This window comes from Bacteroides sp. 1001136B_160425_E2 (genome assembly GCF_015559655.1).
Taxonomy (GTDB): Bacteria; Bacteroidota; Bacteroidia; order Bacteroidales; family Bacteroidaceae; genus Bacteroides; species Bacteroides luhongzhouii.
The window spans coordinates 1-57,671 of the sequence record NZ_JADMQH010000006.1 but is presented as its reverse complement, the minus strand read 5'-3'; the positions used below and the strand labels follow the sequence as shown (position 1 = coordinate 57,671).

Genomic DNA, 57,671 nt, shown 5'->3' with positions numbered 1-57,671 from the left:
CCTGTCTCGGATTAAACGGGCTATAAAACGTTCCATCGGGGAGAATCGGACGGAAAGTACCAAATTCTTTACTATAATAATGTTTGTATCCTAAAGAACGTTTATAGAACATCTCCGCATCTTTCTTTTTACCTAAAGCAGCTGCAAAACGAGACAATGCAAAATCGGCAATATAATATTCCAATGCATGAGAGACGGAATTGTCATACTGTTCACGAAGGGGTACATATCCTTTAGACATATAATCATCATTATCAGGACGCATCAAGTTTTCCGCCCCCGGTAACGTAGCAGATTTGTACATTGCCTCATAAGCCAAATCAACATCAAAGTCACGCAAACCTTTCATCCAGGTATCTACAATTACTGGAATACTCGGATCACCTTCCATTGTCAATGTTTCTCTGCCATATAATTCCCACTTAGGCAACCATCCATGTTCACGATACATATCAAGCATTGTGCGCACCATTTCCATCTGACGTTCCGGATAAACCAAGGTCAGCAATTGATGAACATTGCGGTAGGTATCCCAAAGAGAAAATACGGTATAGCGATCACCTTTGGTTGTCAGGATCTTATCACTTTCCATTGCCGGATATTCTCCGTTCACATCCTGCAAAATATTAGGATGAATCAGCAAATGATAAAGCGCTGTATAAAACACAGTCTTTTGGGCATCTGTACCACCTTCCACAGTTATGCGTGACAAGTCATCATTCCATTTGGAACGTGCTTCCGCATGGATCTTCTCAAAATCCTTTCCAGCCTGTTCACGATCCAGATTCAAGCGGGCATTTTCTATGCTTACAAAAGAAACTCCCATTTGTACTTCTACCTGTTCACCTTCTTCTGTATCGAAGGAGAAATAAGTACCAATGTCATCTCCTGCTATTTCTTTTCCGTAACGAGTATAAAGTTTATACTTTCCCTGATCCTTATCCCATTCAGCCTCAACACCCATCATCGGACGTTGTTTCTTCCAATACCCTGTTGCAGAAGGATTCTTCTTAACCCGCAACACAAAGTAAATAGGGAATACAGCTTGAGGATTATAACAAAATGTACCAAGTAGTTTGACTCCTTCCACTTCACAATCGCTTACACGACGAAGCATAGCGCCACTCTCATTCGTTAACCCCTCACCCAGATTCAGCAAGATATGACTTTTTCCTTTCGGAAAAGTAAAACGGGCAATACCGCTACGCGGAGTAGCCGAGACTTCTGTTTTTACATTATATTTAGTCAGATAATTAGAATAATAGCCCGGTGAGGCCTGTTCATCCTTATATTTACTACCATATTCTTTATAATCCACATTCAGTTCTCCGGTAGTAGGCATCAACAATAAAGAACCTAATTCCGGACAACCGACTCCACTCAAATTCACATGAGCATATCCAGTAAAGAAACAGTTTGTATATTCATAAGGCGTAGACCACCATCGGGCATCTTTATCATAGGTGTTTTCGGAAGATCCCATCACATTGAAAGGAACCACAGACATCATACCATTGGGGCAAATCGCTCCCGGATTGGTCGTTCCGAAATTTGTAGTTCCGATAAAAGGATCCACATAATCTATCAAAAGACTTTTATCCGTATTTTTAAGGGGAGGGCTTCCCCCTTCCCCCGCATAAGCGGAAAGAAGGGAAAAAGCAAGTGTGTAAGTTAATATAATACGTTTCATATCTTTATTAAATGATACTCGTTCGTTTCGTAAAATCGATAATCTCTTTTATATATCCGAAGGCCATACCTACCACAGTATCTGCCGCACCATAATAAACAGCAACACGTTCACCATCTTGCAAAGCTGCACAGGGGAATACTACATTAGGAACGTCACCTTGAAGTTCGTAAGGAGCAGCCGGACCAATCAGATATTCACGTGTACGATAGAGGACTTTTTCCGGATGATCTTTATCTAATATGGCAGATCCCATAGCGTAACGGAAACCATTACAAGTAGTAATTACACCATGATAGAACAGTAACCAGCCTTCATCAGTAAGGAAAGGAACTGAACCTGCACCAATCTTTGTACACTGCCAAGCACTTTCCGGGAAAGGAGTCACTTTCATTACACAACGGTGTTCACCCCAATATTTCATATCCGGGCTATAGCTGATGTATATATCGCCAAACGGAGTATGTCCATTATCACTGGGACGACTCAACATCGCATACTTGCCATCGATCTTCTGCGGAAAAAGTACACCATTACGATTGAAAGGCAAGAAAGCATTCTCGCACTGGAAAAACTCCTTAAAGTCAAAAGTATAGGCAATACCAATTGTAGGGCCATGATAACCATTACACCAAGTCACCCAATAACGGTCTTCAATCCATGTAACACGAGGGTCGTATTTATATTCCGACTCAATCATTTCCGTGTTGCCTGCCTTAAACTGAATAGGTTCATGATTGATATCCCAATGAATTCCGTCCTTACTAAAACCTGTAAAAATATTCATTTGTACAGCTTTGTTATCACAACGGAATACGCCTGCAAAACCATCCTCAAAAGGAACAACAGCACTATTGAAAATACTATTAGATGAAGGAATATGATAGCGTCCGATAACTGGATTTTGTGAGTAACGCCACATAACGTCCGTACATCCGACAGGACGATCTTCCCAAGGAATTTGAATTTTATTCATAATCGTTGATTTTATATTATTTATTTTTTGAGTCATCATACGTGAAAGGTATGAAATAAGTAATCAGAAAAGCTGGAATAGTTGCGATTAACACATAGATAAAGAAATTACGATATCCTAATAAGTCACTAAGATAACCACTAACCATTCCCGGAAGCATCACTCCCAGATTCATGATTCCTGAAGCAAATGCGTAATGTGACATTTGATGTTTGCCTGGAGCAATCTGTTGCATCATAAACAAGGTCAGTCCGACAAAACCAAAGCCATAACCAAAATATTCCATTGTTATACAAGTTCCGATTAGATATACATTAGTAGGCTGTGTAACTGCCAAAAAAGTATAAGCCACAAATGGAAGATTAAAAATACAACAGAGAGTGAAAAGTGTCTTTTTCAATCCAAACTTAGAGACATAAATGCCAGCCAACAATGAGCCTAAAACAAAAGCAGCGGAACCAAAGATACCATTTAGTGTGCCAATCTCTGTTAACGACAATCCTAAGCCGCCTACATCCCTTGACGCACGTAAAAACAGCGGAGCTATTTTCATTATAAAACCTTCTGCCAGACGATATAAAATAATAAAACAGATATAGTAGAGAATATGCTTTTTAGTAAAGAAATTAGCAATTACTGCTACCAATTCGTGCCCAACTTCTGATGCAGTTTTCTTCGTTGTTAACGGGACCTGTGTAGAAGGTAGCATTTTTATATGATAAATACCGATCAGTACCATTATTGCTGCAATTACGCCGAAAATAATCATCCATGCAGATGAATACGCACCTTTGTTAGCATCTATTGAAGCGCCTTCTATTGCTCCGAAGTACTCTGCCAATGCTCCTGCCATAGCAACTAATCCTCCATTAGCAACCAATTTAGCTACATTATAAAAAGCACCCTGCACTCCGATATATTTTGCCTGATCTTCTTTGTTCAATTCAGCCATATATACACCATCACAAGCAATATCATGCGTTGCTCCACTAAAAGCAATCACTGCCATCGTAGAGATACTTATGGCGAAAAAGTAATCGAAAAACAAAGAAAAGGCTACTACTCCAAACAATACACCACTCAATAATTCTGTAATCAATACGAAGAATTTTTTAGTTCGATACATTTCAAGAAAAGGACTCCACAAAAATTTCAGTGTCCAAGGCATCATAATCAGAGAAGTCCAGAATGCAATTTGCGTATCCGAAATTCCAAGATCCTTAAACATGAAAACAGAAACCAGATTAATAGCAATAAAGGGAAGACCCATTGCAAAATAAGCGGTAGGTACCCAGCAAGCCGGGTTAATAGTTTTTCGTTGAGAAGCAGTTTTATTCTGTTGCATAAATCATAGTATATAGATGAAAAAAATCATTTTTCTAACCCATCTATATATAATACAACTAAAAGGGGGAAACTACTAACGTCTCCCCCCTACTTTTTTTATTTTATTATCACTTCGTCTATAAAGAACCACGAAGGATGCCCTACACCATAATGCCAAGTCGGACATTCTTTCGTTCCAGTGACTTCTACTTTCACATAACGAGTTTTTATCGGTTCGGCTGAATCAGCCTTGACTCCACGGAACTTGACCTCACCTGTACGTTCTTCTGGTAAATCAATCGTTTTCCAATGTGTATAATGCTCACCGTCTTCGGCGTATGAATAAACCACCCTTAGAGGAAAAAGAATCCAGGCTCCTATTTGGTGAAGAAAATCTGTTTCCACACTTTGTATGTCTTTTGTTTCGCCCAAATCTATAACAAATGCGCCATCGGTTCCTTCCCAACCAATCCAGCTGTCAACAAAGGTTGCTCCACCAAACAAACCGTCAATCAATGCGTTTTTTCCTAATGCTGCATATTTTCCGGTAGGAGGAATCAGATAAGTAACTTTTGCACCCAAAGCCAAACTTTTTTCTTTCTGCGGCATGTAACGTTCCTTATACAATTTACAATAGTCTACCGGTGAATTGGAACGCTCATTCAATGTAGGAACTTGAAACTCTTTCACGCGTTCCTCAAAAAGGTCTAACTTTTTATTGATATCCACCAAGTCTTTTTCCGTCTCTGTTCGTGCTATTTCCAGTTCTGAATATTGAATTGGCAGACGTGCCCGTTGAACTCGTTTTAAAAAATCTGGTTCTGCCGCAACAGCCTTTTCAGCCAAATCAAATAAATGATTATAACGACGCATCAAAGCAGGCTTTAGCATGCCATACTTATGTGATACGGGTGAATCATATATCCACAACCGCTGTCCACTACCAATTAATGCGCCTTCCATTATCTTTATGTACTGATAAAGATATGGCGCTGCTTCACCATAATATCCATGCAGAAAATGTTGCATCAATGAGTCTACATTAACTTCGGGATTCCACATTAACTTTGACACTAAATAAGCGCGAAGTTCTGCAAAATCTCCTCCCCTACTCCCTGCTATTTGAGAGAAATGCATGGTGGCATGATTCTTTTTGAAAAGACGGATATTGTCCTGTAAAATATGGAAATTAGGAAATGGAGCCAGATAATTATCAAAGTTAATACCGTAATCCCACACGAAAATATTATTGGTAATCTTAGACCATCCTTCCATGGCTTTCACAAACTCTTTTCCCGAAGCATTCTCCGTCAAAGTTACTTCACGGTCACAGTCAATATCACACAACATAATATTCACATTCGGCAAAGGTTTCACATGCTTCGGAGGATTCATAGTATATAGATAAGCCAATGTGGAAAATTCTTTATCCGGGAAACGGGCAGCCAATTTATTCAGAAAAGTGATTATGCTTCCTGATAATGCTCCTTCATAATCATCAATTGCCTTACAAGCATCACACGTACAATTTGTATAATTACCATCATTCTGACTTACAGACATGATATGTTTATCTGGATTTGCTTTGAAAATAGAATCAACACGTTGAGCAACAATCTCAAAAACCTCCGGATTACTCAAACACCACTGACTGGCCTTTCCCGGGTGGCGTTTTCCTTTGAAGTAAGAATAATATTCCGGATGTTCTTTCCCATAAATGGATGAAGGCAGAAGCTTATCAAAAGTATGCACCCAATAACCGGCAGCAAACACTTCATTCGGTTCCTCTAAACGATTCCACCACTTATAAATAGAGTCTGTATGAATAGCATAACATTGTGTCTGACGGTAACGAAAGCCCGGATTCTCAACTTTATTAATGAAGGGTAAGTTCACCGTTTTTGAAGGGGTAAGAGAATATTCATTCTCTCCCCAATAATCGATACCCCAATATTGCTCCAATAAAGTAACAACCCCATATACAACACCGTTTTCTTTACCAGATATTTTTAGAATACCATCTTGAGTAGAAATAGAGAATCCATCCTCTGTTACTTCCGCCGGAGATTGACCACCAATGATAATATCTCCTTTTCGAGGTGTTTTATCATTTTCAATAGGAAGTACAACTCCCGAAATTTCAGTAAGAAAACGTTGTAAGAATTGCGCTGACGTCTTACTATTTGGCATCTTGTCCTGCACAATGATGCGAGCACTACTTTTGCCATCTTTTACGAGTGTTATTTGTGCTGAAACAGTACCACATACCACCAGCAAAACAGATAATAACCAATGTTTCATGTTTGTTAGAATTTAAGTTTATATGAGTATTTACTAGAAGTACAATTCAGGAGAATAAAGTTCTAATAAATTATGGATACTTTAACATATAAGAAAGAGGATATGCCATTAGACACATCCTCCTCTCTCAATAAATTATTAGTTTAGAACATTTTATTTATCAAATCTGATATTATGTTCCCACTTTTGGAGAGCACCATTAGATGTTGCATTGTGTCCGTTTCCTGTAGCATCTCTAAAGGAAGTGCCATCTCCTTCATCCATTGGCCAAAGGGCTATCAAATTCGGATTTTTAGGATTGACTTCGAAATACATATTGTTTGCGATCTCCGATTCTGTACGAGCTACTTTCCACAGACGAACCTGACTCATAGCACAATTATTACGGAAATAGCTACCACTATCCACTATTTTCATAAAATCAAAACGTACACTTCCACCTTTCGGCGCAGGAGGATCAAAGAAGGTGTCTTGTTTTCCATTTCTATAAATGGTAAGTGTTGTTCCATTATAAACGAAAGCCCAATGATACCAAGTGTTTGCCTCCAAATCACTGGCTGTTTGTTTTTGCCCTCCCAAAGACTTTATCTGTAGATAATTGTAAGGCCTATTGGCATCTCCAAAACGGATATAGATTTCATGATCATTACTTCCGGAAGTGAAAATAGCCTGATTATTTATACCATAACCATCCATACGTACCCATGCTTCCAATGTCCATGTTTGTACCAGCCGCATCTGTTATGTAAAGGCTGTTTAACTGTGCCTTATATTCTGCATTCTCACATCCTATAAAAAAGAATGCTGACAATACAATCATAAGACTTGATAAATAGATATATTTCATAATTTTCATTCTTATAAAGTTCGTTTAATCATTATTCTTCGTTAACAGCATTCATGCGATTATAGAAATTTCTATATATGTTTGTAATTCCCTGACGCAAGAAATAATATTCCGGTGAACCATCATAATCGCCCTTACCTTGTGCATAGTCAAAACCTACACGATAAAGGCCACATCCACCAATTAACTGGTCTATTTCATAAGGTTTTCCATTAACAGTATAAGTATTTTTATATACGTAGTTTGACATCCCCAGGAATCCTCCTCCACTATTAGCATACGATTCAAAATTCTCGGTAGCTATGGTTCTGCGGACAATTTCATCCGGAGTAATAACTCCCTGTTGTATCCAATCATCCATATCACGCAATACGCCTGTCATTCTATAATCTGCCATTCCACCATAAGCTTGCAATACAAAATAGTCTACATAGTATGAAAGCCATTCTTTATCCATACCTGTTCGAACTCCAACTTCACCGTCAATCAAGAAAAGAAGGCGTTTCTCTGGCATAGGACGGTCTCCACGATCGCGGTTAGGATCCATAGCACCATGTCCAAACCAATAGGAAAGTTCCTCGACGAAAATAGTTCTCTGTACTTTATTTGACCAAAGTGGACCAGCTCCCATTCCACCACCAGGTTCATAATCCCAGTCATAACCATCATATCCACATTCAAGACAAGCTTTATAAATATCCTCTGCATAGGCTTTAATTGCAGGTCTCACCTTTTCCGGATCACTACTGGTTCCAGCTTCGTGATAAATTTCTTTATCCGGCAGGTCGTCGCCTACATTTTGAGAAAATAAAGTAACAACAACCTTTGTACCTTTCACTTTTTGTACATATTCCATATCAGCCTTTCGCTCCGAAGTTAATTCAAATTTCGGATGCCCACCCCAGTTGGAAGCAATGGTTACAGAATCAGGCAGACCTCTCAAGCTATTTTCACCGGTAGGAGAAGTTCCTGTCCAATTGTCGAACCAAACGAACACTTGTGGAAGTCCCGGTGTTTCTTTCCACTTGCGCAAAGCAGCATAATATTCATCAGTTTTAATTGTTTGATTCAAATCGACATCATTAATAGATTCCACATCCGTACATCCAACGAAGAATATAGCGGCAAATGCAAATCCGAATGCATTTTTTATATGCTTTATATTCATATTCTATATTTTATCAGGTTAAAAATTAATTCTTTTTCGCCCACCACAAATCTGTAGCTCCGGTGTCCGGGCCACCTAACATAGTTGCAATAGCTGCTTCTACATTGGCTGAGTTACTAGATTTTTCCGTTGTAGGATATGGTAAACGACGTACCATACGTTTACTATCAATATCACCGATATAGCCAACAGAGCTTAGATTATCTCGCGCCGTAAACAATTCAGGATAACCAGTACGGCGATAATCACACCACGCCTCAATTCCCAATGGATAGTTGGCAATCCATTTTTGAGTAATAATCTTCTGAAGTTTATTACTTCCGTTTTCCCATGCAACAGTAGGAACATCAGTAAATGAAATATTATTTTGAGAGTTCCATCGATCTGTATACCCTTGAGGAGCAACTGTACTTGAAAGATAGTCACCAATCTCTACACCATATTGATTCATTGAAACTTGAATACCTTGTTCATAGTAACTCTTAGCTGCCGCTGTTCCACCTGCAATCCATCCTTGTAAAGCCGCTTCAGCTTTTAAGAAATAAGTCTCTGCCGCATAAAAAACTGGCATAGGAGAAGCATCTGTTACAACTGGTTTAGAGTACCTTGCAGCACTACCTTCAACGCTTTTACTTGTATCTTTAATTCCCATACGCACACCACGATACTCCCTATACGAAGTCGAAGTATTCATATATTTGCTGATACGTGGATCATTATATCCATTCATGTATGCAGAAAGTGTTGCATTGATAGCTAAGTCACCCCAATCTGAAGCAATCCAAAATGGGTTATATGGCATAGATGGAAAAAAGGCATTATCATTATTAGATTCTATTACTCCACCATCAATCGCTTCTGCCATCATTTGTTTGGCATATTCTGTATCTTCAGTATTAGAAGCGATACGTACAGCCATACGAAGTTTTAAAGAGTTAGCGTATTTGATCCATTTACTAAAATCACCATTATATATGATATCATATTCGGCAACAGGTACTTCTTTTCCTTCATTTTCCTGAACAAATGCCAAAAGTACGTTGATACTACGTGTCAAATCATCAAACATATTATGATAGAGTGTTTTCACATCGTCATATGCCACTTGGAATTCTCCCTTTCCCATTTCAGAGTAAGGGATAGGACCATAAATATCAGCTACACGAAGCATAACACCGACCCGCAGAATAGACGCCCACGCATAAATATATCCAGTACCTCCTGTAGATTCTTTTATTGTCTGGAAATTCGGATAAAACTCCGTAAACATATCTTTATAAGGAACATCTACCCAGTCAGCACTAGGATTGAATGTTCCAAAATTAGTACCATTCCAAGGGGCAGTTGTTGCAAAATACCCGCCATACTGCCCTACCATTTGTTCAGTGTGTTGACTGTTATTTTCCTGACAGGCATTCAATAAGCGAGTCATAGCCACAAACAACGTACCGACCCGTTCCGTCGGAGTCATATCTTCGGGATACACGTCTGTTGGATGTGTGTTTAATTCGTCAAAGTTTCCCGTACATGAAGCGAATAGCAGAGTAGTAGTGAAAGCTGCCACACTTACAGTCTTAATTATATTGAATCTTTTCATCATTCGTTGCTTTATTAGAATTGTACTTTTATACTAAATCCCATGTTTCTCAAGCTAGGTTGCATGAAATAATCCACACCAGTATAGAAAGTGCTGGTAGATGACGCAACCAATTCAGGATCGAACGGTGCCTTGCAATATATCATGGCCAGATTATTTCCTATTAAACCTAATGTTACATCAGCAATGTTATACAACCACTTTTTAGGGAGTGTATATTCAAGACTAACCTCCTGCAAACGAATATTGGTTGCTTCATATACATAGTGGTCACCTTCACCAGTACCAGCCGCTACTATGCCGAGATAATCCTTAGCGGATACATTTCTGTTATTGATAGTTACTCCTCCAGCCTGACGAAGTTGTGCGCTATATTCGGAAACACCACAACGATCAAGGAAAGCTTGTGTATTAGATACAACCAAACCACCAAAACGCCCGCTTAACAATACATTCAGACGTAAACCTTTATAAGTAAATGAGTTTCTCCATCCTAAATTAACCTTGGGAAGCAATGAACCTATTTTCTTATATTCGGTTTCCACCATACTTGGCAAACCAGTCTTGGCATCCAAATAGATATAACCATTATTATCGCGTTTAAAGTCGCGGTTGATATATAAGTCTCCCATAGAGCCACCTTCTGTCAGGCGTACTACCGGTGAAGTGGAGCCTCCCAATCTTGCTTTGTCTACATAAGGCATTTCAATCGGTTCACCCGTAATTCTGTTTGTAACACCATCAGCCAATCTTTTAATTTTATTCTTATTATAAGTAAAAGTAAAATTACTGGACCAACCGAAATCACGCCACTCATTTTTGTATCCTAAGGCCATCTCTATACCTTGGTTCTGTACACTACCTGCTTGGATGTTAACAGCCGTATACCCAGAACTTGCCGGAAGAGGCGCAGCGAATGTTTGGTTACGTGTATCAGAGTTGTAATAAGTAATATCAAAATTCAATGTATTCTTGAAGAAACGCATATTCAATCCCGCCTCATAAGATTTAGTAATTTCCGGTTTCAAATCAGAGTTTGGATACAAAGATTCTGCTTTATATTGGTCAAGCTGATCATCATAAACATAACGTACCTTTGTCAAATATGGATCATAGGCATTACCCACCGAAGTGAAAGAAAAACGTGCTTTTAAGAATGAGAACCATTCAGGCAAATCAATAACTTCACTCAAAATGCTTGAAAGACCAATAGAAGGATAGAAAAACGGTTTATTTCCTCTTTCTGAAAGAGCCAGAGAAGAATCCCAGTCAGCACGTCCGGTGAGACTTAAGTAGAGAAAACTTCTCCAGCCTATTTCCGCATTGGCAAAAACTGATTGTGTCTGACGCTTTAAACCATCAGCATTTACTTTATAATAGCCACTGCGTGTAAGGTTTTCGATGGTAAAATGATTAGTTACATTGTTCAAGTCTCCATGCAAAGAAGTCAACTCCATACGAAGATCCTTAATAGAAGCGCCCAAATTGGCCGTTACATTAAATTCATTGAACGTTTTATTGAAGTTTACCAATACATCAGCATACACTTGTCTGTCTAGACGGTTTTCTTCTTTATATCGCCCTTTTGGACCGGCAAAATTACCGACCGTACCTGCGTAGAATTTTTCGGTGTATTTACTTTCGGTATTATCGATGCTCACACGTCCTTGTACATTTAGCCCTTCAATGATGTTATATTGTAGACTAGCAGCCAATTTATAACGTCTTCTATCGTTCTCACGATTCATACGATTCATAATCCAATAAGGATTTTGAGACGAAACACCGCCTAAATCACCATATGGCCAATACTGAGTATTTACACCCGACAAATCATCATAACGTTCGTATACAGCTACATCAGAAAAATCTTCGCCACGTGGGAACAAGTACAAAGAAGTAAGCGGGTTAAAATACTGCCCTTGCGATACCATATTCTTATCGTTTTGAATAATATAGTTAGCACTTGTATCCAAAATAAACTTATTATTCAAGAAGTTGGTAGTATTACGGAATGAGAAATTATATCTATCATAGTCATTATTGGGCATAATGCCTGTTGCATTAGTTGTGGCTACAGAGATATAGCTTTGACTCTTATCATTACCTGTAGAGAGAGAAAGAGCATTGGATACATTACTTCCTGTATTAAAGAAATTTGCAGGATCGTATCTCTTATCAGTTTCTAATCCCCAGCTCATCATTTCCCCTGTCATATTACCATAAGTGTTTTGAAACTTAGGCATCATCATAGGATCACTGAATGTGGTATTATTGCTATAAGTCACGGTTGTCTTATCAGCACGTCCCTTCTTAGTAGTAATTAATACTACTCCATTAGCCCCTTCATATCCATACAATGCAGCTGCAGAAGGTCCTGTCAACAACGACATGCTCTCAATATCATCCGGATTAATGTCAGCTATTGATTCACTGCTCGGTTGTGTAGCCATAGCTCCATCACCTCCGGAAGAAGCACGATTATACATTGGAATACCATCAATCACATAGAGAGCGTTATTATTTTGCGTAATAGATTTGGCACCTCGCATTACAACCTTTACACCACCGCCTGGACCTGACGCACTAGAATTAATCTGTACCCCTGCTGCTTTACCAGCCAGTGCTCCCATAAAGTTAGTACTCTTTACAGTTGTAAGTTCATCCCCTTTCACCTGTTGTACATTATACGTCAATGCTTTCTCTGACCGCTTGATACCTAATGCAGTAACAACTACTTCGTCCAATACTTGCGTATCTTCTCCTAAGGTAACTTTCAAGGATTGTGCGTTGGCAAGTGTGATTGCTTGGGAGAAAATCATTTTCATATACTTTCCCCTAAATTCTATTCTTGTTAGATAAATAGATTAGATGTTCTATTCTTAATATGTCAGGCTAAATATAACTGAGCAAATTCAATGAATAAGAGAAAAAGTTTGCAAGATTGCGTATGAATATGCAGTAATTAAATTGTTTTTATTCATGTATGTGGTATGAATATCCGATAAAAGACGTTTGTTCAGGAATGTTCCACACCGAGAATCACTTCGTTTCTCGGTGTGGAACATTTTGATTCTTTAAATGGGACCTAATAAATCATTTAAAGAATAATAATAACTTGTTTTTTAGTAGTTGTTTTCTTCTGATTAGTGTCGATAACACAAAGAACGGAATCTTTCTATTTGATTAATATTATTGATATTAGACATTATTCTATCACTATACAGGTGATAAAAAGAAAGAATTGCAATAATATCAAACTTTTTTATTTAAATTACGTTTGGCTAAAGTGGAAATCTCTGCGTTTTTCCAAACCACTCTTGATAGCGGATACATATTCTAAATTATAGATAATCTAAATATGCGTTTTTTAATATTATACTCACTTTTATTCTATATCAATTATTGGTTCATTTTTCATTGTACATACAATTTGCATGCAAATGTATTTATCTAGAAATTAAAGTTAGTCAATAGTTGAGCATTCTTTATTCTCTCCTCTTTTTCAAAGTATGCTAAATAGTGCTCGGTTACAGATAAATTAGAGTGTCCCAAGCTTTCAGAAATATATGAGGTTTTAGCACCTCCACGTTTTAATACTGTAGCAAAAGAATGCCTTGCTGTATAAGTCGTCAATTGAAAAATTCCAATGTCTTGAGCTATCTTTTTAAGTCTCCTGTTACATTTGGTTATAATACGTCGTACCAATCTAATTTTTTCAAAGGCATCTTCGGTTCCTCTAGCATATTTAAAAATATACGTTTGCGAGCTTAATCTTGGATTACCCCATTTTTGAATAATATTCCACATTTCAGGAGTAATAATTGCATGTATCTCTTTGTTATGTTTGGTAGCCCGAGATGTCTTAGAGCGTACAAAGCATATTTCTCCATCTATAATATTTGAATACTGAAGAAATAATAAGTCCATAAAATTAATGCCATTACATAAATAAGAAAACACCCAAAGATCCCTAAATTCTTCTATGTCTTTTGTTTCACATTGATAAGACATTACTTTTTTTATTTCAGAAAGAGTAAGTGCTAATTTACGTCCACACCCTTCCGGAATTTCATATTTATTCTTTCCAAAAGGAAATGATGATTCTTTTATGATACCATCATGTACAGCACGATTTAAGACACACTTTAAGGCCCGGAAATAAATGCTTATGCTTGAATAACTTTTACCCTCTGATATCCAAAATCTTTCACAACGTTTAAGCCAATCAATTGTAATGTTTTCCAAAGGTATAGTGGAACCTCCGAAATCTTCCAAACTTTTCAAAGCACTTTGATAGTTTAGGTAGGTATTTGCTTGTTCATTAGCTTCCAGTTCTTTCATCTTTAATCGAAAAGCACTACGCAAAGTCATATCATTCATCTGCCTTCCTAACCTGACGCTTAATGTTTCAATACTAAATTCTCCTCTTTGTATCAGTTCGTTAACTTGTTGCTTAATAGTTGAAAAACTACTTTCTATATCTGATCGAATTTCTGCCAATAACCGGCTTTTTACTTTTAATAACCTTGCCCAATCTTCTTTTGACACTTCCTTCCCAGTTGAGTAATATTTTTGCTTTCTTCTATATACCACTTGAACTTTAACAGGAAACTGTCCACTCTTTTTTGCTCTTCTGGTATCTAATATGGTTAAAACCGAAATTCCATCTTTTGAATATTTGAACATAAAATGAATATTTATATCTATACAATAGGTAAAACATACATATATTGCATGCAAAATGTATGCAAATGTAATAAATCAACTTGATTTTAAAAGGTACATAAGATTCTATTTATCAAATATTTGAGTATTTATTTTTCAATTAGAAATCTTCCTATTCTATTTTTTTTGAAAAAAAATCTTATCTTCGTTTAGTAAGGTTACAACATAGAATGTATTACTATTGAATAAGCGCTTATGGGATTTATTTTAAGTGTAACCTTTAAATTTATTAATTATGAGAAACAGAGATACATGAAACCTTTGTGTGAAAACGGTAATCACATTTATCGTTTCTAATTATGAACTCTCTAAAAACTATTTCTAATTAAAAAGAATAAGATGAAAGAAATTATAAAACACAAGTTCTCACACTTGTTATTCTTCCTTTTGTTAGTTTCGTGTTTTGCTTCAGCTTATGGGCAAGAACGAACGATCACTCTTAATCTATCGAAAGTACCCTTAAACACTGCTTTGAAAGAAATTGAGAAACAAACTTCAATGTCAGTAGTCTATAATACAAATGATGTTGACATAAATCGTGTCGTATCTATCAAGGTAACAAAAGAGTCTTTGAATAATGTAATGAATCAGTTATTCAGAGGAGTTAATGTCAGTTTTTCAATAGTGGATAATCATATTGTACTTTCTGCAAAGAATAATAAAGAAGACCAGCAGAAAAAAACACCAATTACTGTCAGTGGTACTGTTACTGACTCAAAAGGAGAACCGTTGATTGGAGTTAGTATTTTGGTAAAAGGTACTTCAAATGGTACTATCACTGATATGGATGGAAATTTCAAAATACAAGCAGCTAAAGGTGATGTACTTGAAGTATCTTATATCGGTTATGCCTCCCAAGCAATCACACTTGCCAACGCACAATCCTTGAAAGTTACCTTAGGAGAAGATACGCAAGTATTGGACGAAGTAGTTGTTACTGCATTAGGTATCAAACGAGCAACTAAAGCATTAAGCTATAATGTGCAAGAAGTAAAAGGTGATGAGTTGACAGCTGTAAAGGATGCCAACTTTATGAATTCACTGTCAGGAAAGGTAGCAGGCGTTCAAATTAATAGTGGCGCAACTGGTGCCGGTGGTGCAACACGTGTTGTTATGCGTGGTATGAAATCCCTGACGAAAGATAATAATGCATTGTATGTAATTGATGGTGTACCTATTTTTAATACTGGAAAAAGTGGTGGTGAAGGATTATTTGGCGATATGGGAGGATCAGATGCCGTTGCTGACTTAAATCCGGATGATATCGCTAGTATCAGTATGATGACTGGTCCTTCTGCAGCTGCATTGTATGGTTCTGCAGCTGCAAATGGTGTCGTTTTGATTACCACTAAAAAAGGTCAGATGGAGAAAACTACCATAACGGTATCCAACAGTACTACTTTTTCTAAAGCATATATTATGCCGGATATGCAAAATCGTTATGGTACAAGTTCTGGATTATTCAGCTGGGGAGAATTGACAAACCGTCGATATAATCCGTCTGATTTCTTCGAAACAGGATCCAATGTTATCAATTCGGTTGCATTATCTACAGGAAATACCAAGAACCAGACTTACCTCTCTGCTTCTACTACTAATTCCGGTGGAATTCTTCCGAATAACTCCTACAACCGTTACAATTTTACAGCACGCAATACCACCCATTTCCTGAATGATAAACTTACTTTGGATATCGGTGCACAGTATATTGTTCAGAACAACAAGAACATGGTTTCTCAAGGACAATATTATAACCCTCTCCCATCATTGTATTTATTCCCTCGTGGAGACAACTTTGACGAAATTCGTTTGTATGAACGTTATAACACCAACTACGGTTATATGGAACAATATTGGCCTTATGGTGATGCAAGTTTATCATTACAAAATCCGTATTGGATACAAAACCGCATTAATCGCACATCCAACAAGAAACGTTATATGATGAATGCTTCTTTGAAATGGGAAGCTACAGATTGGCTCAATGTTGTCGGTCGTGTAAATCTGGACAACTCCGACTATCGGAATAAAAATGAGAAATCAGCTTCTACATTAACTACATTCTGTGGTGTTAGCGGTGGTTTTGAAGATGCCATGCGTCAAGAACGTTCTCTATACGCCGACTTCTTGGCTAATATAGATAAAACATTCGGTGATTTTCATTTAACAGCCAATATTGGTGCTTCCATATATCATACTTCAATGGATCAGTTGTACATCGCAGGTGACTTAGTTATCCCCAACTTCTTCCAAATCAACAATATTAATTTCTCTGCCAACTATAAACCGGACCCTACCGGATATGAAGATGAAATTCAAAGTATTTTTGCCAGTGCAGAATTAAGTTGGAAAAATCAACTGTATTTAACTGTAACCGGACGTAATGACTGGGATTCAAAGCTTGCATTTTCTAAACAGCAATCTTTCTTTTATCCGTCAGTCGGTTTATCGGCTTTATTATCAGAAATGGTTAAATTGCCAGAGGTGATTACTTTTGCCAAAATACGTGGTTCATACACAGTGGTCGCCTCCTCTTTCGATCGTTTCCTGACCAATCCGGGTTACGAATACAATAGCCAGACACATAACTGGGCTAATCCGACTGTTTATCCGATGGACAACATGAAACCTGAAAAAACAAAATCTTGGGAAATCGGTTTGAATTTGAAGTTTTGGAAAAATCGTTTCAGTTTGGACGCCACATATTATCGATCCAACACACTGAACCAGACATTTAAAGTGGACATTCCCTCTTCTTCTGGTTACAAACAAGCGATTGTGCAAGCCGGTGACGTGCAAAACCAAGGTCTTGAATTAGCTTTAGGGTTCAGCGATAAATGGGCAGGATTCGGATGGTCTTCTAATGCTACCTTCACTTTAAACCGTAATAAGGTAAAACGACTGGCAAGTGGCAGCGTGAATCCCGTGACCGGAGAAGCTATCCAAATGGATGAAATGAATGTAGGTTGGTTAGGAAAAGAGAATGTAGCTCCTCGTGTCATCCTGACAGAAGGTGGTTCCATGACTGATATCTATGTATACAATCAGCTGACAAAAGATAATAACGGTAACATTAAAGTTGATCAGAATGGTAATTTAGGTATTACCTCATCAAACACTCCGGTAAAAGTCGGCAACCTGGATGCTGATTTCAACCTCGGATGGACCAACCACTTCACTTACAAAGGAATCGACTTGGGAATTGTATTGTCAGCCCGTGTAGGTGGATTAGCTTATTCGGCCACTCAAGGTATTTTAGATTATTATGGAGTATCCGAAACATCTGCAACAGCTCGTGACAATGGTGGTATACCTATTAATAATGGTAAGGTTAATGCCCAAAAGTATTATCAGGCTATCGGTACGGGCGAAGGTGGTTACGGTCGTTATTATCTATATAGCGCAACCAATGTACGTTTGCAGGAATTGAGCTTAAACTATACACTTCCTAAAAGATGGTTTAAAAATGTGGCGAATATTACTTTAGGTATTGTAGGACGTAACTTATGGATGATTTACTGTAAAGCTCCGTTTGACCCGGAATTATCTGCCTCTACCTCCAGTAACTATTATATGAATGTAGACTACTTTATGCAACCTAGCTTGCGTAACTTCGGTTTTAATGTGAAAGTTCAATTCTAAAAGAAAAAGCTAATGTTATGAGAAAATATTTAAGAAATATCACAGTCGGTGCCGCTCTGTTGTTACTGGCAGGAAGTTGTACCGATAAATTTGAGGAGTATAATACGAATCAATACCAAATTCATGATGCTGACCCTGCTACTCTGATGAAGTCTATGATTGAAACAATTGTGAATATTCAGCAAAATGACTCTCAAATGCAAGACCAGATGGTGGGACAATTAGGTGGCTATTTATGCTGTTCTAACACATGGAGTGGTACAAACTTCAGCACATTCAATCAGAGTGATGCATGGAACGCTACGCCCTGGAACACTCCGTTTGAAAAAATATACGGAAACTTTTTCCAGATACAAGAAGCAACTAATTCTACCGGACATTATTATGCCTTTGCCTGTATGATACGCGCCATAACAATGCTTCGTGTTGCAGATTGCTATGGACCGATGCCTTACAGCCAAGTAAAGAAAGGGAATTTCTATGTATCTTATGATACTCAAGAACAAGTTTATACTAATATATTAAGTGATTTGGCCAATGCAGCTGATGTTTTATACAATTATTATGTAGAAACAAACGGTAACGCACCATTGGGAGCCAATGACCCCGTTTTCGATGGAAATTATTCCGGTTGGGCAAAACTGGCAAACTCAATGCGTTTACGTGTTGCAATGCGAATTAGTGGAGCATGGCCTGGCATTGCTCAAGAAGCGGCTGAAGCTGCAGTAACACATAAAGCAGGATTGATTGAAAGTAATTCGGATAATGCCATGCTTTCTTGTGGAACACAGAGTAATCCATATCAACTGGCAGCTGTAAGTTGGGGTGATTTACGTGTGAATGCAAATATTGTAGATTATATGAATGCATATGATGATCCACGTATGTCGAAGTTCTTTAACAAGTCTACCCTTGCCGGAAAGACAGATCAATATGTAGGTATGCGTACCGGAGATGCTGATTTTAAAAAGGCAGATGCAGCTGGGTTTTCTACTCCCGCATATACAGCAACGTCCAAATTAATGGTTTTCTGCGCTGCAGAAACAGCTTTTTTACGTGCAGAAGGAAAATTACGCGGTTGGAATATGGGGTCAAAAACAGCAAAAGCCTACTATGAAGATGGCATTAATCTATCTATGGAACAATATCAAGCTTCGGCTACTGAATACCTGAAGATAGATGAAGCGCCCGTCGTATCACATGAAAGTGACGCTGTACAAAATGCTACTGCAACAATTACCAATACTGTGAGTGTAATGTGGGATGACAGCGAGGCTGATAACGTAAATGGAAAAAATTTCCAACGTATTATCACTCAAAAATGGATTGCCAATTATCCACTGGGATTGGAAGCATGGGCTGAATACCGTCGTACAGGTTATCCGGAACTTTATCCTTGCATCGATAATCTATCTGATTGTGATGTAAGCAGCCAACGTGGTATGCGTCGTTTAAGCTTCCCTTATACAGAAGCACAAAATAATAAAGCTAATTATACCCTGGGAGTGCTAGAACTTGGCGGTGCTGATAATGAAGCTACTGAATTAAAGTGGGCTAAGAAGAACTAATTTATATAATGCATAAAAAGAACTTTTATGAAGAAAATTTATTTATTATACATTGTACTCATATCATTAGCTACAACTTCATTGATCGGTTGTAGTGATTGGACGGAGTCGGAAGCAAAAACTTTTCCCGAATCGATTGTATCGGATGAATATTATGCAGCTTTGCGTGCTTATAAGCAAACAGATCATCAGGTAGCCTTTGGTTGGTTTGGTGGTTGGAGTGGTGAAGGTAGCTATATGAAAAGTTCCTTAGCTGGCATTCCGGATAGTGTAGATATTGTTTCTATTTGGGGAAATTGGTCAAACATTACAGAAGCTCAAAAAAAAGATCTGCAATTTTGCCAAAAAGTTAAAGGTACTCGTTTTACTATGTGTTTTATTATCAGAAGTGTAGGCGATCAAATTACTCCACAGAATATTCGTGATAATTGGGAAAATATGGGATTTTCATCCGAAAAAGAAGCTGTGAATGATTTTTGGGGATGGCCTTCCGATGAATCAAATAAGGAAGCAATAGAAGCATCCATTCGCAAATATGCAAGTGCCATTGCCGATACAGTAAACAAATATGGTTACGACGGCTTTGATATCGATTATGAGCCTAATTTCGGCAACCCCGGCAATATTGTAGACGAAGACGATAGAATGTTTGCATTCGTTGATGAACTAGGCAAATATTTCGGTCCAAAATCAGGAACAGGCAAATTATTAGTTATTGATGGTGAACCACAAAGCATAAAAGGCAGGCCCGAAGTTGGACTGTATTTCGACTATTTTATCATTCAAGCTTACAATGACAGTAGTCCCGGTAGTGATTCTAAACTCGACAAACGTCTTATCACAGGTGGCGTAGCGGGTGCAGGGCTTGTGCAGACTTATGGAAGTGTCATGTCAGAAGAGCAAATCACAAAGATGACCATCATGACTGAAAATTTCGAAGCTACTGATGCTGCTATGAATGGTGGATATGATTACACCGATCGTTATGGTAATAAAATGAAATCTCTCGAAGGTATGGCACGTTGGCAACCAAGTAATGGTTTTCGTAAAGGTGGTGCAGGAACCTATCATATGGAAGCAGAGTATGGAACCTCACCAGAATATAAAAATATACGCCGTGCTATTCAAATAATGAATCCCTCATCACATTCATTACTTAAAAATTAATGTAAACTATGAAACGTATGAATTATATAAAAACTTTATGCTTCTCCGCTGTTATAGCAGGATTAGGAAGTATCGTAAGTTGTGGAGATGCGAAATACGATACCTTAGATACACACGCTTATATTGAAGAAGCACTCTCAGGCACAAGTCAAAAAGTGACCGTACAGGCTACTGGAGAGAGTTTTACTAGCTTAAATGTTCACCTTAGTAATCTTTCTTCTACAGACAATCATTACAAATTGGTCACAGACCAATCAGTATTGGATGCTTATAACCATATTAATGGAACTGGATATATAATGTTGCCGGAAGGCTATTATACATTACCGGAAACTATTACAGTGAAAGCCGGGCAATATGCTACCGATGCTCTCTCTATTGTCCTAAAAGCTTTCAGCCAAGAGATGATGAAATCAGGAGAATCATACGCATTACCTGTTAAACTAGTATTACAGGATGGGAATATTTCACCAATGGAGAATACCGGAACCTTTGTTATTTTAGCAGAGAGTATTATTGAATTTTCAGCTCCAATGTTCGTTGGTGCTCCCAGTTTAAAAGCCAATAAATATACGGAATCCCCCGAAACATATTCACAATATACGATAGAGGTTCGTTTCCAGGTAGCTAATACAGCAGACCGTGACCGTGCAGTATTTAAAAACGGAGGAGATGATACAAACTTTATTCTTTTACGTTTTGAAGACCCTCAAAGTGATAATGAAAATTATAAAGCACATTCATTAGTACAGATTGTAGGGCGTAACCGACTTTATTTGAATCCAAGTAATTCTTTCAAACCAAATGAATGGCAACATCTGGCATTAGTTTGTGATGGTTCTAATTATCGGCTTTACATAAACGGAGTTGATTCGGGCGTATTGAGTATCCCAACAGGAGCCACAACCTTCTCAGATGTAAATTGGTTCTGTTTAGGTGATGATCCTTATAGTAGATGGGGAAATTGTAAAATTCTAATGAGTGAAGCACGTATTTGGTCAGTAGTTCGTTCCGCTTCTCAAATTCAGAATAACATGACTCAGGTTAGCCCAAAATCTGTGGGATTGGAAGCTTATTGGCGATTCAACGAAGGACAAGGTAATGTATTCGAAGATGCAACCGGCAAAGGGCATACTTTGACTACTTCTGCTACTCCTACCTGGATTGACGGTATTTTATCTACAGATAAAGCTACCGAATGGAAATAGTAATAATTTAATCGTATGTACATATGAGAAATATATTTCAATCACTATCAATAGCAGCTCTACTCGGCTTGTTTATTCCTTTCATTTCGTCCTGTAATGATGATGATGAAGTTTTTAACGAGTGGGATGCTACGTATGTGTCTTTACAGAGAAATGACTACTTATCAGGTAACGTAAAAAAGTTTAATCTGACTCATGATGCGAATGGAATCGGAGGAGATGAGATTAAAATGGTCTTTACTGTAAAAACACAGAAAGCTGTCTCCACAGATATGACTATCGCACTAAGTACCAAAAGCGAAACAGAAGGACTTGATGCAAGTCAGATCATCTTAAGTTCCTCACAGGTTACTCTCAAAAAAGGTCAGATGACTTCTGAAGAGATCACTGCAACAGTTGATCCGGCAATATTCGCCAGTATCATGGAAAAAACAAGTTTTTCTTTCAGTGTATCAATCAGTGATGTTACAACCAATGAAAAAAACACTGTTATTAGTAGTAGTTTAAGTACATTGCCTGTCATTATTAATAAAGCTGCCTACTGTAATCTTAAAAGTGGCACTCCTAGTAATAGTCAACTTATTAGTAATCGTACGGGATGGATTATTAATATGGAAGAAGGAGTAGAGGGCGCATCTAATAACTTAATTGATGGCAAAACTGGAACTGACGTTGCTCTTAATAATAAAGGATTTTGGTTTACTGTTGATTTAGGTGAATCTAAAGTTTTAACAGGTATCAAAACGAACCATTGGGCAAGTGCATATGCCCCTAGAGAAGTGGAAATATTGCAATCTGAAAATGGTATCACATGGAAATCATTGAGTTCATTAGCAATATCTGGTGGTACACAAAATATCACGTTCATCTCTCCTATTACTACGCGATATCTAAAATATCAGATTATCACTATCTCTACAAACGGTCGTACGGATGTTACAGAATTTAATGTTTACGAACCCAAAAGTGAATAAACATAATGAATAGGTAACATAGAAATGATAAAATAGAGGGTAATCCATTGGATTACCCTCTATTTTAGAAACATATTTCACAAACATACTTCCAGACCATCAATCTATCTCCCCAAAGAATACTCCAGATCTCTATCTGTTAGTTCATCTTTGTACATCTTTCTTATGACTGTATGGTTTTGAATTAAATTTCTCCTACTGAATCTTTACGTTATCATCCGGTTTCAGCCTCTTAGGAGCGACATTGATATGTCGGGTTAAAGTCATTGACATGCCGGGTTAGTAAATCAGAGTCTCTATTCGCATGAAACGAAGGCTATGTTTCACTCAAACAGCGGCTCTATTGAAGGTAAATAGAGACTCTAAAAAAGAGACTATTTACATCTCCTTTTTGTTTTCAGGTTCGCGTTCAACCAAAAGCACCAATGAAAAGGAACTTTTTAGGTAGACTGAAGGCTGAATGCGGTTTTTAACTAATTCTATTTAAATGGGCTCATCACGGTGAAGTTTGTTCAAAACTGCACCAAAATAAAATTTTCGATCAAACACTTGTTTTTCTAATGTTCTAAGAAAGCCATAAAGGACAGGGGGATTCTTAATGAGTTAAGAATCCCCCTGTAAAAAGACTTATGTTTATCTCTTATTTCTTCATCATCCGAACAATCCGTCCGTCTTTCTTATAAGAAAAATGATTTGTATGCATTAAAACATTCAATATTTCATCAGCAGTGCTATCAGTAGAGAATTCACCAGTGAACCGTTCTGATTTCAAAGCATCATCCTTATAGATAAATTTAATATCATACAATTTCTCCATAATATTGGTTATTTCCAATAAAGAATGTTGTTTGAATTCCAACTTACCTTTCATCCACAGGAGTACATCCGTAGGTTGGTTATATTCAATCAACTCTGCCTGATAAGTATCCGTATTCACATTCAATGTCTGTCCCGGTTTCAGCAAATAGCCATTATCTTCCGTCCGTGGAGAATCCACCCGCACCAGACCTTGAAGCAAGGTAGTCACTACCCTATTCTCTTCTTCACGTGCACGCACATTAAATTTCGTACCAAGCACACAAGTCTTGATTTGTTTACTGTTTACTATAAATGGAGCATGCTTATCATGGGAAACCTCAAAATAAGCTTCACCCGACAAATCGATTTGGCGATCCGAACTCCAGAAAGAATTATGATAAACTAATTTAGAAGATGCATTCAGCCATACCCTACTACCATCCGGCAGTACAGTTTGTGCCCTCTGTCCGGCAGCAGTTATCACCTCATAATCTGAAAGTTTATTGGAAAGTAATCCCCAAGCAATTCCACCGGCAAAAACAAGCCCGGTAAGAAAAGCAGCAGCCACAATAGCATAACGTCTCCAACGGATTGAGATATTTTTCCGTTTAATCTTTTTCTCCTTTTCTCTGATAGCCGACTTAAATTTATCTAATGACGCCTCTGTATCTACAGTATTCATCACCACTACACGCTCACCTAGAAAAAGAGTATAATAAAGTTGCTCCAAAGCTTTCCGGTTTCCCGGTTCTTCCTCGCACCAAGTTTCCACCCGGGCAGCCTCTTCATCATTACATTCACCCCGCAGATAATTCAACAAGATAGTTTCATCCATGCTCATTTAACCTTTTACAATAAAAAACTATAATACCTTTGTAGTAATACAGTTGTGATTACAAATATACTAAACGAAAAAGAAAAAAATATTTTTTCTCGCATTTTTATTTCATTTATCTACTTCTTTCATTATTTTTGTCTTACATAAATTAAAAGAGAATGCCACAATCTCCGATATATTTGGATATTAATAATAATAAGTCCGTCATTACTGCCCTAAAAGCAGGAGAAGAAAAAGTTTTTGACGTCGTCTACAGACATTATTTCCGTAGGCTATGTGCTTTTTGTTCTCAGTACGTAGGTGAGCAGGAAGAAATAGAAGAGATTGTGCAGGAAACAATGATGTGGCTGTGGGAAAACCGTTGTACTCTGATGGAAGATTTGACACTCAAAACACTCCTTTTTACGATTGTCAAGAACAAAGCCCTCAACCGCCTTTCCCATTTTGAGATTAAACGAAAAGTACATCAGGAAATCGTTGATAAATATGATAGTGAACTCAATAACCCGGACTTCTATTTGAGTGATGAGCTTTTCCGGCTATATGAAGAAGCATTAAAAAAACTTCCGAAAGAATATCTCGAAGCCTACGAAATGAACCGTAATCACCATCTGACGCATAAAGAAATTGCTGAGAAACTGAATGTATCTCCACAAACGATTAATTACAGGATTGGACAAGCTTTAAAACTATTACGAGTAGCTTTAAAAGACTATCTACCTTTATTCATACTTATTTTCGGACCTAATTTTTTTGAACAATCATGAAATCAAACTTTGTATTTAGTAGTTCAAGCCTGTTTATCGGACTTTTTCTTTTCTTCTTCACAGAAAATGTATGTTCACAAGAATCCGCTGACAACTGGACTCTTAAACAAGCCCGTCAATGGACACAGAAGCAAGAATGGGCGAACGGACTGAAAGCAATGCCTCATAAGACAACCGATTATCAGGAATTTGCCTCACAATATCACAAGAACAAAAAAGTGTGGGACAAGACTTTCCAATGGCTGGCTACCCACGACCTCGTAAATATGCCTGCCGGACGATACGAAGTAGATGGTGAGCATTGCTACATCAATGTACAGGACGCAACAACACAAGATGTCAGTAAACGCAAAATTGAAGCACACCGCCACGGCATCGATCTGCAATATGTAGTAAAAGGCACCGAACGTTTCGGAATTACTTCAGCCGAATATGCGGAACCTATCACCGAATATAAACCGGATGTTACTTTCTACAAAGCCAAGAAAATAAAATATGTAGATTCCACCCCGGACACATTCTTCATGTTCTTCCCCAAAAACTTCCATCAGGCATTAGTAAAAGCCGGGAAAGAACCGGAAGAGATACGAGTAATCGTTGCTAAAATCGAATATATCCCTTAAACAAAAACATGAGTGAACTTCTAGTCTATAAAGCCTCCGCAGGTTCTGGTAAAACATTTACCCTAGCTGTGGAATACATCAAACTGTTAATTCTCAATCCCCGTGCCTACCGGCAAATTCTCGCTGTAACCTTTACCAATAAGGCAACTGCAGAAATGAAGGAACGTATTCTTAGTCAGCTTTACGGCATACAGATAGGCGATAAAGATTCGGAAGCCTATCTCAACCGTATCAAAGAAGAAACAGGAAAAACAGAGCAGGAGATACGGGAAGCGGCAGGCGTTGCCCTTAGCTATATGCTGCATGATTACAGTCGGTTCAGGGTAGAGACTATCGACTCATTTTTCCAATCTGTCATGCGTAACCTCGCACGAGAACTGGAACTTAGCCCGAACCTGAATATCGAGTTAAACAACACCGAAGTTCTTAGTGACGCAGTAGATAGCATGATCGAGAAACTAGGTCCCACTTCCCCTGTCCTCGCATGGTTATTAGACTATATCAACGAACGAATTGCCGATGATAAACGGTGGAACGTATCGGATGAAGTAAAAAGTTTCGGACGCAATATTTTCGATGAAGGTTATATTGAGAAAGGAGAAGGACTCCGGCAACGACTACGTAATCCGGACACCATCAAAGAATACCGCAAACAACTGAAAGCTCTGGAAACGGAAATACTGGAGCAAATGAAAGGATTCTATGACCAATTTGAAGGAGAGCTGGACGGTCATGCACTAACTGCCGATGATCTGAAAAATGGTTCACGAGGAATCGGTAGTTATTTCCGTAAACTTAATAATGGCGTTTTAAGCAATGATATCCGTAATGCCACAGTAGAGAAATGCTTGGAAGATGCCAAGAACTGGGCAACCAAGACTTCTCCCCGTTATGCGGATATCATCAATCTAGCCAATTCCAGCCTTATACAAATCCTGGAAGATGCTGAAAAGTTGCGTACCAAAAATAATTTGTTACTGAATAGTTGCCGGTTATCCCTGCAACATCTCAATAAAGTGCAACTTCTCGCCAATATCGACGAAGAAGTACGTCAGTTGAACCACGACAACAATCGTTTCCTATTGTCAGACACGAACGCCCTGCTTCACCAACTGGTGAAAGACGGTGACTCCTCTTTCGTATTCGAAAAGATAGGGACGAATATCCATAATGTCATGATAGACGAGTTTCAGGATACCAGCCGAATGCAATGGGGCAACTTCAAACTGCTCTTACTTGAAGGGCTGTCTCAAGGAGCAGACAGTTTGATTGTAGGAGACGTCAAACAGTCCATTTATCGTTGGCGGAATGGTGACTGGGGAATTCTCAATAGCCTGAATGATCACATCGAGCATTTTCCGATCCGCGTCAAGACATTGGCTACCAACCGGAGAAGCGAAACGAATGTCATCCGGTTTAACAACCAAATCTTCACGGCTGCTGTCAACTATCTGAACGGAGTGTATAAACAACAATTAGGCAAAGATTGTGAGGATTTGCAGAAAGCCTATGCCGACGTTATGCAGGAATCTCCCCGAAATACAGAAAAAGGATACGTCAAAGTCTCTTTTCTCGAACCCGACGAAGAACATGACTATACCGAGCAGACACTTATTAGTCTGGGAACAGAAGTGGAAAACCTCCTCGCCTCGGGAATACAGCTTAATGACATTGCCATCTTAGTACGAAAAAATAAAAATATTCCCCGTATCGCCGATTACTTCGATAAGGAATTACACTATAAAGTGGTATCAGACGAAGCCTTTCGCCTTGACGCCTCTCTTGCCATTTGCATGATGCTGGATGCCCTGCGATTTCTTTCCGACGAAAACAATAAAATAGCACGTGCCCAGCTGGTCATAGCCTACCAAAATGAGGTTTTACAAAAAGGGTTGGATTGGAATACTCTCCTACTCCTCCCCGCTGAGAATTATCTTCCCGTCGCTTTTCTTGAACAGATAAAGGAATTAAGACTAATGCCCCTCTATGAGCTATTAGAAGAGCTTTTCAGTATATTCGAGATGAATCTTATCAAAGACCAGGATGCCTACTTATTCGCATTCTTCGATGCTGTGACTGATTATCTGCAAAGTAACTCTTCCGAACTTGACGGATTTATCCGGTATTGGGACGAAACATTATGCAGTAAAACAATTCCAAGTGGAGAAGTAGAAGGTATCCGGATTTTCTCCATACACAAATCCAAAGGATTGGAATTCCATACCGTGCTCCTTCCTTTCTGCGACTGGAAACTGGAGAATGAGACCAATAACCAACTCGTATGGTGTACGCCACAAACAGCACCGTTCAATACATTGGATATTCTCCCGATCAACTATTCCACCCAAATGGCAGAATCTATTTATGGAAACGACTACCTGCAAGAGCGTCTCCAGCTTTGGGTAGATAACCTCAATCTATTATATGTAGCCTTTACCCGTGCAGGGAAAAACCTCATTATTTGGAGCAGAAAAAGTCAAAAAGGTACCATGTCCGAACTATTGGCAAACGCTCTCCCGATGGTGGCAAAAGAAGAAGGTATTGATTGGGAAGAAGACTGTTACGAACAAGGTCAATTATGTCCGTCGGAAGAAGAAAGAAGAAAAACATCTACCAATAAGCTGACCCAGAAACCGGAAAAGCTCCCTATTCGGATGGAATCCATGCGCCATGATATTGAGTTTCGTCAGTCCAACCGTTCAGCGGACTTCATCCAGGGAATTGAGGAAGAAGATTCGGACGACCGCTTTATCAACCGCGGGCGTATGTTACACACCCTGTTTTCTGTTATCGAAACAGCAAAAGATATAGATCCGGCTATCGAACGGCTCATTTTTGAAGGAGTTATCAGAAATGACGAAAAAGAAAAAGTGGCCCGTGAAGTTGCTACGAAAGCTTTTTCTTCTCCTGAAATTCAAGATTGGTATTCCGGAAAGTGGACATTGTTTAATGAGTGTGCCATTATTTATAAAGAAAAAGGAGTGCTGCAAACCCGTCGCCCGGACCGCGTAATGATGAAAGACAACCAAGTTGTTGTGGTTGATTTCAAATTTGGTAAGGAAAACCCTAAATATAATAAACAGGTAAAAGGCTACATGCAACTACTTACCAAGATGGGATATAAGAATATCACCGGTTACTTGTGGTATGTGGATGAAGAAAAAATAGAAAAAGTATGAAAGCAGTTCCCCTCATTGGCATCGCCCGCCATCGACTAACTATTGACGGTGAAGGAGTTACAACATTAGTTGCTTTTCACGGTTGCCCGTTGCGTTGCAAATACTGTCTCAATCCGACATCTTTGCAGCCCGATGGTGTTTGGGAGAGTTATGATTGTAACCAGCTCTACGAGGAAGTATGCAAAGATGAACTTTACTTTTTGGCGAGTTGTGGCGGAGTCACATTTGGAGGTGGAGAACCTTTATTACAAAGCGAATTTATCAGGCAATTCCGCCAACTCTGTGGCCCGGAATGGAGAATCACTGTCGAAACCTCTCTCAATGTTCCGCAACAGAATGTAGAAGAACTGATTTCTATTATAGACAATTACATAGTCGACATCAAAGATATGAATAATGACATCTATCAGCGATATACCGGAAAGAATAATGAAAACGTCTTAGGTAATTTACGATATTTAATCGGGCAAGACAGAGCCAAGCAAATCGTTATTCGGACACCACTCATCCCTTCCTATAATGCGGAGAAGGATATTGACCAAAGCATAGAACTTTTGAAAGAAATGGGAATCACTCAATTCGACCGATTCACCTATAAAACCCCTAATGATTAATGCCATGGCAAGAGGAAAACAAACCTGTAAAATTTTAAAAGAGATTCGTCGGCAGATAGCCGAAGCGAATGATATTGAATTCATCACCTCTGAATGTCAGTATCAGGGAGACTGTTTGGGCACTTGTCCCAAATGCGAAGCGGAAGTTCGTTATTTGGAGCAGCAGCTTGAGCGAAAACGCCGTATAGGTAAGGTTATCACTCTGTTTGGACTATCAACTGGTATACTTACAATAATACCTTCTACTTCATTGAACGCGGAAACACTGCAATGCCCTAAAAATTGGACCATTACTGCTGACAGCCTGATACAAGAAAAAAACACGAAAGGAGAAGCTCCCTATTATGGTCTTGAGAAACTACCGGAATTTCCCGGAGGAATGGAAAAATTCATAGAATTTCTAAAAGAGAATCTTCATTATTCAGAAATAGATAGCATTGCTAATAATACATACACTTATGTACAATTCACAATAGATTATGACGGCCAAGTTATCAATCCAAAGATTACTCACAAGATTCATCCCAAAGTTGAAGCTGAAATATTAAGAGTCATGTCTCTCATTCCTCGTTGGAAACCCGGCACATTGGCAAATGAAACAGTACAAGTAAAATACAATCTGATGCTCTCATTCAATGTAATGTATGGTCCGGAACTGAGAATCACTGACATTCGTATAAACTATCCTGATGTTTACGAGGAAGTACCTGTTATGCCTCAATTTCCTGAAGGCCAACAAGCCCTCATGCAGTTTCTTGCAAAAAAAATCCAATATCCTACAATAGCACAAGGAGATATGGGTACGGGACGCGTTATAATTCAATTCATCGTTGACAAGGAAGGCAACATAATCAAACCCAGAGTTGTACGCAGCGTAGATCCTTACCTGGATAAAGAAGCATTGCGTGTCATCAATCAAATGCCCAAATGGAAACCGGGAGAGCTGGAAGATGGTACTAAAGTAGCCGTTTATTTCACCGTTCCCGTTATGTTCCGACTACAATAAATATATGAACTTAGAAAAAAAATAATCAATATGCAATCATTTCTCCAACTAGTCGCTCACGATTTATATGCCAAAATAGGAAATGACCTGTCACGTACAGCACTCATTTTCCCCAATAAACGTGCTAACTTGTTTTTCAATGAATATTTGGCAGGAGAATCCGATCAACCGATCTGGTCACCAGCTGCCATGAGTATCAGCGACCTGTTTCAAAAACTATCAGTACAAAAAAGCGGTGACCCTATTCGATTAGTTTGTGAGCTTTATAAAGTATTCAAAGAGGAAACACAGAGTCAGGAAACATTGGATGATTTCTACTTCTGGGGAGAGTTGTTGATTAGTGATTTTGATGATGTGGATAAGAATATGGTTGATGCCGATAAACTATTCAGTAATCTGCAAGATCTGAAGAACCTGATGGACGACTATGAATTCCTTGATAAAGAACAGGAAGAAGCCATTCAACAGTTTTTTCAGAATTTCTCTATTGAAAGACGAACCGAACTCAAAGAGAAATTTATTTTCCTTTGGAACAAGCTAGGCACGATCTACCATCGTTACCGGGAAAACCTGACAGAGCTAGGTATTGCATACGAAGGCATGCTCTACCGGAATGTGATTGAGCAACTTGATACCGATCAACTCAAATACGATAAATACATATTTGTCGGTTTCAATGTACTGAACAAAGTAGAAAACGAATTTTTCAGAAAGCTGAAAGATGCAGACAAAGCACTCTTTTATTGGGACTACGATATTTTCTACACCCAACAAATCAGAAAACATGAAGCCGGAGAATTTCTGAAACGTAATCTGGGGGAATTTCCGAACGAACTCCCGGAAAGTTTTTTCAATACCTTCAAAGAACCGAAAAAAATACGCTATATTTCCGCCTCCACCGAAAATGCACAAGCCCGTTTCCTCCCCGAATGGATCAAAATGATTACGGACGATCATTCACAAATTGCCGAAGAAAAGGAAAAAGAAAATGCCGTAGTACTTTGCAATGAAGCCCTGCTGCTTCCCGTACTTCATTCCATTCCACAGGAAGTGAAGAATGTCAATATCACCATGGGATTCCCATTGGCTCAAACTCCTGTTTATAGTTTTATTAATGCCGCTATGGAGCTACAAACCAATGGTTATCGCTCCGATACCGGTCGATTCACTTACGAGGCAGTATCAGCCATATTGAAACATCCTTATACTCAGCAAATCTCATCCCATGCCGGTCCACTGGAACGCGAACTAACTAAAACAAACCGCTTCTATCCACTTCCATCGGAACTGAAGCAAGATGATTTCCTGGCCACCCTCTTCACTCCCCGTAATGGCATTAAAGAGCTATGCGATTATCTGATTGAATTAATCAAGGACATTTCAACCATTTATCGTAAAGAAGGGGAATACAATGATATTTTCAATCAACTTTATAGAGAATCCCTCTTCCAAAGCCATACAAAAATCAACCGTCTCTACAGCTTAATTGAAAGTGGAGAACTAAGTATACGTACCGACACTCTGAAACGTCTGATAACCAAAGTGCTGACAGCTTCCAATATTCCTTTCCATGGAGAGCCCGCTATCGGAATGCAAGTCATGGGAGTATTGGAAACACGTAATCTGGACTTCCGGAATCTCATCATATTATCTCTTAACGAAGGACAACTCCCCAAATCCGGAGGAGAATCTTCTTTTATTCCTTACAACCTCCGGAAAGCTTTTGGCATGACCACTATCGAACATAAGAATGCAGTGTATGCCTACTACTTCTATCGCCTGATACAACGGGCAGAAAATATCACTCTGCTCTACAATACTTCCTCGGACGGTCTCAACCGTGGAGAAGAATCCCGCTTCATGCTACAATTACTCGTGGAAGGTCCGCATGATATCACTCGTGAATATCTGGAAGCCGGACAATCCCCGCAAAGCACCCAAGAGATACAGATAGAGAAAACGCCTGAAGTGCTAAGACGAATTTACCAAGCTTACGATAGTACTAATCCATCATCGGTAATTCTTTCCCCTTCCGCCCTCAATGCGTATCTTGATTGCCGGTTGAGATTTTATTACCGTTACGTAGCGAGATTAAAGACACCAGATGAAGTCAGTGCAGAAATTGATTCAGCTTTGTTTGGAACCATTTTCCATCTCTCTGCCCAATTGGCATACACCGATTTAACTGCCAATGGGAAAATGATACAGAAAGAAGATATCGAACGCTTATTACGTAATGAAATAAAGCTGCAAAACTACGTTGATCAAGCCTTCAAAGAAGAATTATTCAGGGTCGCTCCCGAAGAAAAGCCTGAATATAACGGCATACAACTTATCAACTCCAAAGTAATTGTTTCTTATCTGAAACAATTACTACGCAACGACCTTCAATATACTCCTTTTGAGATGGTCGCCATGGAAAAGAAGGTTTCAGAAGAGATAACCATACAAACGGGACAGGGTCCGTTCGCTCTCCGTCTGGGTGGGACAATCGACCGTATGGATGCTAAAGAAAGTACCCTACGGATCGTTGACTACAAAACAGGAGGAAGCCCTAAGATTCCAGCCAACATCGAGCAACTGTTCACGCCATCAGAAACACGCCCGAACTATATCTTCCAGACTTTCCTGTATGCCGCTATCATGAGCCGGAAGCAATCATTAATGGTAGCTCCTGCTCTGCTCTACATTCATCGGGCAGCATCGGAAAGTTACTCGCCTGTTATTGAAATGGGAGAACCCCGCAAACCGAAAATACCAGTAAACAATTTCGCCTTCTTTGAAGATGAATTCCGTGAACGCCTGCAAGCATTATTAGAAGAGATATTTAATGAAAAGGAACCTTTCACGCAGACAAAGGACACAAAAAAGTGTTCGTATTGCGATTTTAAAGCTATCTGTAAGCGATAGAGCGAAAGTAGAAACAAATAAAACAGGGCACGATTTACATGAATATGTAAATCGTGCCCTGTTTTATTTGTTAAGTCTATGTAATTGTAGTGACGCCTACTTCTCCAATAATGGAATTGAAAAACTAAATGTAGATCCGTCTCCTTTCTTTGAAGTAAACCACAGCTTACCACCATTCTTGACAACAAAGTCCTGACACAATAATAATCCGAGTCCCGAACCTTCCTCATTGTTTGTACCGAAGGTACTGAAATGAGTATCGGTATGCAACAACTTCTTCTGATTTTCGTCATCAATACCGCATCCAGTGTCTTTCACACTTACGATTGCCATACCATCTTCCTCAGCCAGTGACACCACTACGTCCGAGCCTTCATTGCTAAACTTGATCGCATTGCTGATTAAATTACGGATCACCGTCTTGATCATATCAATATCAGCACGAACAGCCACATTTTCGACAGGTACATCTTGTACAATCTTAATATTTTTCAGACTGGCCACCATCGTAAAGATTTCGCTTACGCCCTCTACGACTTCCACCATATTAATATCCTGATAAACCACCTTCAGCTTACCAATCTGGCTCTTCGTCCATTTCAGCAGATTATCAAGCAATGAGAATACATCTTCTGTTGTCTGATTAGCCATCGTCAGCAATTCATACATCTCATCACCAATTGTATCACTCGGTAAATTCAGAATCAGCATATTCAGCACCATCTTGATAGATCCCATTGGTGAACGTAAGTCATGTGCAATCACAGAATAAAGTTTGTCACGTCCCATGATAGTCTTACGCAACTCTTCCGTTTGTGCAACAATGATTCTTTTCGCTGCAACCAACGAAATCTGGTGCGTCACACGAATAATCAATTCTTCTTTATTAAATGGCTTTGAAATAAAATCATTACCACCCACCTGAAATCCTTTTACGATATCCGCCGTACTGTTTAGAGCAGTCAGGAAGATAATGGGAATTTCAGCCATTTCGGGGTCCGCTTTCATTTGTTGAGCTACCTCAAAGCCACTGATATCCGGCATCATTACATCCAATAATACAAGATCCGGATTTTCCTTCTTCACTTGTTCCAACGCCTGTGTTCCATTACCGGCAGTCACAATATTGAATTTCTCGTTGGTCAAGAGTACCTTTAGTAAAAGGACATTTGAAATCACATCGTCCACAATAAGGACTTTATATTCAGAAGGATTAATTTCCATATTCATAATTTTCTTTTTTATGCTTCAGACATTTTTAAAATATTCAATCATATGCTTCAGCCCCTCTTCAAGTTCAACAGTAGGCTGCCAACCCAATTTCTCTTTAGCCAATGTAATATCCGGTTGGCGTTGTTTAGGATCATCATCCGGTAAAGACTTAAATACAATCTTCGAAGATGAACCGGTCAGGCTAATGATCCTTTCCGCCAATTCCAATACCGGAAATTCATTCGGATTCCCCAGATTCATAGGACCTGTAAACTCGTCCTCCGTATTCATCATTCTTATCATTCCTTCAATCAAATCATCAATATACTGGAAGCTGCGTGTCTGCTTCCCATCACCATATATAGTTATATCTTCATTATTCAACGCTTGAAGAATAAAATTAGAAACAACCCGTCCGTCATTCGGCAACATTCGCGGACCATACGTATTAAAAATACGGATAATCTTCACACGCACATTGTTCTGACGGTGATAATCCATAAATAATGTTTCTGCACAACGCTTTCCCTCATCATAACAAGACCGGTACCCCACCGGATTCACATTTCCCCAGTAGCTTTCCGATTGCGGATGAACAATTGGATCTCCATATACCTCGCTCGTAGAAGCTTGCAGAATTTTGGCATCCAGTCTCATTGCCAATCCCAGCATATTAATAGCTCCCATCACAGATGTTTTGGCTGTTTGAATCGGGTCATGTTGATAATGAATGGGAGATGCTGGACATGCTAAATTATAAATTTCATCTACTTCCGCCGAATAAGGATAAGTGACATCATGCCTTACCACCTCAAAATGATGATTATCCATCAAATGAATGATGTTATCTTTCGAACCCGTAAAAAAATTATCCAGGCATATCACGTCGTGACCTTCGTTTATAAGCCGTGTACAAAGATGAGAGCCTATAAAACCGGCTCCGCCACTTACCAATATTCTTTTCATTCTAATTATTTCTATTGTTTACTAAAGAGACGCTGTCTCTTCGTTTTGTTTATGGTCACAAATGTAACCGATTTGCTTAAAATAAACAATTTTCAGAGAGGATATTTTAAAAAAAAGAAGATTTAAATAGTTTCAATTTCCGCAACAACTTGCCACTGACAAATGTTTATAATAGAAAAGTATTATTTATTAGAACTATTATGATGACAAATAACCCAAATGCAAACCTTATAGAAGCAATGAAGGAAAAGCTTCCGCTCAAAGGGCAACTGGCAGATATGTTAATGGACACACTATACATAGGAAAAGAGGCAGTATATAGAAGATTGCGCGGTGAAGTACCTTTCACCTTGCAAGAGTCGGCTCTTATTTCAAGAAAACTGGGTATATCACTAGACAAGGTTATAGGACTGAGCTTCAAATCGAACGCCATGTTCAATATAAACATTGTAGATTATGACAACCCGTTCGAGAGTTACTACAATATCCTTGAAAAATATGTCTCGCTAATCAATATGATGCCGGACGACCCGAATTCTGTAATGGGAACTTCCGCCAATATTATTCCCCAGACCCTCTATCTGAAGCATGAGCTTCTGGCAAAATTCCGTTTATTCAAATGGATGTACCAGAATAAATATATTGATTGCAAGAGTTTCGAAGAGTTGGAAATTCCAACGAAACTGATCAATATCCAAAAAGACTATGTAGCCATGACACGACATATTCACTCCATAGACTATATATGGGATAATATGATTTTCCAGCATCTCATCAACGATATCCAATACTTTGCCAGCATCCATCTCATCTCCGACGAAACGAAAGAAGAAATCAAAAAAGAATTATTCTTATTGGCGGACGAACTGGAAGAACTGGCTATCAATGGCAAGACAGCCGATGGCAATCGTGTACGCATCTATGTGTCGAATATCAACTTCGAGGCAACATATAGCTATGTAGACACCAATAATCTGCAACTGAGCCTCATACGTATTTATTCCATCAACTCCATTACCACGATGGACAACGAAATTTTCTGTACCTTGAAAGAATGGATTCAATCTCTGAAAAAATTCTCCACTTTGATATCCGAAAGCGGCGAAATGCAGCGTATTCAATTTTTTAAGCAACAGCGAGAAATTATTGACGCTCTTTAATTTTATTTTCGCAGATTAGAACTTCAAAAAAAATTCAGTTCCAATAAATGAAAGTAGGTAAGAATCTTATCTACTTTTTTTCATTCCCTGTTCCCATCATCCCCACTTGATTCCCAATCAGAAAAAGACCCGCACATTCATCTCTGTTTTACCACACAAATCTTTCAAACACAAGACGTAATTTTGCATAGAATGTATCACTGAGATTATTAACATTAAAATTAAAGGAACAAACAATGAAAAATGGTATTCTAAACGAATTAATATCTACAATGAGGGAACGAATTCCTCAAGATATGAATCTGGCTAATACTTTGGCTGATATTTTATGCATGGGAAAGGAAGCTGTCTATCGCAGATTGAGGGGTGAGGTGTCTTTTACAATAGACGAAGTAGCGTTGCTTTCTCAGAAATTAGGTATTTCTATCGACCAGATTGTCGGCAGCCATGTATCCAACAAAGTAACTTTCGATCTGAATTTACTTCATGCTTCCAGTGTGCTGGAAAGTTACTACGAAATAATCAATCGTTATCTGAAAATTTTCGACTTTGTGAAAACTGATAATACGACGGAGGTGTATACTGCATCCAATTCACTTCCCTTTACACTGTATTCTTTCTATGAGAATTTGTCTAAATTCCGCCTTTGCCGATGGATGTATCAGAATGGAGATATAAAGACGCCACATTCTTTGGAGGAGATGTCTGTGGACGAACGGATCATCAATGTACATAAGAAACTGAGTGAAAGTATAAGACAGTGTCCAAAAACGTTTTTCATCTGGGACACAAATATCTTTTATTCTTTAGTGAAAGAGATCAAGTACTTTGCCAGTCTGAATCTGATAAGCAAGAACGATGTCATGCATTTGAAGAAAGAGCTTCTTCAGTTACTTGGCGTGGTAGAGCATCTGTCCATAAAGGGAGAGTTCAGCGAAAACAAGAAGGTATCTTTCTATCTGTCCAATATCAGTTTCGAAGCCACTTACAGTTATATCGAGAAACATGATTACCAAGTCAGCCTACTGCGGGTATATTCTATCAATTCGATGGATTCGCAAAGCTCGTATATCTGCCAGATGCAACGCAATTGGATTCAATCGTTGAAGCGCCACTCTATTCTGATATCAGAAAGTGGAGAAGCACAGCGTATTGCTTTCTTGCAAAAGCAGTTGGAAGTTATCAATACGTTGTAAACAATTGTAGATTTTAGGATATAAAAAAAGGGGGAAAAGACAAGCTGTATCAGAATGATGACAAACAACATTCTGATACAGCTCTTTTAGCTTTTATTCTATTGTGCGCACACAACGATACCAAGCCCAATCTGTGGATTCATCCGTAGTCCATGCGCCGAATTCACCATTATTATGTCCGGCCAGCCAATAGTTGCCCTCGCGTAAAGTCAATGTCCAGTGCACAGCACTAATCTTCTCGAATCCCTTCCCTGTCCAAGTAGTTGAACCACCGAAACCTTGGTTTTTGATGCTGGTAACAGTTCCTCCCATACTGAGTACCAAAAACATCTCACGCTGGGTAGGCAGACGCCAGCCACTCCCTTTGCTTTCGCATGCCGCTTTTGCTTCCGTCCAAGTTTTGCCATTACTACTGGTATTTTCAATCTGAAACTTAGGAGCAACCTTATTCATCGCGTCACTTGTATCCGGAGTTTCACCTAAAGCAAATAACACCGAAGGGTCCGTTCCTCCACTGGCATCGCGAGAGACAACAGTGACCCCCGAGGATTCTACCGTTAGATAAGGGTACTTCTTTCCGCTATTTACATTATTCTTCACGCAACGGAAATAATTATTATTGCTAACAGGCGCGGAATCCAAATAACCTGCCGACATTTCCATCCAAAAACGTGTACCAGAGCCTTTAGCCTCATAGTATGATGAAGACCAGTAGTTGCCGGTCCAGTTTTGATACCATCCATATATATTCTGACTGTCATGATAATTATAATTCTCCGCATTGCCACCCAAAGCTTTTTCATAGGCAAATGACATCAACAGTTCACTGGCAGTAGGTAGCCGCCAACCATCGCCTATATTCCTACAGACCTCCTCCGCATCGGCTACATTTTCCAACCGTCCCACACTTTGCTTGGCATCGCCTACTCCCTGATAATATATCCTGTTATCAAACCGAAGCGGATAAAGATGGAAAAGAGGTTCTCCGGCAGTTGTGTAAGATTTGGTTTCGGACACCATATGAAGGTCAATCGTACGATAAAACGGGAATTCTTCATCCTCTACGGTATGCATTACATTTCTGAACGTGATTCTTATCGTTCCGCTTTTTCCCTCTTTCCACTTGCCGGGGTGAAGTTTCAGTCTGAAATCGTATCCGTGACCAACCACATCATCTCCCTTCCCATCATTAAAGCCTACGATAGACTCAACATACATCTTTTCGTCTGCATTCTTTCTGCCTAAAATCACATCATTATCCGGATCGGTCCGAATCAGTCCGGTACCATCATCATTCGTTATATTCAATTCCTCAATATTCATAATTTCCCAATTGTTATTGACAAACAATTGCAAATATTGTTCCGCACCCAGATTGACTTTATAAGTACGACTATTGACCGTAGTGGGAATATATCGGAGTGAAAACTCCAGCTCCCCCTGATTGATGGGGAGTTGTATTTGAGTGAGGTATCCCTCCTTATCGTACAGGTCGAACAATATGAAGTCCCAACGCCACCACCAGCCTGTCTCTTCAGCAGAACCATCGCCCACTCTTCGCGGATTAGGCTGTATGGTAAATGCCTGCACCCTTTCACTGAACGGTATCGCGTTCGTCCTGTTTAATTGCGGAATTAAACCGCCGGCATTATATTGGACGATATCGATACCATCAGTGCCATAAAGCTTACCTTCTATCTTATCCACGGAAAACATGACATACACCGTCTGTGGTTCGATAGGAAGTTCGTCACCATCGGGATTTCTAATCGGGAAAAAAAGACCTTTCTCCAACACATTTCCGTATGCATCGACAAATTTGATAATTCCCGGATCTATCGTATACTGCGTCACTTCAATATTGTAAGTCAAGCGCCCTGCCGTCAACGTAACAGTAGCCTTACGCTCAAAACCTATAGTTTCATTATTAAAATAAGGAATCTTCAATTTGAGTTGGGTATCATCGTTCGCAACGCCCGATGCCGCATCGGCTCCACCTTCAAATTTGAGCCAGTCGCTCCCTGCAGTAACGGTGGCCTTCCAACCGCCGGGATTGTCAGTAAAAACATCTATGGCATAACTATTATTCTGGTATTGAGTTACAGCGACCTCCGATTCACCCACTCCGAGCATATATTGCCCATTGTAGACTACATCTTTGACCTTATCACGGTCATAGTGTATCAACCGGAATTTCAGGTTGGACATGACTGTATAGGATGCCAACGCCTCTCTAAAACTTGCATAACCGGTTCCCAACGCCTGGGTAATGGTAATGATGTATTTATGGTTTCGTTTCAAAGGCAAATATTCCACCTGCTCTCCTATATTTCCGATTTTGGTAAAATCCACCCGGTAAAATGTCGATTCACCCGTACCGATCTTTCCTTTCACAATCAGGCAAGTAGCATCCTTACGGCTCGCTTCTCCGTCTTGTCCCGCACCACCGGCATCCTCTGCCGCCGGGGATTCAAAGGTATAAATCTCCCCATCGTAGGGTGTATTACCATTTACGGAATAAAGTATTGCGTCCCCTTCCTCCGTCATTTTACCGCTTCCCGCAGGGAGAACCGGAATATCCGGAGCCGGTTCAGCAACCTGTCCGTTCGTATTCCACGGCGGAGCAATGTATCCGGTGGTATTGTAATTGGCCAAGTAAACTTCTTCGACCGTGAAATTCGAAGTGACACTATTATTATGGATATCAATACGCGCCAGCATACGTTTCATATTTATGCCGGTTATCGGACCCATCGAAGGAGTAATTTTGCTTATTACCTTCTCCCCGTACATCGGAATCCGCGTATACCCACCAGTCGTCGAGCCGTCTGCCAGCCATTTGCCGGTCTGGGTGTGGAGCATCGCTTCCATTGCCTGAACCTTGGTAGTCACTCCTTTCGTGAAACCCGACACAATTCCGTCAAGTTCCTTATTTGCCACCACCACAATACAAGTAGATGCGGTGGTGAAAGGAAGTTTGGCAGAGAAACTCACAGTGGAATTGTCAGCTAAGTCCTGCGTGACTCCTGTAGCGCTGGCCCATTCCAGAAATACCGCTGGTGTTTTTGACACATCAAAAACAAGAATATCCACCGTTTCTATTTCGTCTTCTTTCTTTGCTGTTCCCGTTCCGGTCATCGTACGCGAAGATACGGACGGGAGATTTACATCGGGAACCGTTAATGTAAACCGGATACCGTTTCCTGCCGGAGAAGGTGTCGACCCTAATTCTTCCTGTACGCATCCGGTAAGCCCTACCGTCACCAACAGAACAGACAAAAGATAGCACTTTCTTATGATTGAAATCCCATATTGCATATTTCTATTTCCTTTCCTTAAACTTTGATATTACATATTCTCCATTATGGTGCGATCAATGTCACCGTTATTGGCAGATTATCACCATTCGTATTGGTAAGTGTGAGTATAGCCGTATCACCGGAAACGGCATCGGCTTTGAAGTAGAAGTAAACCGCGTCACCGCTCACGCCACTTGTTTCGAGCATTGTCTCACTGTTAAGCAGAATTCTATCCGGGTCCTGTATCTGGGTTATCTTCCACTCCCACGTTCCCGGATTGCCCGAAGTAAAGACAAGCTTGCGACGTCGCATATTTCCGGTTCCATTATCACTGCTATCCAATTCTACATTCGAGGTCAACCACTCTCCGTCTTCTCCCCACTGACTCAACAGTACATGGTGTCGCAGATTACCGGCATTGATATAAAAGCCTGTTTCCCGTTTAGTTACGGTTCCAGAATTAAATTCGGGCATCACAACCTGGATATTATACGTATACACACCTCCCGAAAGGGATGTCTGGGTCATATTAACCGTTGGCCACGTATCCATAGTACTTTTGTTTAATGACGCACCCGGCAGATAACCCGTATCCGGATTGGCATCATAATTCGTTTTCGCTTCTATATTGACAGTGACACCATCACCAGCCGTCTGGACCTTGGTCTGCGATAATTTAAGATAATACTGTTTATCGAAAATCACGTTCACCGGGCTTTCCGTCCATTCAAGCGGCGTGGCTGAAAGCTGATAGGTTTCGTTGGATATCGTAAGATTGTAGTTGATGTACTCGCCCGACTCCCAGGAGTGCGGGTTCTTGGCGATAATATCACTGAACAGGAATTCCCGGTCGCCAAAGTTGGTGGTAACAACGATTTTGGCGGTTGCGGAGAAAGCGTCGGTCGGCAGCATGAGGAATGTATCACCCATCAAGGTGGCATCTTCGGTCACCGTTTTGTTACCGGTGAAAGTAGAAGCGACCTTCCCGGTGGCGACATCGCTCCAGACAAACTTCGGTTTGCCGTTTTTCGTCGTGACGGTTGGAATTTCAGCCACGGCAAGCTTACCGCTTTTTCCCACATTCTGGAATTCTATTTTCTCGATAGTCACCTCATCCGGTACAGGAGCTACTTTCTTGAATGTAAAGGTAACCTTGGTCAATGTGTGGTAGAAGTGTATATTTACACCTTCAACCCATACAGGGCCCGATATAGCCGCCAGTACATCGACATGATTGGCGGCGGATGCATTCGCTGTATAATTCAATACCATTTCTTCGGGATCGGTGAAACTCGCAGCAGGCGCATTCACATCGTTGTACGGATACCAAGAGAAGAATTTCATGCTCGCATTCAACAATCCAGGCCAATATTGCAACGGCGAGATGGTGGCTGTCAAGTCGGCGTTAACCGTAGCACTTGCATTGAAGTATGGTTGGGGAACGGAAGCATTGGGAGTCAGTAAGCCGTAAAGACCGAAAGTCTCTTCTTTCAGATCGGTATTTGAAGAGATTACCGCACCACGAGTGTAGACATAGCCGCCTTCTCCGATACATTGCACAACAATTAATTCCTTATCACACGTCATCTCTTCTCTGACACACGAAAAGAGGACAGCCGAAAGGACAGCCATTGCCATAATCATCCTGATATTATTTATAGTCTTTATCATCTTACTTCTTTTCCGAAATTAAAAACAATCAGCGAAAGATATTACAAACCCATATCCAAGTCAATGTCTTGTCTTTCACCCCAATCTTCCACGCTTATCGTCAGTATCTGAATACCTATTTTTCCTACGCGTGCCGTTACCTGATACACGTTGTTCCGACGGATCTCCGTAAAAGGTTGCGCTGTCGGACTGCCTGTGCCGTCAACCTTCGTTACGGTTTCAATTACTTTCTCGGTTATTCCGGTGACGTCCGAAGGCCCTTTCGGGACATTAGCCATACTGATAGACAATCGGTCGGAATAATCCGATTTGAATAGGCGTTCGGCTGTGTAGAACGAGCAAAGCAACTTCCGGTTTTCAGCTCCGGAAGCCGATGAATATGCCCAGGTTTCTGTAGTCGTAGCCGTCCAGCTATGCGTTAACAAATTGCTTTCCGACACATCTTCCTTCACTTTTCCGTAGTTTTTTGAAGAGTCGGCGTTATCACGCGTGCCGTTGTCCACGTTTCCCATCACGAAATAGCTATCGTGGGAGAAATTGTGCAAGGTGACACTGGTACTTCCGGCAGTATATCCGGTCACCGCTCCGCCGTCTATGGCTTCGATAAAGACATCTACCCGGGCTACGGCACGTTCGATCACCATTTGCACTGTTTTGGTTTCATCAGGTGCTATGGATATATCCCGGATCACTCCTGTCATTGGCATTCCGGTCGTCGAAATGATCTGCCCGTCACTGTTCAGTATGCTGGAGATATCGTAAATCATCTCTTGCAACGTCAAAAGATTGGCTATACCGTCAAGTTTGCTTGTGAGACTCTGCGGTTCGTTGGCAATAACTACGACCAGGATATCATTGCTGGAAGTCACTTCGAGAAGTTGCGCATCTATATCAGTAGCTGTCTCCGGAGTACTCAACAGGATGTGTTCATTCACATCCAGCCTCACACCACCGGGCGTGCTGCCGAATACGATAAACCGCATGGAGTTTATCTTCTCCTGTTGTTCCACATCCCCATTGTTCACCAAGTCGATGCTAAGTTGCGCCCGGGTAGTATGGGCAGGCAACTCATAAGCCACATCAGCTTCTCTACTGCATGAGAACAAAAGGATGGTGGATGCCAGACAAATGATATGTAATAGCTTTTTTCTCATTCTTAAACTTCCATCCCGTGGAGCCAATAAATCCAGGTCCCCACGACAATACCAATTTGAAGGAATCCTCCTCCGGGTTTTTCAACAATTGTAAATATCAGGTTCCATTCACTCTGCCTGTCAAGATATTCCTGAAAGGGGAGTTCCGTTCCATCGTAACGGGAAACCGGCCGGGCAATGCTCAGGAGTGTCATCAGATTGTAGCTCCAGACCTCGGCTTCGGTATCCGCATTCCTTATAATAAATTTATAATTCCATCCGCTTCTGTTGAGCAAACGCATCGTGTTCAAGCGTGCGGACATAACCACGTCGGATATTTCACCCGGACCTGTATAATAAGGTACATAAGTAACCGGCCCTTGTCCTGCGGGTTCGTTTTTCCAGGAATAAACTGCATTTTCCGGCGCCTGAATTTCAAATGTATATTGCGTACCATCCACTGCTTTTTCCTCAAATCCCATTAACGCGAGATTAAACCGATTGGTGTCGCGTATCAGGTTCACCGGATAAATTTTATGGTCGGTACTGGATGGCAGGTGGTCCACTTCCACAACCTCTCCGAAGTAAAGATGCTGAAACTCGAAATTAACAACATCCGTCTCCCGCTTCAGGGATACAATGACCTGTTGGAGGGTGGTTGTTCCCGGTGCCAGTTTATTACCTGCATGGTCCGAAAGCCGGAATCTGTCAGACAGATTTCCGACGGTCAGTACTTTATAACTTCCGAAATCGAGCTCGTCGGTCAACGACATCCGGTTTCCACCAACCAGCCCAGCAACCTCGGCACTTTTGGTGAAAAGCAATTTATCATCGCTGTCGAACACAAGTACATCCACCGATTTAACCTGCGGATTAAATGCATCCGCATATTCCATATTGTAGTCGAATACAAATTCCAACCAAAGCTCGCACCGTGGCAGGTCTTCGCGTATACTGTCGCACGAAGCCATACATAGCATCGAAGCAACGATAAGGAACAGCGATTTAGTTTTTCCGAACATATCTTTTTCTTTTAGGGGGCAACCCTATCGGTTTGCCATTTTATATTGTCAGAGATCTCCATTTAGTGACCTCCGGTTATTTCCTCTTTTTGGGGCGCGCTTTGTATTTCATTGCATCTCGGATGCGCCGGTATATTTCAGTGCTGTTTTTGGGAAGCCTGTCACCGGCTTGTTTTTTACTTTTTTCGGCGGTCTGTTCCGCACGGAATATCTATTAAAAAAAGTACAGGGCAGGCAGTCTGCACTGCCCTGTTTTCTTTGAAAGCAAAGAGTTTATTTAGATTTCGAAATTTGTAGTCCAGTATATCCACGGAGCAACTTTAATCTCAAAGTGGAGATAAGCACCCAACTTATCGATATCTTCATTATCATCCGGATCTTCGGGACCACCACCTGGATACCACGGTGTACCGTTACCATTCACCTTTGTCAGCGTAAGCGTGTAATAGTTATTACGCACTACACCGTATTTTCCGTACTCCATGTAAGAGTCAGCTGTATTGTCATGACGAATCTCATAGTAGTAATAGTTGAGACTCTTTGGATACCAATAGATGCAACCTTCTTCTTTGCATAGTTCACCACCATTCTGAATATTGTTGTCGTCAATAATAGTCTGCGTAAGAAGAGCGAAACTACCCGGATCAGAGGTGGTAAGCTCAGATTTTATCTGGTTATAAAACAGTTCGCATGCCGAAACCAAGAGTTTCTCCTGAGCAGTCATAGGTTGCGTGTTTGTTTCTTTAGTTTTAGCCTCTATATAAGCAGCTAGTAACAGGGCAAAATTCTTGAAGTTTACAGAGCTAGTTCCGTTAGGAAGACGATACCAGTCATCTCCTAAAGAAAAATCACTATCATCCTTCCAAGGGGCATACTTGCCTTTAAGCACCAGACGCGTAGCTGCACCGAACTTCTGATATCCTTCGGCCATCGTATTCTCAATGCAGTATTTGTAATTATCACCCGCAGTCACACTTTCAGCAACCCATTCTACCAGAGGTTCGCGGTTAGCATCAAGTGTATTCTTGACAATACCTGTAAGATATTCGGTTCCACCCGCAGTCGTAAAGTTAGGGTCGACTGTATAGAAGTTACTTTTATAGAATCCGGTAGTATGAGACGATGCTGTGGTAGTCTTCTTTGCAAAAGGAAACAACAGAGAGTTGTAGTAGTCTATAGTCCAATTTCCAAAATCAAACTGTCCAAGACTGGCATTTGTTACATCTGCAAAAGGCCCGACTTCTAATGAACTGCCAATCATAACCTCCAATTTTGCGGCAAGGCGTTCTATTTCAAGAGTAGCCGGATTACTTTTCGCCGCATTCAGAGCTTGCGCTTCCGTTTTATAGTTGCTGGCCAAAATAATCTTGTCCGATACATCGAGCAGACATTCTTCTTTCCATGCATGATTGTCTGGATTTGAATCGGAATCATCGAAGAATCCGACATTAATCATTGCACAACCATTGGAGTGCACAACCTCCTCTACCAGATAAGCATTGTTAGGCTTACCACTCTGTGTAGGAACTGTAATCATTGTATTGATGGTAGCATATGTTGCACCTACTGCAATAGCATCCAAACGACTCTTTAATTGGTAACCCGGATTGGCAATAACAAGCAGATATTTAGTATCCGTACCCACCTTTATCGGAGTATTCGGAGTCGTAACTCCACTATTTGTCCCGAAAGAACCGGCTCCTAATATCGTGGCATACTTAGTTGCATCTGCATCCTTAGTCACCACTTTACTCGCATTGAACGTAATCACATAAAGCTCTTTAATCTCGCTTTCCGCCGGCAAAGCCGGTTGTTCGCCAGAAGCACGTGAACCCGGTACTTTTGGATTAGTCATACTAATTGATACGTAGGCTACATCATAACCTATCCCCCCATCAACTCCGGGATTTTCCTCCAAATTCTCATTTGAACAACTTGCCAATGCCGCAACGGCCAGCAACGAAACTAAAATTGATTTAATCTTTAGCATAATACAAAAAATTATTAGAATTAATACATATATAATTTCCCACTTAATCAGTAAGTTTTACTTACTATTCTTTCTCATTTCGGCAGCATTAGCCTTCTTCCTGACTAATTCTTCCAGATTGCCCCTAGCTGCATCCAGACCTGACTGCTCTGCAACCTTCAAATACTTCTTCGATAATTCATAATCTCCCTTCATTAACATTAATATTCCCATAGCATTATTATATTCCGGCAATTTCTTATTCGAATTCACCATACCCAGATAACGTTCGGCCGAAACCAAGTCATTGCGTGATAAAGCGGCAGTAGCAGCATTTATATTTGCAATTTCACTCTGCGGATACATCCGGACAGCCGTTTCGAACACATCAATAAATTCTTGCGAGCCTGTCGGATAGGTATTAGCTACCAGGAACATTTCATTCAAGCTCAGATTCTGCGGGCGCGTCTTGATAATCTCTTTCGCTTCCTCCACACTGAAATCCCTCACTTCGTAATTCACTTTGCAGATAGCCACACGCAGACTTGGGAAAATATACTTCAACAAGTACCGGTAAGGCGTTCCGCCGTGAAGTTGCATCAGTTTTGTTTCTCTTCCTTTTTCAATAGGTATGTTCCTGATAATATCCAGCACTTCATCTTTATATTCCAATTCGATTGTTTCAAGCGCCTTCTCCAGTCCGTCCCAGTTTTCACCTCCAAAGACAATGTAGTATTGGTTTCTCGGAAAATCGTATCTGTATGCCAGATAATCCCGAAGCGCCATGGCCCGCCCTTCAGACAGACGCTTGTTCGCTGCCAATGTTCCTTCTGGAGAAGCATAACCGATAATATCCAGACGGTTCACTTTCACATTCGGATCGGACTTCAGTTCATCGATCATCTTACGGATTTTAGCCAGTTCCTGAGGATTATTCATGTATTCAGGACGAATATTGACTTTATTCACCTCGAAATCCAGAAAACATTCCGCTTGAATATCACGTTGCTTGATTTCTTCCGCTTTCGGTTGCAGATAAGCAAACTGAGGAGCCACTATGTAAGGCGTCCATACACGTTCCAACGTCACTTTGCCAAATTCCTCTATGTTCATCAATGTCGTTTCACCGCAACCACATTCGTCACGCTGCACGTCCAGACGCGCATCCTTCATCCATGATTCGAACGGAACCAGATATTGATACCGAATCGTATCATTTCTTAGTTTTCCAGCTTTTTCCACTATATATGGCTTCTCGTAGTTTCTCTTCTCTTTGGCGCTCATCAACGCAAGCTCACGCTCATACGCCAGATACTCGTCACGACCTTTAATAGAAACTTTCGGAAGATTCTGAGTGCGTCCGAGAGTCACCAGCCGCGGAATAAAATCCATTCCCCGGGCAGATTTCACTTTCACATTATTCAAAACAAAATCTATATCGACATGAATAAATTCACCTTTCTGTTCCAACCGCACAGGATTCACAGTAATGCCACCTTCGTAAGAGCGGGACTGAGCCATAGCTGTGTTTATATTCAGGCTGCAAACCACCAACATACACACAAGGAAACCTATTTTTCTTATTATCATATTCCTCATTATTTAATTACATAAATAAGTGACACACTTGCCTTAGTAGGCCCGAAATAGTTTTTGCTGCTTTCCTTCAATCTCGTACCACAGGTAGCGCAAGGATACTTATCATATACAATGTGCGCATATCCCACTCCAACAGACGTTTCTATGCTCCAGCGCTTTTTCAGAATCCACGAATATCCTACGGAAAAGCCACCGCCATAAAGATATCCCTGATAACGCGTATGCTGCATATTGTTACTGATAAAAGACCAGTCGGGCCACCCTCCTACATTGAAATCGGCATAATGTCCGTGTATTCCGGCAAACATACGCCGAAAACTCTCGCAAAACCAGTAACGGACCTCGGGTTGTATTCCCCAATGACGGAGACGTTTGCCGTCGGAAAGTTTCCACGGATTATAATTGATCGGAATATCCAGCGTCCATTTACGCGCCAGTCCGATCTCCAGCCCCAAATTCATGGTAGTAGTAGCATCATACAACAGATTGCTTTTCAGCGCAACCTTCTGGGCATGCCCCTCGGAAATAGCACATCCGAGCATGAATAATATGAGTATAGCAACTTTCTTCATTTATATCACATTTACTGTTGTTTATTGCCCTAATTGAGTAACATCTATTTTTATGCGTTGCACATTACTGATACCCGTTCTAGCGGAAGATACCATTGTTGTGAGATGTACGATTCCGTTTCTGGAATCCGCCTCTATATTGGGCAATACCTTAATGTATATCTTACCGTCTTCAACGATAATGCGTTCTTCTCCTGTATGTTCTTCCGGCATTACGGAAGAATACAGGCGAATCCAATTTTTAGCACTTTCATCCACTTCGCCCGTAAGGCAGAAATAGTTGATTTCATACACCTCTGAATTTGAATTTCCAGTAGGCATGAGCTGAAGCGTACTTCCCGCAGCAGGAACAGCTTTCCTTTGTCTAATATGAACTTCTTTTTCCAAATTTCCTGTTTTTAATGTTATATACATATCATCTTACCACCTGTTTCTCTTTGTCTTCCTTCATACCACATCAGCTAGTCAGAGCTCCCAACTGTTACCGGTGTTATCACCAGACCAATGGAAGTGACTATCGGTATCTTGTAATAAGAGTCTTGACTTTTGTAAGTCCCTTGAATGTTCAGACAGGTGTTGTTCTGAATGCCGGACTCATACATAATATAATTCATGGGGATAGATTCTTGAGTATCACTATAAGACAGAAGGCAAAGCAAAGAATTGCTCAACGGTTTAGTCAACAACCTGGCATATATATCCGCACAAGTTGTCACCTCCGGTGTTAATTGGATGAGAATGCTAATCACATTCAACTCCTGCACACACCCCACCGCAGATAATAAAAAAATCAAATATAAAAAACTGGTTGTAAGTCTTGTTATTTCTCTCATCAATTCTCTAATGTACTTTCTTCTACTTTTCGTATATCTCTTACTTCTCTTTTTGCTTTTCTCTCAGGACAATATTTTTGTCCAAATCTCATATTGCAAATTTCGGAATATTAAAGGAGATACAAAATTGTATTCATTTCTGTTACAGAGAATCAACTCAGAATAAAGGGGCTAATTATGCAGGTAGCGAATAACGAGGTTACGAAATTCACAACAAAAATATTCAATATTCTCATTTCTTTCGATATGCGAACATTTTAAAATTCACAAGTTTCTTTCATAAAAACTTGGACAATGGAGGGAAGTTATAGTTTTCCGTGTCATTTAGACACAACTCAGGCACAAATTAGACAAAAGGCATAGCTATTTTATACAACAAAATAGGCTAATAACTTGCATAATTTGCGCCTAAATGACAGAATGTTCAATTTCTGTATATATATAACTATCAGATTATAAGGTTTTACGCTCAGTTTCCGTAGGTGCTACCTCATCAGGAATACTGAATTCGCGATTAGCAAACAGATCTGCAAGTCCTGAAATTTGTTTCAGGCGCAACAATTCATCACGATCCATACCAATATTTTTCATTATCCATTGATCGGACATACCTGCTTTGTCAAGCTCTGCAACAATGTTGCACATCAGTTCAATGTTATGCATTCCACGCGCACGGTTGTGCCGGATGGTCGAACTCATACGGTTAGACAAGTCTTTGTCTATCACCACAATCGGCAACAAACCGTTTTCACGCTTATAGATTCGTTGGGAAGTTTTCAATACCGTATAGCGATGGTAACCATCCACCAAGATATAACGGTCTTCATCTTTATTGTAGTAACATACACATGGCATCGTAAAGCCATCTTCCCAAATAGAGAGTTCCAGCAACTTCATTTCAGGCGGTGCAACGACATTCGGATTATAATCGTTCGCATATACTTTTTCTACGGGTACCGCTTTTACCTCGTAAACAGGGCTTTTATCTACACTCATGATACTATGATTCTATATTGTTCCATAATTTGGCTTCTCTTACTCATCTCCTCCTTTGTAGGTGAGAATCCCATATATTTGCAGGCATGATCATTCTTGAGAATACAAACACACATTCGCTTATACGTAGGTATTTCTTTGAATTCCGGAATGTCAATATCATCCTGATACTCCATACGTACCGGTTTTTTCAACGTTTTGTAATTACTGTTGTCCATAACGATAATCGGTACTTTCGCATCAATCAGCTTTTGAATGGTGGCATCACTCAGGCATCCGCCTTTTGTCCGCCAGAAATTCACGCTTACTGAAAGTTTACGGAGATAGTTTTTCCTCGCCCGTTCCGGCAAAGTGGACAACAAGAAATACATAAACTCGCGCCATGTATATCCTTCGGGAAGTTTCACCGACTGCCATCCCATCGCATGAGTACCGCCATACATACCGGTAAAGTTCACGCCGTTCACCCTTCCGACCATTTTGCCCCAAGTATTAGGATCAAGCACCCGGTAAAGTTGTAGGCTCTCCTGCGCTTCATTAATAAAAGGACTCGCTACACGCTGACGCTCCAGATTGACTCCAGCACGATAGTAAAGGTCATATAAAGTATTATAATCCCACTGGAATTTTCCATTGGCCGTCCATACATCCGTCGTCTTCCAGTCGAATATAGGATAGGCATTATAAATATCATTCCCGACTTTTGAAGTCCATTTGTATTTATGATACATCTGGAATTTGCGGCTCATATAGATACATCTCCACCGGTTGAAACTTTCCTGTGTACGGATTCCGATCAGACAACAAGTGCGTACTGCGTCATTTTTGTTATGTATCCATTGCGCAAAACGCATCTGAAACTCATAATCCCACATGGTTGTATTATAAAAAGGAAAATCATCTTTGGTCATTGCCTTTTTAGGCATGGAACGAACCCATATATTCTTTTTATTATCTTCCCAGGGACGCCAAAAGGATTGATACATCGAAGTGCAGGTAGCCACACGGAAAGGAATACACACCCTGTACACATCCAAAATATCCTTGTTAGCCTCCAGTATCCGGTCTACATAGTCGATGGTCATTTTATACTGGATTTCATAATCCATGTGAAAAACTCCCAGACGTATATTCAGCTTATTCTTCCGAATATAGTCAATACACATATTCAGCAGTACCCCACTGTCTTTACCTCCAGAGAATGACACATATATATTATCAAATTCATTAAATATAACTTTCAGTCGTTCTTGTGCTAATTCATATACATTCTTTGTGCCTGCTATTTTCTTTTTCGTCATAAGTTATCTATACATTTTTACATACCGTGTCCATTTCTTGTCCATGGATACAAATTCAAACTTTTCAAATGTTTCTTTATCTTGTACCAGTGTGACCGAATTGAGCAACCAGCTCTCAGGCCCGAATTCCGCAATGGCGGCAGGCAACAAATGCGACAGGATTTCCTCCCGTTCGGTGTCTTCTGCCTTCACATAATAATTATTGATTACAGCTTTCTTCCGATTTTTCTGTTCCACCGGTAGGAAGCCCACCACTTCTTTATCTTCAATAGCAATAAACCACACATACTCTTCGCCCGTCTTAAAAGGGTAATTATTGTTTGCGCGTATCACTTCGGGATCCATCACCATCGGCGCCAGAAGCCGATATAAGTGTTTATCTTTTCCTTTTAATCGTATTATCTGTATCATATCATTCAAAAATGGACACACAAAAATAAGGAAAAAATATCAAATCCGTCATTTCTGTTCCTAAAACATTTGTTTTTCATGTTATTATCTCTATATTTCGATATTTTTGAAATCACTCGTCCGTCATTCCTCTTTCACGTATAAAATAAGTCAATATGGTAGCAAAACTTTGATATTCCCGCCTGGGAGTATGCGACCGACTTTGATATTGATAACGGGCAAAGATGACTTCACATGCCAGTTTATATTTGAAATGCAGCTTTAAACGATGCTGCAAAAACTCAAACACCCGGCAGAGATATGCAAACACATCTCCCACTTTGGCTTTGAGAATTAGTCGTGGTTCACGATGCATATCCGATATATGTTCCATTTCACTAAGAACATATTCCAGTTGCTCTATTTCCTCACCAGTATTTTGCATTGTACATTTCATTTGTTCCATTTTCTCTTCCTGATGGATGTAGTGTTCTCGCTTTCGTTGTAAACGATCTTTTATGGTCTCTATTTCTTTCAATATTATAAAATTTAGTTATATATAAACGGCTTGACATTACTGATTATTAAAATGGCAAAACGCCATATAAAATTTAATTTCACCTGCAAATATAGAGAAGATTGTTTAAATAATTAGATTTTTATTTAAAAAATATTCATACTTATAACACATTTAAATTACCAGCATTATAAGATCGTTTTTTCCTTCCGGTGAAACGAATTATATTTTTGCATAATATTTAAATATTTTAAACAATGGATAATCCATCTTTTGACTGACTGCTTCATGGCTGCCATGTACTGTCTGAAGTGACAGTAGCTTATTTTCCCAGCTATCAGCATAATTGTTCAGCAGTGAAAGCATTCCGCCAAAACATAATTAAATCTACTAGCAGAAATACTTAAGAGATACCTTCTCCTCCCTAAAGTCTTATTCGAAGAGCAAATAAAAGTAACTAAAAATGCAACAGGATACTTTGACGCGTTTATTTTGGTATTAACCATGTCAATTATAGTACTGTGGAATATCACATCACCAGTACACATTTCAATGTCGGAAGGGTGAGTCTGTAATGTCCATCGCTCATTGGGTAAAATTATGGGGTTGGAAACGCAGTCGCACGCGGTATTTCTTCAATAAGATGTACGATGAAAGTATTATCGAAAGATTATCTAATCCATACAACACTCACGATTCTCTATTAATCAAGCGTTTACGATAGTCAATTACCTTATACAAAGGTAGTCAATTAAAATTTTAGACAGATTTTGGTCAAATATTCTTTTTTATTAATTAAAAAGGCTACAGTATTACAAACTAGTATTGGATTTCAGTCTCTTTTCCATATATTTGCGCCCGCATTCTTATTTTTGAATCAACCTCCTTATTCAATTTACCAAACTAGATAAAACAAATGGGAAATATAAACGCAGTAATTACAGGAGTCGGAGGATATGTACCCGATTATATCTTAACCAATGATGAGATATCCAAAATGGTAGATACCACCGATGAATGGATTATGGGGCGTATTGGCATTAAGGAAAGGCGTATTCTGAAAGATGAAGGACTGGGAACTTCTTACATAGCTCGTAAAGCTGTCAAACAATTGATAAAACGTACCCACACAAGTCCAGATGATATTGATCTGGTAATTGTAGCTACAACAACTCCTGATTACCGCCTTCCTTCCACTGCTTCTATTTTATGTGAGAGACTGGAACTAAAAAGAGCTTTTGCTTTCGACATACAGGCCGTTTGCAGTGGTTTTTTATATGCATTGGAGACAGGAGCCAATTTTATCCGTTCCGGAAATTACAAGAAAGTGGTAGTTGTAGGTGCTGAAAAGATGTCGTCAATAATAAACTATACTGACCGGGCAACTTGTCCGATTTTTGGCGATGGCGGAGCAGCCGTCATGCTTGAACCTACTACTGAAGATTTAGGTATTATGGATGCTGTGTTAAGAACAGATGGTAAAGGATTACCTTTTTTACATATTAAAGCCGGTGGTTCCGTATGCACCCCTTCTTATTATTCATTGGATAATAAAATGCACTACATCTACCAAGAAGGACGCACCGTATTCAAATATGCAGTATCTAACATGGCAGATGCTTGTGAATCTATTATTGCAAGAAACCATCTAAGCAAAGACAATATCGACTGGATGATTCCCCATCAGGCTAATCAACGTATTATTACTGCCGTAACACAACGTTTGGAAGTTCCTGTCGAAAAGGTCATGGTTAACATCGAACGATACGGCAATACCAGTGCAGGCACTCTTCCACTCTGCCTTTGGGATTTTGAAGATAAACTCAAAAAAGGAGATAGTCTGATTCTCACCGCATTCGGAGCTGGATTTGCCTGGGGAGCCATTTATATAAAATGGGGATATGATGGAAAAAAGAGATAGCAATTATTTTCTAGATGCGGTGCGTACGGAAGATGAACCTTAGATTTATTCCTCACATATTCAATATCTTAGCAAGCTCTTAATTCTTTCTCCCACTAATAACCCCACGTGTGCAATTCTTTAGATTGCTTGGTGTTGCGGTGGTTGTTTGAGTTGTTGCAAAGATAATAATTTTCTGCGAAAACAAGGCATTTAATGAAATATTGCATAATAAAGACTTTAACATATCTAAAAATTATATATCTTTGTGCTATTAATTAAACACTCAGATTGTTATGGAATGTATTTATTGCAAACAGAATATACCAGATAACGCTAAATTTTGCCCATTTTGTACCCAACAAATTAGGTGTATAGAATGTAATGAACCTCTCTTTCCCAATGCAAAGGTATGTATTAATTGTGGAAAAGCATTGAATATAGAAGTTAATGCAAATATGAATACTATTGAATTTTCAGAGACTAAAAATTCACGTTCTTTTAAAGCATGCTTTACTGATACAGTTGGTGGTAGTATAGGTGAAGCTATTGGATTGATTATAAACGACAAATTACCTGTTAAAAATACATTTAAATCAAAGACACAAATCTCTGCAAGCTTACTTCCTCATAATAGTAGTGAAGGAGAGAATATAGATACGGTAGAAGTCGTAGACGATGAATTGGAACAACTTAATCAAGTATTCAAAAATAGCAATGGAAAAACATCCTTACAAGAAACAAGATTGAAAGCCAAATCTAAAAGAGATGCGGGTATAAGATTAACATTGCTATTTATGTATTATCAATATAAATTAGGTATTGAAGAAGTTCAAAGAATAGATTTAACTAAAATTTTAAGAGATGCGAGCTTAGAAGATTCCAATTGGCGTACTTGGTTAATTAATAATAATTTAGTAGGTGTAAAGGAAGATAAAGTTGAACTAAAGGCTCCGGGAAGAGATGCGGCTAAAGAATTTTTATTAGAAGTTCTAAATCCTGAAATAGAAGATAAATGGAAATTAGGTACTTCACGTACAAGCAAGAGAGGAAAAAAGAAAGAAAGTAATGATGAAACTGAAATTTGATGACTTTTGCAAAGCTTCTGAAATTGCATTTCAAAAGAAAAAAATAGATGCTGCTGTTTTAATAATTTGGTATCACCAAAAGGTATCAAATAGAAATTCAATATCTATAAATGAAATAAATAATTATTTTAAACAGGCTCACTTGCCAGAATATAATAAATTTCGATTATCGGAACATTTAAGATTAGATAAAAGAATAACAAAGGGTGAAAATGGTAATTATAAACTCAATAGAGCTATTCTTGAGGTATTAGACCAGAAATTCAACCATTTATTTGAAGATGAAACGAAAATTCAACTCCAAATATCTTTAGAAAATACTCCTTTTTTAGAAAATACAGATATTGAAAATGCTCATAAAATGGCAGAATTGTATCTAATTATTTTTTGTTTTGAAAATTCTGCAAGGCATTTTATATTAAAAATATTTTCATCAAATTTTGGTGAGGACTGGTGGAATATTATAAAAAATACAGATTTTAAAAAGAAAGTAGAAGAACGCATGTCGCGTGAGCAAAAACTGAAATGGATTTGCCAACGAGGGACATCCCCTCTATTTTATTTGGATTGGAGCGATTTATTAAAAATTATACGAAAATACGAAAATTTATTCACGCCCTTTATTGCTGATTTAAAATTCATAGAACTACGATTTGAAGAGCTTGAAAGAGTTAGAAATATTATTGCGCATAATGGCATTATACCTGATAAAAATGATATAAATCGATTAATTTTATATTTTCAAGATTGGTGTAAACAACTTAAGAAGCTTTCCATCTGATTATTTATAAATAGGGATATTCCTGAAATAGGAAAATTTAAGGCAACTAATTCATTGCGAGTTAGTTGCCTTTTTTGTATCTTTAAGCATTCCCCCCAAAAAACGGTTTGACGGCCAAAACGGGGGTAATCTAAAATAA

41 protein-coding genes (1 of these 41 running past the window's edge) are annotated in these 57,671 nt (G+C 39.5%); 16 read left to right on the top strand and 25 right to left on the bottom strand.

Features of this window, described 5'->3' with window-relative positions; genetic code table 11:
• From I2I04_RS07435 to I2I04_RS07395, 9 genes are all read right to left on the bottom strand, one after another.
• Window positions 1-1,690, bottom strand: the 5' portion of a protein-coding gene (locus I2I04_RS07435; protein WP_143260102.1) for a GH92 family glycosyl hydrolase. Its footprint begins 584 nt before the window's first position; the window shows 1,690 of its 2,274 coding nt (coding positions 1-1,690); it begins with the start codon at window positions 1,688-1,690; the stop codon falls past the left edge of the window.
• Window positions 1,691-1,697: 7 nt separating this feature from the next.
• Window positions 1,698-2,666: a 1,4-beta-mannosyl-N-acetylglucosamine phosphorylase gene (locus I2I04_RS07430; RefSeq protein ID WP_143260101.1), complete on the bottom strand. Its 969-nt coding sequence runs from the start codon at window positions 2,664-2,666 to the stop codon at window positions 1,698-1,700.
• A gap of 16 nt (window positions 2,667-2,682) precedes the next feature.
• Complete coding sequence (locus tag I2I04_RS07425; protein ID WP_195654695.1) at window positions 2,683-4,011, bottom strand: MFS transporter; 1,329 nt, start codon at window positions 4,009-4,011, stop codon at window positions 2,683-2,685.
• A 98-nt stretch (window positions 4,012-4,109) separates the two neighbouring features.
• Complete coding sequence (locus I2I04_RS07420) at window positions 4,110-6,293, bottom strand: DUF4838 domain-containing protein (RefSeq protein WP_195654694.1); 2,184 nt, start codon at window positions 6,291-6,293, stop codon at window positions 4,110-4,112.
• Between the two features lie 153 nt (window positions 6,294-6,446).
• On the bottom strand, window positions 6,447-7,031 hold the full coding sequence (locus I2I04_RS07415; protein WP_229126947.1) for a LamG domain-containing protein: 585 nt from the start codon (window positions 7,029-7,031) through the stop codon (window positions 6,447-6,449).
• A 140-nt stretch (window positions 7,032-7,171) separates the two neighbouring features.
• Window positions 7,172-8,308, bottom strand: coding sequence for a glycoside hydrolase family 18 (locus I2I04_RS07410; protein WP_143260097.1), 1,137 nt, complete (start codon window positions 8,306-8,308; stop codon window positions 7,172-7,174).
• A gap of 25 nt (window positions 8,309-8,333) precedes the next feature.
• Window positions 8,334-9,908 carry a SusD/RagB family nutrient-binding outer membrane lipoprotein gene (locus I2I04_RS07405; RefSeq protein WP_223225923.1) on the bottom strand — a complete coding sequence of 525 codons (1,575 nt, stop codon included), beginning with the start codon at window positions 9,906-9,908 and terminating at the stop codon, window positions 8,334-8,336.
• A gap of 11 nt (window positions 9,909-9,919) precedes the next feature.
• Entirely contained in the window at window positions 9,920-12,733 is a 2,814-nt protein-coding gene (locus tag I2I04_RS07400) for a SusC/RagA family TonB-linked outer membrane protein (RefSeq protein ID WP_185911480.1), read from the bottom strand.
• Window positions 12,734-13,358: 625 nt separating this feature from the next.
• On the bottom strand, window positions 13,359-14,594 hold the full coding sequence (locus I2I04_RS07395; protein WP_143260095.1) for a site-specific integrase: 1,236 nt from the start codon (window positions 14,592-14,594) through the stop codon (window positions 13,359-13,361).
• 378 nt (window positions 14,595-14,972) lie between these two features.
• Between I2I04_RS07395 and I2I04_RS07390 the strand changes: the two genes are divergently transcribed.
• From I2I04_RS07390 to I2I04_RS07370, 5 genes are read left to right on the top strand one after another with little or no spacing between them, the layout of a single operon-like run.
• Window positions 14,973-18,275, top strand: a complete 3,303-nt coding sequence (locus I2I04_RS07390) for a TonB-dependent receptor (RefSeq protein ID WP_185911479.1) — start codon at window positions 14,973-14,975, stop codon at window positions 18,273-18,275.
• A gap of 17 nt (window positions 18,276-18,292) precedes the next feature.
• The gene (locus I2I04_RS07385) at window positions 18,293-19,843 is read left to right on the top strand and encodes a SusD/RagB family nutrient-binding outer membrane lipoprotein (protein ID WP_143260093.1); all 1,551 of its coding nucleotides are present in this window, start codon (window positions 18,293-18,295) and stop codon (window positions 19,841-19,843) included.
• 27 nt (window positions 19,844-19,870) lie between these two features.
• A complete protein-coding gene (locus tag I2I04_RS07380; protein WP_143260092.1) occupies window positions 19,871-21,010 on the top strand; it encodes a glycoside hydrolase family 18 in 1,140 nt (379 codons plus the stop codon).
• An 8-nt stretch (window positions 21,011-21,018) separates the two neighbouring features.
• Window positions 21,019-22,218 (top strand): DUF1735 and LamG domain-containing protein, encoded by a 1,200-nt coding sequence (locus I2I04_RS07375; RefSeq protein WP_143260091.1) that lies wholly within the window; start codon window positions 21,019-21,021, stop codon window positions 22,216-22,218.
• Between the two features lie 23 nt (window positions 22,219-22,241).
• On the top strand, window positions 22,242-23,192 hold the full coding sequence (locus I2I04_RS07370) for a DUF4999 domain-containing protein (RefSeq protein WP_143260090.1): 951 nt from the start codon (window positions 22,242-22,244) through the stop codon (window positions 23,190-23,192).
• A gap of 640 nt (window positions 23,193-23,832) precedes the next feature.
• Here I2I04_RS07370 and I2I04_RS07365 read toward each other — a convergent pair.
• A complete protein-coding gene (locus I2I04_RS07365) occupies window positions 23,833-24,825 on the bottom strand; it encodes a FecR family protein (RefSeq protein WP_195470481.1) in 993 nt (330 codons plus the stop codon).
• Window positions 24,826-24,986: 161 nt separating this feature from the next.
• Between I2I04_RS07365 and I2I04_RS07360 the strand changes: the two genes are divergently transcribed.
• Genes I2I04_RS07360 through I2I04_RS07335 form a run of 6 tightly spaced genes read left to right on the top strand, consistent with a single transcriptional unit; the run spans window position 24,987 to window position 33,927 of the window.
• On the top strand, window positions 24,987-25,595 hold the full coding sequence (locus I2I04_RS07360) for an RNA polymerase sigma-70 factor (protein ID WP_143260088.1): 609 nt from the start codon (window positions 24,987-24,989) through the stop codon (window positions 25,593-25,595).
• A complete protein-coding gene (locus I2I04_RS07355) occupies window positions 25,592-26,218 on the top strand; it encodes a YhcH/YjgK/YiaL family protein (protein ID WP_008640554.1) in 627 nt (208 codons plus the stop codon). The genes I2I04_RS07360 and I2I04_RS07355 overlap by 4 nt, the downstream gene beginning before the upstream one ends.
• Before the next feature lie 8 nt (window positions 26,219-26,226).
• Window positions 26,227-29,397, top strand: a complete 3,171-nt coding sequence (locus I2I04_RS07350; protein ID WP_195654693.1) for a UvrD-helicase domain-containing protein — start codon at window positions 26,227-26,229, stop codon at window positions 29,395-29,397.
• On the top strand, window positions 29,394-30,011 hold the full coding sequence (locus I2I04_RS07345) for a radical SAM protein (RefSeq protein ID WP_195654692.1): 618 nt from the start codon (window positions 29,394-29,396) through the stop codon (window positions 30,009-30,011). Before I2I04_RS07350 ends, I2I04_RS07345 begins: the two co-directional genes overlap by 4 nt.
• Window positions 30,004-31,017, top strand: a complete 1,014-nt coding sequence (locus I2I04_RS07340; protein ID WP_143260084.1) for an energy transducer TonB — start codon at window positions 30,004-30,006, stop codon at window positions 31,015-31,017. The genes I2I04_RS07345 and I2I04_RS07340 overlap by 8 nt, the downstream gene beginning before the upstream one ends.
• A gap of 30 nt (window positions 31,018-31,047) precedes the next feature.
• Window positions 31,048-33,927 (top strand): PD-(D/E)XK nuclease family protein, encoded by a 2,880-nt coding sequence (locus I2I04_RS07335; RefSeq protein WP_195654691.1) that lies wholly within the window; start codon window positions 31,048-31,050, stop codon window positions 33,925-33,927.
• A gap of 96 nt (window positions 33,928-34,023) precedes the next feature.
• Here the strand turns inward: I2I04_RS07335 and I2I04_RS07330 are convergent, their stop codons facing one another.
• Together I2I04_RS07330 and I2I04_RS07325 are read right to left on the bottom strand one after the other, a co-directional pair.
• Entirely contained in the window at window positions 34,024-35,157 is a 1,134-nt protein-coding gene (locus I2I04_RS07330; RefSeq protein WP_143260082.1) for a hybrid sensor histidine kinase/response regulator, read from the bottom strand.
• An 18-nt stretch (window positions 35,158-35,175) separates the two neighbouring features.
• Window positions 35,176-36,105: a UDP-glucuronic acid decarboxylase family protein gene (locus I2I04_RS07325; protein ID WP_143260081.1), complete on the bottom strand. Its 930-nt coding sequence runs from the start codon at window positions 36,103-36,105 to the stop codon at window positions 35,176-35,178.
• Between the two features lie 200 nt (window positions 36,106-36,305).
• On the opposite strand from I2I04_RS07325, the gene I2I04_RS07320 reads away from it, so the two are divergent.
• A complete protein-coding gene (locus I2I04_RS07320; RefSeq protein WP_143260080.1) occupies window positions 36,306-37,265 on the top strand; it encodes a hypothetical protein in 960 nt (319 codons plus the stop codon).
• Window positions 37,266-37,501: 236 nt separating this feature from the next.
• Window positions 37,502-38,461: a hypothetical protein gene (locus I2I04_RS07315; protein WP_195470485.1), complete on the top strand. Its 960-nt coding sequence runs from the start codon at window positions 37,502-37,504 to the stop codon at window positions 38,459-38,461.
• Window positions 38,462-38,554: 93 nt separating this feature from the next.
• Here the strand turns inward: I2I04_RS07315 and I2I04_RS07310 are convergent, their stop codons facing one another.
• From I2I04_RS07310 to I2I04_RS07250, 13 genes are all read right to left on the bottom strand, one after another.
• A complete protein-coding gene (locus tag I2I04_RS07310; RefSeq protein WP_195654690.1) occupies window positions 38,555-41,779 on the bottom strand; it encodes a fimbrial protein in 3,225 nt (1,074 codons plus the stop codon).
• Window positions 41,780-41,823: 44 nt separating this feature from the next.
• Window positions 41,824-43,431 (bottom strand): fimbrillin family protein, encoded by a 1,608-nt coding sequence (locus I2I04_RS07305; protein WP_195654689.1) that lies wholly within the window; start codon window positions 43,429-43,431, stop codon window positions 41,824-41,826.
• A gap of 41 nt (window positions 43,432-43,472) precedes the next feature.
• Window positions 43,473-44,585, bottom strand: coding sequence for a fimbrial protein (locus tag I2I04_RS07300; protein ID WP_195654688.1), 1,113 nt, complete (start codon window positions 44,583-44,585; stop codon window positions 43,473-43,475).
• A 2-nt stretch (window positions 44,586-44,587) separates the two neighbouring features.
• Window positions 44,588-45,586: a FimB/Mfa2 family fimbrial subunit gene (locus I2I04_RS07295; protein ID WP_195654687.1), complete on the bottom strand. Its 999-nt coding sequence runs from the start codon at window positions 45,584-45,586 to the stop codon at window positions 44,588-44,590.
• Window positions 45,587-45,863: 277 nt separating this feature from the next.
• Window positions 45,864-47,576, bottom strand: a complete 1,713-nt coding sequence (locus I2I04_RS07290; RefSeq protein WP_195654686.1) for an Mfa1 family fimbria major subunit — start codon at window positions 47,574-47,576, stop codon at window positions 45,864-45,866.
• A gap of 57 nt (window positions 47,577-47,633) precedes the next feature.
• The gene (locus I2I04_RS07285; RefSeq protein WP_195654685.1) at window positions 47,634-49,145 is read right to left on the bottom strand and encodes a DUF3868 domain-containing protein; all 1,512 of its coding nucleotides are present in this window, start codon (window positions 49,143-49,145) and stop codon (window positions 47,634-47,636) included.
• 8 nt (window positions 49,146-49,153) lie between these two features.
• Window positions 49,154-49,726: a DUF3575 domain-containing protein gene (locus I2I04_RS07280; protein ID WP_143260072.1), complete on the bottom strand. Its 573-nt coding sequence runs from the start codon at window positions 49,724-49,726 to the stop codon at window positions 49,154-49,156.
• A 21-nt stretch (window positions 49,727-49,747) separates the two neighbouring features.
• A complete protein-coding gene (locus I2I04_RS07275) occupies window positions 49,748-50,113 on the bottom strand; it encodes a hypothetical protein (RefSeq protein WP_143260071.1) in 366 nt (121 codons plus the stop codon).
• Window positions 50,114-50,187: 74 nt separating this feature from the next.
• Window positions 50,188-50,520 (bottom strand): hypothetical protein, encoded by a 333-nt coding sequence (locus tag I2I04_RS07270; protein ID WP_223225922.1) that lies wholly within the window; start codon window positions 50,518-50,520, stop codon window positions 50,188-50,190.
• Between the two features lie 492 nt (window positions 50,521-51,012).
• Window positions 51,013-51,555, bottom strand: a complete 543-nt coding sequence (locus tag I2I04_RS07265) for an IbrB-like domain-containing protein (RefSeq protein WP_004300435.1) — start codon at window positions 51,553-51,555, stop codon at window positions 51,013-51,015.
• Window positions 51,552-52,856 (bottom strand): DUF3440 domain-containing protein, encoded by a 1,305-nt coding sequence (locus tag I2I04_RS07260; protein ID WP_143260070.1) that lies wholly within the window; start codon window positions 52,854-52,856, stop codon window positions 51,552-51,554. The genes I2I04_RS07265 and I2I04_RS07260 overlap by 4 nt, the downstream gene beginning before the upstream one ends.
• 3 nt (window positions 52,857-52,859) lie before the next feature.
• Window positions 52,860-53,267 (bottom strand): hypothetical protein, encoded by a 408-nt coding sequence (locus I2I04_RS07255; RefSeq protein ID WP_143260069.1) that lies wholly within the window; start codon window positions 53,265-53,267, stop codon window positions 52,860-52,862.
• Between the two features lie 112 nt (window positions 53,268-53,379).
• Entirely contained in the window at window positions 53,380-53,787 is a 408-nt protein-coding gene (locus tag I2I04_RS07250) for a hypothetical protein (protein WP_143260068.1), read from the bottom strand.
• Between the two features lie 892 nt (window positions 53,788-54,679).
• Between I2I04_RS07250 and I2I04_RS07245 the strand changes: the two genes are divergently transcribed.
• From I2I04_RS07245 to I2I04_RS07235, 3 genes are all read left to right on the top strand, one after another.
• Window positions 54,680-55,684: a beta-ketoacyl-ACP synthase III gene (locus I2I04_RS07245; protein ID WP_143260067.1), complete on the top strand. Its 1,005-nt coding sequence runs from the start codon at window positions 54,680-54,682 to the stop codon at window positions 55,682-55,684.
• A 275-nt stretch (window positions 55,685-55,959) separates the two neighbouring features.
• Complete coding sequence (locus I2I04_RS07240) at window positions 55,960-56,751, top strand: zinc ribbon domain-containing protein (RefSeq protein WP_118465591.1); 792 nt, start codon at window positions 55,960-55,962, stop codon at window positions 56,749-56,751.
• On the top strand, window positions 56,732-57,532 hold the full coding sequence (locus I2I04_RS07235) for a Swt1 family HEPN domain-containing protein (protein ID WP_143260066.1): 801 nt from the start codon (window positions 56,732-56,734) through the stop codon (window positions 57,530-57,532). Before I2I04_RS07240 ends, I2I04_RS07235 begins: the two co-directional genes overlap by 20 nt.
• Window positions 57,533-57,671: the final 139 nt, after the last annotated feature.

Coding starts and splice junctions, on each gene's coding strand:
- I2I04_RS07355 (WP_008640554.1), top strand. CDS start 25,592: ATGAAATCAAACTTTGTATTTAGTAGTTCAAGCCTGTTTATCGGACTT.
- I2I04_RS07305 (WP_195654689.1), bottom strand. CDS start 43,431: ATGATAAAGACTATAAATAATATCAGGATGATTATGGCAATGGCTGTC.
- I2I04_RS07235 (WP_143260066.1), top strand. CDS start 56,732: ATGATGAAACTGAAATTTGATGACTTTTGCAAAGCTTCTGAAATTGCA.
- I2I04_RS07395 (WP_143260095.1), bottom strand. CDS start 14,594: ATGTTCAAATATTCAAAAGATGGAATTTCGGTTTTAACCATATTAGAT.
- I2I04_RS07315 (WP_195470485.1), top strand. CDS start 37,502: ATGAAAAATGGTATTCTAAACGAATTAATATCTACAATGAGGGAACGA.
- I2I04_RS07300 (WP_195654688.1), bottom strand. CDS start 44,585: ATGAGAAAAAAGCTATTACATATCATTTGTCTGGCATCCACCATCCTT.
- I2I04_RS07295 (WP_195654687.1), bottom strand. CDS start 45,586: ATGTTCGGAAAAACTAAATCGCTGTTCCTTATCGTTGCTTCGATGCTA.
- I2I04_RS07375 (WP_143260091.1), top strand. CDS start 21,019: ATGAAACGTATGAATTATATAAAAACTTTATGCTTCTCCGCTGTTATA.
- I2I04_RS07415 (WP_229126947.1), bottom strand. CDS start 7,031: ATGCGGCTGGTACAAACATGGACATTGGAAGCATGGGTACGTATGGAT.
- I2I04_RS07350 (WP_195654693.1), top strand. CDS start 26,227: ATGAGTGAACTTCTAGTCTATAAAGCCTCCGCAGGTTCTGGTAAAACA.
- I2I04_RS07260 (WP_143260070.1), bottom strand. CDS start 52,856: ATGACGAAAAAGAAAATAGCAGGCACAAAGAATGTATATGAATTAGCA.
- I2I04_RS07410 (WP_143260097.1), bottom strand. CDS start 8,308: ATGAATATAAAGCATATAAAAAATGCATTCGGATTTGCATTTGCCGCT.
- I2I04_RS07400 (WP_185911480.1), bottom strand. CDS start 12,733: ATGAAAATGATTTTCTCCCAAGCAATCACACTTGCCAACGCACAATCC.
- I2I04_RS07370 (WP_143260090.1), top strand. CDS start 22,242: ATGAGAAATATATTTCAATCACTATCAATAGCAGCTCTACTCGGCTTG.
- I2I04_RS07380 (WP_143260092.1), top strand. CDS start 19,871: ATGAAGAAAATTTATTTATTATACATTGTACTCATATCATTAGCTACA.
- I2I04_RS07265 (WP_004300435.1), bottom strand. CDS start 51,555: ATGAGTGTAGATAAAAGCCCTGTTTACGAGGTAAAAGCGGTACCCGTA.
- I2I04_RS07330 (WP_143260082.1), bottom strand. CDS start 35,157: ATGAATATGGAAATTAATCCTTCTGAATATAAAGTCCTTATTGTGGAC.
- I2I04_RS07425 (WP_195654695.1), bottom strand. CDS start 4,011: ATGCAACAGAATAAAACTGCTTCTCAACGAAAAACTATTAACCCGGCT.
- I2I04_RS07405 (WP_223225923.1), bottom strand. CDS start 9,908: ATGATGAAAAGATTCAATATAATTAAGACTGTAAGTGTGGCAGCTTTC.
- I2I04_RS07320 (WP_143260080.1), top strand. CDS start 36,306: ATGATGACAAATAACCCAAATGCAAACCTTATAGAAGCAATGAAGGAA.
- I2I04_RS07335 (WP_195654691.1), top strand. CDS start 31,048: ATGCAATCATTTCTCCAACTAGTCGCTCACGATTTATATGCCAAAATA.
- I2I04_RS07310 (WP_195654690.1), bottom strand. CDS start 41,779: ATGCAATATGGGATTTCAATCATAAGAAAGTGCTATCTTTTGTCTGTT.
- I2I04_RS07325 (WP_143260081.1), bottom strand. CDS start 36,105: ATGAAAAGAATATTGGTAAGTGGCGGAGCCGGTTTTATAGGCTCTCAT.
- I2I04_RS07285 (WP_195654685.1), bottom strand. CDS start 49,145: ATGATAATAAGAAAAATAGGTTTCCTTGTGTGTATGTTGGTGGTTTGC.
- I2I04_RS07290 (WP_195654686.1), bottom strand. CDS start 47,576: ATGCTAAAGATTAAATCAATTTTAGTTTCGTTGCTGGCCGTTGCGGCA.
- I2I04_RS07345 (WP_195654692.1), top strand. CDS start 29,394: ATGAAAGCAGTTCCCCTCATTGGCATCGCCCGCCATCGACTAACTATT.
- I2I04_RS07420 (WP_195654694.1), bottom strand. CDS start 6,293: ATGAAACATTGGTTATTATCTGTTTTGCTGGTGGTATGTGGTACTGTT.
- I2I04_RS07240 (WP_118465591.1), top strand. CDS start 55,960: ATGGAATGTATTTATTGCAAACAGAATATACCAGATAACGCTAAATTT.
- I2I04_RS07430 (WP_143260101.1), bottom strand. CDS start 2,666: ATGAATAAAATTCAAATTCCTTGGGAAGATCGTCCTGTCGGATGTACG.
- I2I04_RS07280 (WP_143260072.1), bottom strand. CDS start 49,726: ATGAAGAAAGTTGCTATACTCATATTATTCATGCTCGGATGTGCTATT.
- I2I04_RS07245 (WP_143260067.1), top strand. CDS start 54,680: ATGGGAAATATAAACGCAGTAATTACAGGAGTCGGAGGATATGTACCC.
- I2I04_RS07255 (WP_143260069.1), bottom strand. CDS start 53,267: ATGATACAGATAATACGATTAAAAGGAAAAGATAAACACTTATATCGG.
- I2I04_RS07340 (WP_143260084.1), top strand. CDS start 30,004: ATGATTAATGCCATGGCAAGAGGAAAACAAACCTGTAAAATTTTAAAA.
- I2I04_RS07390 (WP_185911479.1), top strand. CDS start 14,973: ATGAAAGAAATTATAAAACACAAGTTCTCACACTTGTTATTCTTCCTT.
- I2I04_RS07365 (WP_195470481.1), bottom strand. CDS start 24,825: ATGGATGAAACTATCTTGTTGAATTATCTGCGGGGTGAATGTAATGAT.
- I2I04_RS07385 (WP_143260093.1), top strand. CDS start 18,293: ATGAGAAAATATTTAAGAAATATCACAGTCGGTGCCGCTCTGTTGTTA.
- I2I04_RS07360 (WP_143260088.1), top strand. CDS start 24,987: ATGCCACAATCTCCGATATATTTGGATATTAATAATAATAAGTCCGTC.